This is a genomic window from Hyphomonas sp. UBA4494, assembly GCF_002388935.1.
GTDB lineage: Bacteria > Pseudomonadota > Alphaproteobacteria > Caulobacterales > Hyphomonadaceae > Hyphomonas.
Map to the genome: position 1 here is coordinate 1 of NZ_DGNK01000034.1, position 54012 is coordinate 54012.

The following is a 54012-nucleotide window of genomic DNA, read 5'->3' on the forward strand; positions in this document are numbered from 1 at the left end:
GGCCGGCATTGTGCCCGCCCTGAAAGCGGACGACCACATCGGCGCGGCTGGACAGCCAGTCGACGATCTTGCCCTTGCCTTCGTCGCCCCATTGGGCCCCGACAACCACTACTCCGGCCATGATTCCTGCTCCTGCAAAGTCCGCGGCGACATGGGCAGGATTTGGCCACCAATTGCAAGAGGGGGGAATGAAATCCCTTTGTCGCAGGCAGGCGCGGATGCGCCCCTATCCGGACACGCGGCCTGCGCTCCGGCAATCGGTCTGGGTGTGGCGCGGGCTCAGCCGGACTCCTCCCATGTCGCCTCAAGCGAGGCAGTGAGGAGGCCCGGCAGCGCCGTGGAAAGCGCCCCGAGTTCCGGGGACAGCCGGAACGCGCTGTGCGCATGTCCCGCCATCGGCCTTGGTTCGCCGCTGGCCTTGAGGCGCTGGATGAACCGGGCAAGGCGCTTGGCGGCGCTGTCCGGAGATTTCAGGACGCGGCGGATCGCCCGGATGCGCGCGAGCAGTCTTGCGGTCGGGACCTGTCCGGCTGGTCCATAAGTGGTCCCGAAAGTGTCCATAGCCGGTCCAGACGGAAATGGGCCGCCCGCACGGGGCAGCAGCGCGAAACAGGGGTCCGCCGCACCGGGGAAGGTGAGCAGCTGGGCGCCCTCCGGCAGGCCGGGGGCTGACGCGCGTTGGCGCGGCGGCGCGAACACGATGTGCAGGCTGAGCGCCATGAGGGTGAGCAGCCGCCGGACGATCTGCTCAATTTGTTTCAATCGGCCATTTGCCGTGGCACGGCGCGTGCGCGGCATCTTTTCAGGCCGCAGATGCAGATTGTCGCGCGCGACCAGATCGGTCAGCGCGCGCTCCGCAACTTCCAGCCCCATGCTGAGGAAAGACCGGTCAACACTCATGGGCGCAAGTGTGAGGGTGATGTGCGTCAGACGAATTGGGGGCGGCTTGTCCTCTCGGCGGGGGCGATGGAAGGGAGGCATCCGCCACAGGCAGATGCCCCATTGCGCCCGGATCTTCAAAGCCTGAACATTCCGATCCCGTCATAAATCTCGGATTTGGTCTGTTCCGTCAGGCTTCGTGCTGTCTGCGTGCCGTCACGGAGGATATCGCGAATGTAGTCAAGATCCAGTTCAAGCCGGGCGCGGCGGTGTCGGATGGGCTCCAGAAAGTCCTGCAAGATCCCATCAAGGCGCTTCTTCAGCGTCATGTCTCCTAGGCCGCCGCGGCGATAATGAGCCTTCAACGCTTCCACTTCCTCGGCATCATCATGAAAGGCCTCAAGATAGGTGAACACCACATTACCTTCGACCTGCCCGGGATCCTGCACCCTGAGGTGATTTGGGTCTGTGTACATCGCATTTACCGCCGCCGAGATTTCAGCCGGGCTTGCCGACAGTTTGATGGCGTTGCCGGCGGACTTGCTCATCTTGGACGCCCCATCGACGCCCGGCAGCCGTCCTGCCTTGGGGACAATCGCCTCGATTTCCTCGAGCAGGGGGCGACCGGCAACCGCATTCACTCTGCGAATGATTTCGTTGGTTTGCTCGATCATCGGGATCTGGTCTTCGCCCACCGGCACAAGGGTTGCCCTGAACGCCGTGATGTCAGCCGCCTGAGCCGCAGGATAGCACAGGAACCCGGCCGGGATGCTCTTTTCAAAGCCACGCGCGCGGACTTCTTCCTTGACGGTGGGGTTTCGCTGCAAGCGCCCGACCGAAACGAAATTGAGATAGAGCAGTGAGAGTTCGGCAAGTGCGGGCAGATGCGACTGCACGCAAATGGTCGTCTTGCAGGGGTCAATCCCGACGGCGAGATAGTCCAGCACCACGTCCAGGACGCTCTCCCTGACTTTGTCGATACTCCCGATATTGTCGGTCAGGGCCTGAGTGTCTGCGAGCAGCACGAATTGCCTGTGGGTGTCCTGGTATTTCAAGCGGTTTCTGAGGGATCCGGCATAATGCCCCAGATGAAGCGGGCCGGTCGTGCGATCGCCGGTGAGGATGATGGGGTGTGACACTGTAGTCTCCTGGATGTGTGGGGGCACCGCAGGAGAGGAAACAAAAAAGGCCGCTCATGCGGCGACCCAATGTGGAATATGAAAGCTGGGCCACCCGATTATCGGATGTGCCGCCAAGCGAAGGTTGAGGTGCTTCGTTTGCTCATGAGCGCTGCCTATAGCGCGCGTAGGGACGCGTCAACTTTTAAGGCCGCAGATGCAGATGATCCCGCGCGATCACATCGAGCAGCGCCTGCTTGGCAAGTTCGCGGCCCAGGGTGAGGAATGACCGGTCAACACTCATGGGGGCAGGGTGGGGGCGGTTTTTGTCAGACAAATTGGGAGACGCTTATCCTCGCAAGGGGTGCGATATGCGGGGATGAAGCTTGGCCAAGGCACTTTGTGAACCAGGGCTCCGAGCCAGATTTGTTTGACGGGAGATTGGTGGGACCGTTTCAGTCAATAAGGCGTCAAAATTTTTTGACATATCCGTAGTTGCGCATTGAGCGTTTACTGGGACTTGATCTGTCGCGTGAGACTTATCCGGGATGAACGCTGAAACATTTCTAAATAAATTTTCGCAGAATCGGGATTGGATACGAAACGGCTACCCGAAAACCATTATCCATCCGGCTTTCCATCGTTAGAATAATGCCATACACTGGCTCCCATTCTCATCGATAAATCCGCACAAGGAACAGTTCAGTGCTCCGGTTTTTTTTGATTGCATTGGGAATCTTTATCGCAATCGGACTGATCGGCTCCTTCTGGATTACCAGAAACGGCAAGCTAATAACTCCAGAAGGTGAGGGAACTGTTTCGACAGATGCAGGAACGTTTGAAGCTTTTGCTCTGCCCGAATACGCAGACGCGGTCGTTACCGATGATTACAAAAGTTACTTTGTTGAGGTCGAACCCGGTATTAAAATCCATGTCCTCGAGATTGGTGAAGGCTACCCAATTTACGCGCAACACGGGAACCCAACATCTGGGCTTCTGTATCGCAAAGTGGTTGCTGAACTGCCCACGGACCGGGTGCGGGTGATCATGCCGACGATGGTTGGGCTCGGCTTTTCGACCAAAGTCCCAGCTAATGAGCATACGCTCGAAAACCATATGCGCTGGATGAGTGCAGCCTTAGACCAGCTGCAGCTCGACGAACTCGTATATGTCGGTCAGGATTGGGGCGGCGCAGTCGGCATTGGGGCCCTTATGGAGTCGCCTGAGCTTATAAGAGGCGCAGTTGTCCTAAACACTGGTTTCAATGCACCGTCAGAAAAAATGAGCTTGTCGCGAGCGCATGACCTAGCCAAAACTCCGATTATCGGCGAATTGTTGATGGAAAACATAGTCTCCATTTTCGACCGTTTACATGAGACTCAGGGTGATCCAGCTTCTTTTCCAAAGGAGGTCGCTGATCTTTACGGTCGCCCCGTGATTGAAAGCGGCAACAAGAAGGCCCCACTCGCCCTTATGCGGATGGTGCCGGATGGCCCCGATCATCCAAGTTCGGCAGAGCTTCACAAAATTCAGGCTTATGTAACGTCGCTCGACGTACCAGCCGAGATCGTTTGGGGAATGAGCGATCCAATCTTCTCCAGAGCGTTGCCTGCAATGAAAGTGTTTTTTCCCAATGCACGCGTGACGGAAACCCAAGCAGGCCATTTCTTGCAAGAAGAAGTGCCGGTCGAAATTGCCGCTGCGATCATGCGTGTGGTCGAAGAGCTAGACGCTGACGCTGCATCGTCGGTGCCTGCGGTTGAGACCGGAGAGGCGGTGGCTATTGAGACGTTACCGGTGATCGAAGACTAGCTACGAAATCACCGAGCATTAACAAGCACGAGATCAATATCTCAAAGCTCGGCGACAAATGACTATGACCGAAATGTCCGCTTCTGACCCGGAGCAGCCTGACTAACTGTTGTCGAGCGATCCCGTCTTTCGAGCATAGAGAAACTCTGACTGCTTCTGTCGAATTTCCATCTTCCGAGCCCCTCACACCAATTCATAATCCTCCAGCTTCACCTCGGCGACGGCGTCGGCATAGGCGCGGGTGTGGCCGGACCAGTTCTGGGTGATCTTGCCGGACCCGGTCTTGTACCAGCTATTGCAGGCCGGATCGGCCCAGACGGTTTTCGAGAGCTTTTCCTGCAGATCCTTGTTGAAGGCCTCCTGGGCCGCTTCGGTCGGAACGAGCGCGGCGGCGCCTTTCTCTTCCAGCGCTTGCAGGGCCAGAATCGTGTATTCGACCTGGCGTTCCAGCATGAAGGTGATGGAGTTGTGGCCGAGATTGGTGTTCGGGCCGTAGAGGACAAAGAGGTTCGGGAACCCGTTCACGGTGATGCCGAGATAGGCTTCCGGGCCGTCGTCCCACTGATCTGCGATCGTCACGCCATTGCGGCCGACCACGTCGACAGACCAGCGCCAGCCCGTCGTTTCGAACCCTGTGGCAAAGGCGATCACGTCGTATTCATGCACCTGGCCGTCTACCGTCTTGATGCCCTCCGGCACGATTTCCGCGATGTGATCGGTGACAAGGTCGACATTCGGTTCCATCAGCGTGGTGAGATAGTCGTCTGAAATCAGAATACGGCGGCAGCCGACCGGATAGTCCGGCGTCAGCTTCTTGCGCATCTCTTCATCAGGGACCTGTTCCTGAAGGTGATCAGTCGCCAGCCGCGTGAAATGGGCCCGGCCTTCAGGTGTCCATTCGAAAGCCTGCCAGAAGAAATAGTCGGCATTCTCATAGATCAGCTTGCGGTTCATTTCCGCGAATTCCATCGCCTTGTCCGGAATGGTGAACATCAGCGCCATTTCTTCCGGGGCAATGAAGCGGTCATTGCGCGGGATCACCCAATTGGGCGAGCGCTGGAACACGCCGACCTTGGCGCAGGTCTTGGCGACTTCGGGAATGATCTGCACCGCGCTGGCGGCAGAGCCGACGATGCCGATCCGCTTGCCTTCCAGTTCAACCGAATGGTCCCATTCGGCAGAATGCATCACCGGTCCGTTGAAGCTGTCCTTGCCGGGAATGTCCGGCCAGAAGGGGCGGTTCAACTGCCCCAGCGCGCCGATCACAGCATCCGCCTCTAGCGTGTCGCCCTTCGCTGTGTTGACGGTCCATTTCTTTGTGCCTTCGTCCCAGACGGCTTTTTCCGCAGCCTCGTTCAGGCGGAGGTTCGGGCGCAACTGGAAACGATCGGTGATCTCCTCGGCATAGGCCTGAATTTCGGGCTGCTGCGGGTAGACGCGCGTCCAGTTCATCGACTGCGCAAAGGAGAGCTGGTAGGCGGCGACCGGCACGTCGCAAGCACACCCCGGATAGGTGTTTTGCGCCCAGGTGCCGCCGACCCGGTCGGCCTGTTCCAGAATCGTGAAGTCGTAGCCGGCTTCCTGCAGCTTGATGGCGGCGGTGAGTCCGCCCAGGCCAGCGCCGATGATGACGATATGCTTGTCCGGCATGCGTGTATCCTCCCATTATTTTTATGGGAGAAGAGTGTCACGATACCTGCGTTTCACAAGGGGTTCCGCCGCGCGAGCCTTACCCGTCGAATTTGTAGGATATGCGCACGCCGATATTGTCCAGGCCCTGATTGCGGCCATTGCCGAGAATCTGGCCGTGACTGAGATGTTCATAGAGCAGCTCTGCGCCCCAGGCCTCGTTGATGTCATAGTGCAGACCAAACGTGGTGCGGAACAGGTCGCGTGACCCGAGCAGGACATGGTCTTCGGTGAACGCATCACCTTCCGGGCTGCCTTGCGGGAAGGGGCTGTTCAGTTCGCCATCATGCAGCACATAGCCCACGCTCGGTTCAAAGGACCATTTGTTCGAGAAAGGGAAGGACCAATGCAATCCGACGCCGCCAAAGCTTGTATTGCTGTTGGTGCTCAGGCTGCCCATCACATAGGGCTTGGGACTCCAGATCAAGTCCAGAAACTCCGGGGATTTAAAAAGGAGCTCGGCGCTGATGTTCTGGCCGGGCTCCTTATTGGCATTGTTGCAGTCGGTGACGCAGATATTTTCCTGCATCACGCCCAGCCGGGCTTCGCTCAGAATATCGGCCTGCGCGGATCCGGCGAAGACGGTTGTGGCGGAAAACAGCAAAATGGCGGCGCGGTTCATACATTACCCCGAATTAACGTTAATACACAAAGATGGAAGTCAATGCGGCACCGTCAAGCGCGTTCCGTCAGCTTTTTCCTCGCGCCCAGCGTTGGGTGGCATTTGCGACACGTTCACCGAACAATTCCGCCGTCTTCAGATCAGCCGCATCGGGCCCATCTTCGGCGGATAGATCGGTGAGGGCCTGTGTGGCGAGTCCATTGGAATGCCCAGCGCGGTTGAGCGCTTCCGAGAAATCGTGGCCCGAAGCATTGAACCCGGACTTCATGCCGAAATTCACCCAGATCATGCCTTGCTGCGCGGCGAGCGTGGCGAACTGGGCGAGCGTGCCGGACTTGTCGCCGGCCAGAGAGCCGGAATTGGTGAAGCCTGCGGCGATCTTGTCTTTCCAGGCATCGGTGAACCAGGCCTTGGACGAGGCATCCATGAACTGTTTCATTGGTGCTGAGGCGGAGCCCATATAAGTCGGCGCGCCAAAGATGATGGCGTCAGCCGCTGCCAGCTCGTCCCAAGGGCCGGTGTCGGGGGAGGCGAGATCTTCGGCCCTGTAGAGCGTGACCTCGGTGCCGGTGGTTGTGGCGCCCTTGCGCACATGTTCGGCAACCTTGGCCGTGTGGCCATAGCCGGAGTGATATACGATAGCGATCTTGGTCATGAGGATGTCCTTTCGTGTTGAAAGGAGCAAATAGGGCGGGCGATCCCCCGGATCAGCCCGCCCCATTCGAATAGGATTTATGCAAGTCCGGTATGAAAGCCGGCCTGAATTACTAGAAGGTCAGCACTTTCGCATAGCGTACCTGAGGCAAGGCCTCGAGCGTCTCCATCATGTCTGCGGGTGGCACCGCATCAATGCCAATCAGCGCAATCGCCTCCTCGCCAGCCGCTGTGCGGCCGAGATGGAAGGTGGCGATATTGATGCCGGATTCGCCCAGCAACTGGCCGAGCGCGCCAATGAAACCCGGCTTGTCGAGATTGTTGACGTAGAGCGTGACCGGCGAGAAATCGCCTTCCAGCGCCATGCCCTTCACTTCGACAATGCGGGGCTGACCGGCGATGATCGTGCCGGCCAGCGTGCGCCAGCCGCCCTCAGGGGCGTTCTTCGTCGCCTTGGTCTTCACCTTGACGCGGATCAGGCTGTCATAGACCGGGCTGTCCTCGGTCTTGGTCTCGGTCAGCTTGACGCCGCTGTCGGCAAGGATCGCCGGGGCGGACACCATGTTCACATCACCGCGCGAGGCGCGCAGCAGGCCAGCCAGCAGGGCGGCGGTGAGCGGCTTGCGGTTCAGGTCAGCGACTTCGCCTTCATATTCGATGACGACTTCATCATAGCCGAAATCCGAAATCTGGCCTGCAAAACTGCCGAGTTTTTCCGCGAGCGCCGCAAACGGCTTGATGCGGGGGGCTTCCTCGGCCGTGATCGACGGCATGTTGAGTGCGTTGGTCACGGCGCCGGAGAGCAGATAGTCCGACATCTGTTCGGCGACCTGCAGGGCAACATTCTCCTGCGCCTCGGCCGTTGCCGCGCCAAGGTGCGGCGTGGCGATGAAGTTCTTTGTACCGAACAGCACATTGTCCTTGGCGGGCTCCACCGCAAACACGTCAAAGGCAGCGGCCTGGATATGCCCGCTTTCGAGCAGATCTTTCACGGCTTCCTCGTCGACAAGGCCGCCGCGGGCACAGTTGACCAGGATCAGGCCTTTCTTTGTCTTCTCCAACGCTTCGCGGGAGAGGACATTCCTGGTCTGCTCCGTCAGCGGAACGTGTAGCGTGATGACGTCTGCGCGGGTGAGCAGGTCTTCGAGTTCGACCTTTTCGACCCCCAGTTCCACGGCGCGTTCATCCGTCAGGAACGGATCATAGGCGGCGACCTTCATCTTCAGGCCGATGGCGCGCTCGGCAACACGGCTGCCGATATTGCCACAGCCGATCAGGCCGAGCGTCTTGTAGGAAACTTCGGTGCCCATATAGCCGGATTTTGGCCATTTGCCTTCTTGGGTCTCGGCATTCGCCGCAGGGATCTGGCGGGCGGCGGCGAACATCATTGCGATGGCATGCTCGGCCGTCGTGATGGCGTTGCCGAAGGGCGTGTTCATGACGACCACGCCCTTGGCGGTGGCGGCCTTGATGTCGATATTGTCAACGCCGATACCGGCGCGGCCAATGACTTTCAGGTTCTTGGCGGCGGCGATGACGTCCGCATTCGGCTTGCAGGCCGAGCGGACGACGAGGCCGTCATACTCCGGAATCTCCGCGATCAGTTCTTCCGTATTCAGACCGGTCTTTGTGATGGTTTCGATGCCACGCGCGTGGAAGATTTCCACGGCGGCGGGAGAGAGTTTGTCTCCGATAAGGACTTTGGGCATTGGTCTAATTTTCTCTTTTCAATATTTTCAGGAGTCCTGACATGAGTTCGTCAGGCATAAATTCGGGAATGTCTGCAGCAAGAGCTACTCTTGCGACGTCTTCAATTTGGCTTCGAAAATTCAGAGCTTCAGGTTCTTCCGCGCAACCGACAACGTTCTTCAGAAGATCGCCGGGATACATATCGCCTTCCAGCCAAGGGTCCGACATCAATCGTCCAAGGGCCACGGGAAGCAGATGTTTCAGATGAATCCGCTGACCGACCAGCAAGCGAACACCTTCGTTAGTGAGCATGGATACATCAGTTTTGACGTACTTCGCGCACTTTCGAACAAGCGGGGTCGCATCCGACTCGGGATCGGGCCAGCGTGAGCCAGAAAGCTCTTCAAGCGTTGCCATTGGGTAACCCTCAGAGTGTTGCAGCTTCCTGGGCGAAGGCCCAGTCAAGCCAGGGCGTCAGCTTGGCGACGTCGGATGGCTCAACCGAGCCGCCACACCAGATGCGCAGTCCCGGAGGGGCCTTGGCGTATCCAGCCGCGTCAAAGCAGGCATTCTCGGCTTCGAGCCGTTTCATCATCGTCTTTACGAAGGCGCGCTGGGCGTCCTCATCCAGGTTGGCCACGCGGGGATCGACTATCTTGAAGGTTACGCCCGTATTGGAGCGGACATCCGCATCCGGACAAAGGAAGTCGACCCAGTCTGTCTTGGCGACCCAGTCCGTGAGATGCGCAAGGCTCTCGTCGGAGCGGGCCTTCATGCCCTTCCAGCCGCCGAGGCTTTCGCACCAGTCGAGCGCCTGAAGATAGTCTTCCACGCACAGCATGCTTGGCGTGTTGATCGTGGCGCCTGCGAAGAGGTCCTCGTTCAGCTTGCCGCCCTTGGTCATGCGGAACAGCTTCGGCAGGGCGCGATCCGGCGTATAGGTTTCGAGACGGCGTACGGCGTTCGGCGACAGGATCAGCATGCCGTGGGCCGCTTCCCCGCCAAGGCATTTCTGCCAGGAATAGGTCACGACATCGAGCTTGGCCCATTCAATGTCCTGCGCGAAGGCAGCAGAGGTCGCATCGCAGATCACGACACGGTCCGGGTTCGGCTTGATCCAGTCTGCATTCGGCACGCGCACACCAGAGGTCGTGCCGTTCCAGGTGAAAATGATGTCCGCATCATCGCGCGCCTTGGAGAAATCGGGCAGCGCGCCATAGTCGGCGCCGTAGGTTTCGCAATCAGGCAGCTTCAATTGCTTGGTGGCATCGGTGACCCAGTCCTGGCCGAAGCTTTCCCAGGCGAACACGTCCACGGGCTTTGCGCCCAGCATGGACCACATGCACATCTCGACGGCACCGGTATCAGACGCGGGCACGATCGCCACGCGATAATCGTCCGGAATACCGAGAATGGCTTTCGACCGGTCAATCGCGGCTTTCAGCTTCTTCTTCGCATCACCGGAACGGTGAGAGCGGCCAAGAGCGGCGGTTTCAAGTTTTTCGAGGGAAAATCCGGGACGCTTTGCAGTCGGACCGGAAGAAAAGTGCGGGCATGCTGGCAGCACGCCGGGTTTGGCGACATTCGTCATCTGTTTTTACTCCTATCCTCACAGATAGGCTGGGCACCGTTGGGGGCGCCTGGCCCGCCGCGTCTGTCTCACATTTCCATGGGACGCGCAAATGACATTATTGCGTCTGGTGTAGCGGGGTGCTTCACTTCGGCCCATGACCCTCACCATTCACCGCCTGTCGGGCACTCTGGGTGCCGAAATCCATGGAGCAAACCTGCTCGCTGGGCTGTCCAATGCCGATTTCGATGAGATCCATCAGGCTTTCCTGGATCACAAGGTGATTGTTCTGCGCGGCCAGCATGGCCTGTCGCCAGACCAGCAAAAGGATTTTGCCCGCCGCTTCGGCACGCTGAACATTCACCCTTACGTGAAGGGCATGGATGACCATCCGGAACTGATGGAGATCATCAAGGAGCCGGACGAGAAAACCAATTTCGGTGGCGGCTGGCATTCCGACATGAGCTTCCTGGAAGAGCCAGCGCTCGGCTCGGTCCTGCATGCCATCGACGTGCCGCCCTATGGTGGGGACACATTATTCGCTGACCAGCAGGCCGCCTATGATCGGCTGTCCGATGGGCTGAAGGCCACGCTGCAAGGCATGACCGCCATCCATACTGCCAGCAAGGAATACGGCGCGGATGGCTATTCCGCTGCCGTGCGCCAGTCGATGGACGCCAAAGCCGCGCCCGATGCGCCGGAATACGAACACCCCGTCATCCGCACGCATCCCGAGACGGGCCGCAAGGGCCTGTTCATCAACCCGGCTTTCACGCTGCGCTTTGCGGGCTGGAGTCGGAAGGAAAGCCGGCCGCTGCTCAACTATCTGTTCGACCTGTCACGGGAAGAGCGCAATACGTGCCGCGTGCGCTGGCAGGAAGGCGACGTGACGATGTGGGACAATCGCTGTGTCTGGCATTATGCGCTGAATGATTATCACGGTCATCGCCGCCACATGCGCCGGGCGACGATCAATGGTGACAAGCCGCGCTAGGCGAGGTTGCTGAGCACGCCCCAGGCGATCAGGGCCTGACCACCATAATAGAGAAACCAGAGCGCGATAGAGGGCAGGGCGGGTTTCGGCGCGTCCGCTGGCCTGACAAATAATTGAAATGACAGGATCACATCTGACGCGATGAACATGAGCGCGCCCAGCAGGACAAGAAGATAAGCGGGCTCGAGCCTCAGGGCGGCAGCGCCCATCATCAGGATGATGCCGCCATATCCGATCACCGGCAGGCGCATGTCCTTTGTGACCCACGGCGCCAGCCAGCGAATGAAAACAACCCCGCAGGCGATCAAGCCAATCTGTGCTGCGAAGATCAACAGGGTCCGGTCGGCCTGGGGCAGCGCCCAGAACAGGGCGATATAGGCGACATGCGCGGCAAAGAACGCGCCCATGCCAGGCAGAAGGAATTTGTCATTTTCGTCGGCCTCAAGGAAGAAATCACCAAGAGAACTGAGGGCCAGCCCGGCCACCAGCAGGATTGGGCCGCCCAGCAAATATGCCCACAGCGCCAGCAGGGCGGTGGAGCCGGTTTTCACGATCAGCTTGAGCAGGCTGTGCGGTCGCCAGCAGAAGGCCGTGCCGTACAGGACGCCGAGGACCATCGATGTGAGCAGGACGCCAGTTGGAAGTGTCACCGGATCAGTCTGCGCGCTTGACCGGTTCCGGCAGGCGAAGCAGGCGTCGCGCCATGCCGCGATGCGTGTCCTTTACATGCATGCCGACAATACCCAGTGCCGTGGCCAGCACGGTTGCGTCATCTGTAAAACCGAGCCCGGCCAAGAAATCCGGCAGCAAGTCTATCGGCATCACGAAATAGGCGGCTGCGGCAAACAGAACGCCTTTTGCCTTGAGTGGCGTGTCAGGATCGCGCGCGGCGAAATAAGCTGCCGCAAGGTCATCCGCGAACGGTATCTTTCCGGCAACGCGTAACAGCTTGGGCACGAGCCCTCTCGTATTGCGTTCAAGGCGCTCGACCGATTGCGGTGTGAACCGTCCCTCGGCGTCCTCGACCATGTTGATAATTTCCGCTGCGTCAGACATTGCGAACTCCTGTCAGCACTATAGACCAACAGTGTATCAACAAAAACAAGGGAGGGCAGCAGCCCATGGAACTGAACTCAAATATCTCTGCCGTTATTACAGGTGGCGCGTCTGGCCTTGGTGCTGCAACCGCCCGTAAGCTGGCATCGCAGGGCGTGAAAGTCGCTCTTTTCGATCTGAATGAGGAGAAGGGCGAAGCTCTCGCCAAGGAACTCGGCGGCGTTTTCTGCAAGGTGAACGTGACTGACGAAGAATCTGTGGATGCCGGTTTTGCAAAATCCCGCGCTGCTATTGGCCAGGAACGCATCCTCGTCAATTGCGCCGGTACGGGCAATGCCATTAAGACGGCCAGCCGTAATCGGGAAACAGGTGAGATCACCCATTTCCCGCTCGACAAGTTCAACATGATTATCCAGATCAACCTTGTCGGCACCTTCCGCTGCATTGCAAAGTCTGCGGCCGGTATGATGACGCTGGATCCGATCGACGGTGAGCGCGGCGCAATTGTGAACACGGCGTCTGTTGCTGCTGAAGACGGTCAGATGGGCCAGGCGTCCTACTCCGCTTCCAAGGGTGGTGTCGTCGGCATGACCCTGCCAATCGCGCGCGACCTTGCTCGCGAACTGATCCGCGTCAACACGATCCTGCCGGGCATTTTCAATACGCCGCTGATGCAGGGCGCGCCGGACAATGTGAAACAGGCGCTTGCTGCCTCGGTTCCGAACCCGGCTCGTCTCGGTAATCCGGACGAATATGCGTCACTCGCATGTGAAATGCTCAGCAACGGCTACTTCAACGGCGAAGACGTGCGCCTTGACGGTGCCATTCGCATGGCCCCGCGCTGATCGGCTCACGCCGTTTCAGGAAAGCTTCTAAGGCCCGCTCCCGGTTTGGGGGCGGGCCTTTTTAATGGAAGCGGGCTACGAGGACGGAAAGGGAGCCCGGCTCCCGGTCGTCCCCTTTACTGTCCCTTGCGTTGTTTTACGCCTTCCTCGTCAGCAATCGCGCGATCTTCGTCATTGAAGATGATTTCTGCTTCCTCGCCTTTGCCATAGGCGCGGGATTTCTTGGCCAGTGCCGACATGGAGTCTCGCATTGAGCCTTGGCCTACCGCCATTGTTTTCGCGGCGGAAACACCAACGGCTTCGGCATCGTCAAAGCGGGCAAATTCTGCGCCGAGGAAGACGACTTCCCAACCTTTTGCCTCGGCCCTGTCGAGCGCGGCCTTGGCACCGTCGCGGGTAAGCTCACGAGATGAGTTCTCCAGACCGTCCGTCATGATCACGATCACAGCCTTTTCCGGATCGTCAGCCTCGGCCAGCGACACCATCCGGCCAATCGCGTCAAACAGGGGTGTCATCCCCCGCGGATTGGCTTCCTCATTGGTAACATCCGTCCAGTCTTCGGCACCGACTTTCTCGCGCAAGACATCAAACTGCATGCTCTCCTGAAAATCGAAGATGGCCAGCGTCACATCGGTTTTGATGTCGCTACCCTCGATTTCTCCTTCATCGGCCTCGCCGACGCTCGCGGCATAGGCATTCACGGATGTGAGGGCTTCATCCCAGATGCTGCTCATTGAGCCGGTGCGGTCGAGCAGGATGTAGGAATGCACCGCCCCCGGATCATCGTCCGGCTCCGGTGCGGGTATCTTGGCGGAGGCTGGCCCCATCAGGGCGATGGCGGCTGCGCCGGCGGCGAGTGTTGTGATGAGCTTTTTCATGCGTGCGTCCCTGTCCAGAAATCTACATCGGGCCACCCGGCCTGATGCATGTTAATCTCCGGGCGAAATCGGGCACACATGTGGCATTAACGCGTTGTTAGAAAGGAAATCGGGTGCGAACGACTGTCCGCACCCGGTGAATATGAGCAGCTGTTCATATTGGCTGCTATAGGCGTAAGATTTCCGAGCTGGAAATTTAGGCGAACTGGGGCGCGATTTTCAGATTCCGCACCCACCCGATCTTTTCCATTACGAGCAGGATCGTGCCATTATAGTCGACAATCCGGTTCCAGACGCCGCGACGCGGACGGTGCAGCGCGCTGATGGGCTGGTCGTGGTGATGGTCGTGGAAGGCTTCGCCGCCTGTCAACAGCGCCATCATATGGTCAGCCCAGATTGGGGTTTTCAGATGGCCCAGCACGTTGATGCCATAGACCGTGGCGTGGAACTGAATGGCGCGGCCAATCACAACCGATGCATGGATCAGCGCAGTTAGCAGCAATGAGCCGCCAGCGGCCCACACGATCAGATAGATCGCGGCCGGGATCACAAGATGAACGACGAGGCTGATCTCATTATAGAAGCGGTCCATCCACACTACAGCTGGCTGGTTCTTCAACCACATTGCCAGAGGGCGCTGGGTGTCGCGATGGTCACGCCAAAGGATCCAGCCGACCCATGCCCAGCGCTTGGACTCGAACGGATTGTGCGGATCGCCCGGCTTGTCTGAAAAGCGATGGTGCTGGGAGTGATAGTTCACCCAGTCCTTCACATTGCCCTGCATGGCAATCACGAGATTGATCATGGTCACGATCTGGCCGGGCATGGCCAGTTCGCCTGCGCGATGCTGAAGGATGCGGTGAAGCGGCCCGATGCCGGCATTGCAAACGAAGATCGATGCGCCGATCACGGCGATGGCCAGCGGAACGTACCACCAATGGAAGGTCAATTGGCTCAGGGCAACGCCAAGCACGATCATGGTGATGAACAGCGCCAGGCCGAGTGCCGGATAGCCGAAGGCTGAAAAGAAGCTCGCATAATTGAAATTCTTCCACGTCTTGGGAATGGCGAGCGAACGCGGCAGCGTCATTGAGTGTCCTCCTGAGAGCCTCACATCCTGTGGGCCTTGATTTTCCTGAGTGTCCAGCGGACTGAATTAATACAGACTTAAGGCCTCAAAGCTGTTGTCGTAAAGATGGAACCGCATGGTTGACGGGCTTGTGACCGAAACGTGCGGTGCAGGGGTGACGAACGGGCTCCTAACCCGCTAGAACACGTCAGGAACATATGCCGGGCTGGTATGGGAGGCGCTGCATGGCAGACGATCGTCGCCAATTTGATCTGCAACGCCTTCGGGACCTGGGACTGGATCTGGATTCCAGTCAGGATGAGGCTGAACTCAAAAGTACGTGCCCCCTGACCCGAGACTGTATTGAGGCTGGCGACAACAGCCTCACACTGAACCAGCTGACGGAGAAATTCCATTGCGCCAATTGTGGACGATCGGGCTCGTTCCGGGAGCTTGTTCGCGCGCTTGAAAGCGGCGAGCTGACCCAGGAAGCCCGAGCGCCCGCCATCATGGATGCTGAATTCTCAGAAGCGCCGATCCGGGCAACCCACGCGGTCATTCGCGCCGAGCCGAGAGTGATGCAATTGGGGGAGGGGCAGCGGGTCCGGTCCGACGCCGAATTACGACTGGAGCGCAAACAAGCCCGCAAGGCGGCGCGTCAGGGTCGCCACTCGGGCGAGAAGACCATCATCACACTGCTGGCCCTTGTCTTTCTCGGGGCAGGCCTCGCGGCAGCGGGCCTCTCCGGTTTCGCGAACTATCAAGCCTTTTCCAGATCCGTTGCAGACCCGCTTCAGTCGGGCGTCTGGGGATGGACCGGCGTGATCGCGGCGATCATTTCATTCGGTGGCTTCACTTTCTTCTATTGGCATTCGGCCAACCACCGAATGAAAGAGGGTGTGCGTGCCTTGCTGTTTGCCCTTGCTGGAGGGGGCACTTCTATCGTTGGCACGCAAATGTACATCGCCGCCAACAATCAGGCCGCCGAGGCAGAGCTTGTCCGGGCTGGTTCAAACCGGGACGTACTCACCACCCAAGTCGCTGACTGGCGGCGCCAGTTGGAAGGCATCCCTCCAGAAACCCGATCAGTCGATGGATTGGAGGCCTATATAGAAGAGGTCGAGCGGGTTGGGCGGACGCACCAGAAGCCGTACCGAGATGCACAGAATGAACTCGGACTGGCGCGCCGGCGCGATGACCTGCTGGCTCGAATTGAGACCGCAAATGCGGAACTGCTGGGCACGGGCTCGGGAGACATTCTCGTTGAAGCGCAGACCCGCACATCGATTCCCGGCTGGTTTTTCGCGCTCATGCTTGAACTTTTTTCCAGTCAGGGCACGTCGATTGGTCTGGTCGCGCTTTTGATCCTGTATGGCAGGTCGCAAGTAAACGCCGAACCTGAAAGCGTTAACCAAGACGTGTCGTGAAAAATGAACTCTTCTGCGCATCACGCATAGAACCATTGAAGCAACGACGTGGTGCTTCTCCATCTGAACTAAACCGGCACAGAATGTGCCGGTTTTTTTCTGTCTTGCGGAGCATTTACTACGTTTCTGGCCTGCGATTTGCGAAAGCTGGTCGTACCGGCGCTCTTCATTCTATTGCATGACGTTCAGAGCAAAGGTGCAGTTGTTACGCAGCGTGATCTGGTGCTTGAGAGCGAAATCTCTGTTTACCATGATACGCGTCCACGGGTTAGAGTAAGTCCATGAATCTGTTCTTCAGGTTTCTTCGCATTTTCCTTCCCGCTTTATTCGCGAAAAAGCGGACCGGACTGATGGATGTTCACACAGTCCGCTCCTCCGTCTGGATAGGCGACCAGGACCCGTTGGGTCACATGACCAATTCGCGCTATTCCTCGTTCACCGATCTCGGCACGATGAACTATATGGGCCGTACCGGTGCGCTGATGACGTATCGCAAGCGCGGTTGGAGCCCGATCATCCAGCACGAGTCCATCACTTTCTACCGGATGATGAAATTCCCGCAGAAATTCGAACTGACGACGCAACTGGTTGGGTGGGCCGACTGCTACATTTGTTTCCGTCACCAATTTCACAGCAAGGGCAAGCTGATTGCGGAGAGCCGCATGGTTGCACGGCTGGTGGGGCGAGGTCGGAAAAAAGTGGACACGCAAATGGCGCTCGAAGCGATGGGGCTCAACCTCGAAAGCCCGCAGCTGAGCCAGCGCTATCTTGACGCGATCGCAGACTTGCAGGCGAAAGACGCTGCGCGGAACGCGGAAAGAAGCACCTAACGATCAAACGAAAAGGCGTTCGGGAGCAGATCTGCCATCTTCCACTCTTTTAGGGCGGTCCCGTCCGCTGCTACCGCGTAGACGATGCAGTCCGGACCACACAATTCGGCAATACGCTGGCGGCAGCCACCGCATGGCGAAAGGTCTCCGTCCCCGCCTATTACCAGCACGTGCGAGCAAGTCTTTCCGCCCGAAACCACCATGGCACCCAGGGCGACCGCTTCAGCGCACGTTCCCAATGGATAGGCCGCATTCTCGACATTGCAGCCCGCGAAAATCCTGCTCTGTTCATCCAAGACGGCGGCGCCAACCTTGAATTTGGAATAGGGGGCGTGGGCCTGTTCACGCGCGGCGCTCGCGGCAGCTTGAAGTCGGTCAATCAGGGAAGGGGACGGGTCGGTCACGCAGGTATCCTCTGGCCAAGTGCGGGCTTCCTGCTTAGGCATTGTCGCCTGTCTTGTCACTTGATTGCCGAATCCTGCGAAGCGCCATGTCCCGTATACCCCTGATAATTGATTGTGATCCCGGTGTGGATGACGCCGTCATGTTGATGATGGCGCTGGCCAGTTCAGATCTGGACATACGTGCCATCACGACCGTTGCTGGCAACGTGCCGCTTCATCTGACCAGCCGGAATGCGCGCATGATGTGCGACCTGATGGGCCGCAAGGACATACCGGTCCACGCGGGGTGCCCGCGTCCGATGGTGCGCACGCCGGTCACTGCGGAGGATTTCCATGGTGAAAGCGGGATTGCCGGGCTTGAACCGTTTGCGCCGGAAACGCCGCTGGCCGAAGCGCATGCCGTCAACGCGCTGATCGACAGGCTTCGCGCCGCCGGGCCGAAGGGCCTGTCGATCGTGATGACAGGGCCGATGACCAATCTCGCGACGGCGCTGATCATGGCGCCGGATATTGCGGAGAGTATTGACCAACTGGTCCTTATGGGCGGCGCTGACAGCGAGGGCGGCAACATCACGCCCTTTGCCGAGTTCAATGTCTTTGCAGACCCCCATGCGGCGGCTGTTGTTCTGGGGAACGAGACGTCAGCCACAATTCTCTCTCTGGATGTGACGCATCAGGTCCGGGCGCTCGACTCCCATCTGGCTCCCTTCCGCACACTGGAGGGCGACCGGCCGCGCATCATGGTCCAGCTGCTGGAAGCGGCGAACGCCCTGGAACAGAAATGGAAGGGCAAGCGCACGCCGATGCATGATCCCTCCACAATCGCATTCCTGCTTGCGCCGCACCTGTTCAAGGGCCGAAGGGCTGACGTGACGGTTGAAACAGAATCGGGCGCGCGTTTCGGACAGACCCGGCCGTCCAAACTGGAAACGGGTCGCCATACCTGGATCACCAAGGCTGATGCGGAGGGCTTCTTTTTGCTGGTGAAAGATTTGCTGGAGACGTCATGATCACGATTGTTGGATCTATCAATCTCGATATCGTCGCGACGGGCGCGAGTTTGCCTCGGCCGGGGGAAACGGTGACGGGCGCCACGCTTGCGCGCCACCCCGGCGGCAAGGGCGCGAACCAGGCTTTGGCGGCGCGCCGTCTGGGCGCGGATGTCCGTCTGGTGGGGGCTGTCGGCGCCGACGATATGGCAGAGGAAGCATTGAAGCTGTTGCAGGCCGGCGGCGTGGACCTGTCTGGAGTCCAACACGTGAATGGGGAAACAACGGGCGTCGCGCTGATCGCGGTGTCTGCCGATGGCGAGAACCAGATAGTGGTCTGCCCCGGCGCGAATACCGTGTTGCGCCCTGCTGATGTCGAATTCGTCGAGATTGAACACATGATGGGCGTGCTGGAAGTCAGCGCAGACACGTTGCTTGCAGCAGCGCGCAAGGCCACGGGATTTGTAAGCCTGAACCTTGCTCCGGCCATGGTCGTGCCCGACGCATTGCTAGCTGAAGCGGACCTGATCAGTGTGAACGAGACCGAAGCGGCCTTTTATGGCGGGGCGTTGCACCAGCTGGATGCGTATGTTGCGATCTCGCTTGGCGGTGACGGGGCAACGCTCTGGAAAGATGGCAAGCAGATCGCTCAGGCGTTACCCCCGAAAGTGAACGTGGTCGACACGGTCGGAGCCGGGGACACGTTCACAGCTGCTCTGACCGTGGCCCTGATCGAGGGCCAGTCTCCTCAGAAGGCGCTGGAGTTCGCGGTGGCTGCGGGCGCTGTTGCGTGTACGAAGCCCGGCGCGCAGCCGAGTTTGCCGAAGCGTGTCGATCTCGATCCATATCTCTGATTGGCGGGCGCAGTCGTCTTCATGCAATTGACGCATGGCCGCGCTAGGGCTTTCTGGAATTAGGTTTTGATGGTTGGAGGTTTCCCCATGTTTCGATTGATTGCCAGCGCGCTGGCGGTGACGGCGCTCGCCCTTCCGGCCTCAGCCTGGGGCAAGACCGGCCACCGCATCGTGGGGGAGGTCGCGACGACCTATCTGAGTGAGCCCGCCGCAACAGCCATCGAAGACATTCTCGGACCGGAAGGACTCGCCGAAGCTGCCGACTGGCCGGACTATATGCGTTCCAATCCAGACTCCTTCTGGCGCTCGGAAGCCAATCCCTGGCATTATGTCACGATCCCTGAAGGGCAGACCTATGAGGAGGTGACACCTCCTGCGAACGGAGACGCCATCACGGCGCTTGCAAATTTTCGGGCCACCGTGCTCGATCCTGCCGCGTCCCTCGAGGAGCGCCAACTGGCACTTCGGTTCATTGTGCACCTTGTCGGGGACCTACAGCAGCCGCTCCACGCCGGCAACGGCACCGACCGGGGCGGGAACTGGGTCGATGTCGTCTTCTTCGAGGAAATGTCGAATTTGCACGAGGTCTGGGACGAGAAGCTCATTCAGTATGAAGAGCTCTCCTATACCGAATGGGCCAATTGGCTGGTCCAGAAGATTACCCCGGCGGATCTGGGGGAGTGGGGTGCGGCTACGCCAGCGCAGTGGGCTGACGAGAGCGCGGCCATTCGCGACACGATCTATCCGGAATCGGAAATCCTGTCCTACGACTACGCCTATATGGCGCGGCCGATCCTGAACGAGCAGATGAGCAAAGGCGGCGTACGCCTTGCCGCCTATCTGAACGCGATGTTTGAGCCGGCCCCAGAGACCGAATAGCGGTCAGGCACTCGCGCGATTGATGCGACGGCGCTGGACACTGGACGGGATGTTGAGGCTTTCGCGATACTTCGCGACGGTGCGGCGGGCGATATCCACGCCATAGCCTGTCAGGATTTCGACGATCTGGTCGTCCGAAAGCACATCATCAGGCTTCTCGTTCTCAATGAGATTCTTGATCCGATGGCGGACTGCCTCGGCTGAATGTGCTTCGCCGCCACCTGTTGCAGGGATTGAGGCGGAGAAGAAGTATTTCAGTTCAAACAGCCCGCGCGGGGTCGACATGTACTTGTTCGTCGTCACGCGACTGACCGTGGATTCGTGCATCTCGATCGCGTCTGCGACCTGCTTCAGATTCAACGGTCGCAAATGTGCGACGCCATGCGCGAAGAAGGCGTCCTGCTGGCGGACGATTTCACTGGCGACTTTCAGGATGGTGCGGGCGCGCTGGTCTAGCGACTTGATCAGCCATGTGGCCGATGCGGCGCATTCGGAGATGAATTCCTTTTCCTTGTCGCGCATCGGCAAGGCCGTCACTTCGGCATAATAGGCCTTGTCCATCAGGACACGCGGAAGGTTTTCCGAATTCAGCTCGACGGCAAACATGCCGTTGGGCATTTCGCGTACATAAACGTCCGGTGTCACCGCGACCGATGCGTCGCCGGCAAAGCTGGAACCCGGCTTCGGTGACAGCTGGCGCAACTCGGTCATCATGTCGAGCAGGTCTTCCTTGTCGACACCGCAGATATCCGCGAGGCCTTTCAGGTCATGCTTGGCAACGAGTTGAAGATTCTTGACCATGGCTTCCATGGCAGGGTCATATCGGCCGCGCTCTTTCAGTTGCAGGCCGAGGCATTCCGGTATCGAGCGCGCCATGACGCCCGTCGGATCAAAGCCCTGGCATACACCCAATACGGCCTCGACATTCGCGATGTCAGCGCCGAGCGCCGTGGCGACTTCCTCCAGATCGGCGCGCAGATATCCCGTATCGTCGGTTTCGTCGATCAGGCGGGCCGCGATCAGTCGGTCGGCCGCTGAAAGGCCAGCCAGGTTCAGCTGCGTATGCAAATGTTCGTGAAGGGATATTTCGGAGCTTATATTTGCGGTATAATCGAAGTCTTCCCCGGATCCGCCGCCGCTGCTGGCGGTGGACCAGTCCGTCGTTGCCGACGGTCCGGAATTTCCAGCTGGCATCGCGGCATCCGAACCTGTGCCCGGTTCATAGACGTCTTCACCCGGTGCATCGAGTTGCTCGCGGGCCGCGCCGAGGCCAGATGTGTCGTCCAGCGAAAGTTGTTCGCGATTTTCCGTTCTCGGGGCGTCGCTTTCCGCGGCACCCTCTTCTTCGGCCTTGTTGAGCAGGGGATTGCGTTCAATCTCCGCTTCGACGAATTCCGACAGTTCGTGGTTTGACAGTTGCAACAGCTTGATCGCCTGCTGAAGCTGTGGCGTCATTACCAGGGATTGGCCCTGGCGCATGTCGAGTGACTGTTTCATTCCCAAGCCCGCGCCTTTTTCCTAAGCGGCGAACTGCTCACCCAGATAGACCCTGCGTACATCCTCATTGGTGAGCACGTCTTGCGGCGTACCATCAAACAGGACTTCACCTTCATACATTACATAGGCCTTGTCGACGATCTGCAAGGTTTCGCGCACTTGGTGGTCCGTGATCAGAACACCCAGGCCGCGCTGCTTGAGATAGCGGACAAGATCGGAAATGTCGGAAATGGCGAGCGGGTCGATACCGGTGAACGGTTCATCCAGTAGCATGAAGCTTGGACGCGATGCGAGCGCACGGGCAATTTCCACCCGGCGGCGTTCGCCCCCGGATAGCGACGTGGCTGCCTGGCCACGAAGATGTTCCACATGCAATTCGCTGAGCAGGCTATCGACCTGTGCCATACGCTTTGCCCGGTCTTTTTCGACCAGTTCCGCGACGGCCATCACATTTTCTTCCACCGTCATGCCCCGAAAGATCGAGGCTTCCTGTGGAAGATAGCCCACGCCAAGGCGCGCGCGCTGGTACATGGGTAAACGGGTCACGTCTTCGCCATCGATGGAAATCGATCCGGAATCCGCGCCGATCAGGCCCATGATCATGTAAAAGCAGGTCGTCTTGCCGGCCCCATTGGGTCCAAGCAGGCCGACAATTTCCCCACGTTGAAGGCTCAGAGACACATCCCGCACGACCTGTCGCTTGCCAAAAGACTTGGCAATGCTGTTTACGACAAGGCCTTCGGCCGAATCCGTCATCTTTTCTGAATTCCCTCAATCTACTGGGATATTGCCACCCGGAAACAGGCTTAACCTTACATACTTAAGATCGGCTTCACGTGCGCGCCAAAATTTTTTCAGTTTCCTGACTGATTGTCCGGATCAATCACCATTCGGGTGCGTCCGTCGCCCCCGTCCAGCGTTGTCCGGCGATTGCCGATCTCGACCCGTAGTACGGCGCCTTCGGCGACATCGCGCTCGCGCAACAGGGCCACATTCCCGGTCATGGTGATGATATCGCTGGCAGCATCATATACGCCGCGATCGCCCTTAGCCTTCATATCTGCCGTGATGTAGAAGACATTGCCCTCGGCGATCATTGTCTTGACCTGCCCGAAACCGCCGCCGACGCTCGTGGATTGCGTCGTGCCAGCCGGCTTTTCGGCAAAGATCATGGTCACCGTATCTGCGCGCAAGCGGGCATCGCCCTGCTGGATATCGACATTGCCGATCAGCAGCACCTTGCGCTCGCGCTCCAGACTCTCGGTACGTTCCGAATTGATGTAGATTGGGCCGCCTTCAGAAGAGATCTGCGCGGCGGCCGGCATTGCGAAGGCTGCCAGAGCGGTCAGCGAAACAAGAATTCTATTGAGAGCCATCTGTCTCACCTTCAATCGTTTCATTTGTGTCTTCCGGGGCAGGGTAGAGCACCGTTTTGACATTGCCTTTGCAGATGACGCGGTTGCCATCTTCCAGAACTTCATACGAGTCACAGCTGATATCGCCAAGAGGCCCTCTGCCTTGCAATGGCGAAAGACCTTCGACGCGCCCCTCATCGACGAACACGCGCGCGCCAGATGTCATGAAGGTGAATCCATTGGCATCCGCGATGCGGACATCCTCATACAGTTCCAGAATTCCGGCATCACGGTCATACATCCCCGATGGTGCGCGGATTTCGCTTCCAGTCTGGTCCAACAGAACAGGATTGACGAGATCGACCAGTGTACCGGTGGTTTGGCGCCGTCGCGCCGCATCTGCCGTGATGTTGAAGCTCTGCCCGACCGAATCCCGGCCTGAAAAACGCGGATTGAGCATGGTGACGGTTTCACCCTGCGCCACCTGGACGGGTGTCGCATCCTTCGCGATAGCGCTGCGCACAATATATCCAAGAAACAAGCCAATCGAGATGGCCGCGCAAGCCGAAAAGGCGAGGCGCAACAGGCGCACGCCTTGAGACCGCTTGCGGGCCTGGTCCAGCGTCAATTGGCGCCGCGGAGCCCATAATGATGCCGGATCGTGATGCTTGACGGCGTCCATGGATACGCGGTTGCCTGTTTTCTTAACTACAGTAATCGTTTAGCGGTCCATGCTCCGAAACAAAAGCGGCGAAGGCATGACGACTATGTCAGCTATGCGCAAAAATGTCGGTTTCTGCCCAGCCGGACAAGTCGAGCGTCGCGCGAATTGGCAGGAATGCAAAACAGGCCTCGGCCAGTTCCAGCCGGCCTTCGCGCTTCAGCATGGCTTCCAGCCCGTCTTTGATCTTGTGCAGGTAAAGCACGTCAGAGGCGGCATACTGGAGTTGCGCGTCGGTCAGTTCGGCTGAGCCCCAGTCTGAGCTTTGCTGGGTCTTGGACATGTCAGCACCTGCGATTTCGCGTGCGACGTCCTTCAGGCCATGGCGATCCGTATAGGTACGCGCCAGCTTCGAGGCGATCTTGGTGCACCAGATCGGCGCGCAATCGATGCCCATCCAGCGTTTCATCATCGATACGTCAAACCGCGCGAAATGGAACAGTTTGAGCACTTTCGGGTCGGTCAGGATTTTTTTGAGGTTCGGGCAGTTATAGTCCCGGTCCAGCTGTACCAGGTGGGCCGTGCCATCCCCGGACGAAAGTTGGACGAGCGTGAGATTGTCGCGCAACAGGTTCAGGCCCATTGCCTCGGTATCCACCGCCACAACAGGGCCAAAGTCGATACCAGCGGGCAGGTCGCCCTTGTGAAGAATAATGCCGTTCATGCCGAGGCTCTAGCACTTCAGGCGTTAAGGGCAAGTATCTCCGCGCTCCGGAAACAATCGGCTCACACTTAGCTGCGGGTTTTCTTCAGCGCGACGAGGGCTGCGTCCAGAGCTGAGAGAAAGCGCGACCTATCCGACTTGGAGAAGGGGGCTGGTCCGCGGGCGATGCCGTCGCCGAGGCCTGCACGAAGATCGGAATGAATTGCGCGCACGGCCACGGCATTGCCAATTGAGGCATCCGTGAAGGGCTTTCCATTCGGGGAAATGACAGCTGCGCCCGCCTTCAGGGCGCGGTCGGCCAGCAGGATGTCCGCTGTGATGACGACCGATTCTGGTGTGGAAGCTTCCGCAATCCAGTCATCGGCCGCATCGAAGCCATCTGATACGATTTTGCGGCTGACCAATCTGTGCTCGGGAATGCGAATATAGGAATTGGCAACGATCACCACAGGCGTGTCATGGCGGAGTGCAACCTTGTATATCTCGTCCTTGACGGGGCACGCATCTGCATCGACGAGAATTTGTGGCGGGGGCGGCTGGGTGTCAGTCATGCGAGACTACAGCTTGTGCACCAGTCGGGGCAGCGAGCGTTCTGGAATGGAACCAGACTCGGCTTCTCCGGCTGGCTCTGCTCCCATATGGACATAGAAGGGCGCCGCATCCGGATCGGCCTCGATAACCATCTCCTTTGCTCCGGAGCCCTGTGCATACCGGCACGCCCAGACATACAGCATCTTTCCGGTGCCTTCGCCGAGCCGGACCGGCTCGACAAACAGTTTGTCCAGATAGCTCGATCCGGTTTCATCAAAAGATAGTTGAGCTACCCCTGCCACACCGCGCAAATCCTCCGCCACAATGATGACGTCTGATTCCAGGTCGTCTTCCGTCAGCGTGAGTTCGTCTTTGAATGCGTCCAGCATGGCTTCGTCATAGTCCCAAACCGCCTTTGATCGCAGGCACAGGTCCGACAGGTATGGCAATTCGTCCAAGCGTGGCGGTCTCAAGATCATTGGCAAGTCTTCCCGCCCGCAGGCACTGACGCAAGGCAAGGGCTTGCAGGCCTCGCCATTCCCCCCTCTTTTATCGGCAAAATGGAGGAAGTCACATGGCAACAGCACCCGTCCAAACCCGCATCACCGAAATGCTGGGAATCGAGAAACCCGTCATTCAGGCTGCGATGGGTTGGATCGCCCGCGCGCCACTCTCCTCGGCCTTCTCGAATGCTGGTGGCATGGGCATCATCGAGACGTCCTCCGGCGAACTGGATGCGATCCGCGAGGAAATCCTCAAGATGCATGACCTGACGGACAAACCGTTTGGTGTGAATGTTGCCCAGGCTTTCGTGCGTGACCCGAACATTGTCGACTTCATCATCGATCAGGGCATCAAGTTCGTCACAACATCTGCGGGTGACCCGATGAAGTATACGTCGATGCTGAAGGAGGCAGGCCTCACCGTGTTTCATGTCGTCCCATCGCTTCAGGGCGCGCTAAGGGCGATTGAAGCTGGTGTGGACGGCCTGATTGTCGAAGGCGGGGAAGGGGGCGGCTTCAAGAACCCGAAAGATGTTGCATCGATGGTTCTCATCCCGCTGGTTTGCGAACATGTGAATGTTCCCGTGGTCGCAGCAGGGGGCATAACCGACGGACGCAGTATGGCCGCTGCCTTTGCGCTTGGCGCGGAAGGTGTTCTGATGGGGACGCGTATCCTGTCTTCGGAAGAGAGCCCGGTGCACCAGAACTGGAAAGATGCGATCTTTGCTGCGGATGCGACCGACACCGTATTCCTGAACCGATCAGGTCCGGGGCCGGCACTGCGCGCCTTGAGTACGGAGCGTACAGAACGCATCCTGAAGGAGGGCGTAGAGAATATTTTCGGAGAATTTGCCGGGACGCAGAAAGTCTATTTCGACGGAGACCTCGAAGCTGGCATTGCCCTTACGGGGCAGGTCGCAGGGCGGATTCACGCGGTCAAGCCCGTCGCTCAAATCCTAGAAGAAACCCTGGCCGAGTATCATGAAGTCGTAGCTCGCCTGCCGAAATAGGCCGCGACGGGTCTGGTTTTTGCCGTGATTTATCGCTAAACGGCATTAACTGACCTGAGAGGATCCCATGACCAGAAAATCATTGCTCGCGGGCAGCGTTGCTGCGCTCGCCCTTGCCGTGTCCGCCTGTGGCGAGAAAGCGGAAACCCCGGAAACGCCTGCCGCAACCGAGGCGACCGCCAGCGAGGCCGGGCTGCCGGAGATTGTCGTCAGTGATGAGGAACTCGCAGGTAATCCATTCCGTCAGGAGTGGACGACCGACTATGGCGTACCACCCTTCGCCGAAATCGATGATGGGCATTACATGCCGGCGACGAAGAAGGCGATTCTGGAGTTGCGTGCGGACATTGATGCCATCGTCGACAATCCGGACGCGCCGACATTCGAGAACACAATCGTCGCGATTGATGTCGCCGGTGGGTCGCTGAACAAGGTTTTGAATGTTTTTGGCAACATCACGAATACAGATACCAATGACACGCTGAGCGAGCTGGAGGCTGAAATTTGGCCCATGCTGACTCGCGAGATGAACGCGATCAATTTCAATCAGGACCTCTTCGAGCGCGTTAAGACCGTCTACAGCCAGCGTGATCGGCTGGGGCTGGACGAGCAGGATGCGCGCCTGCTGGAATTGGTCCATCGCGAATTCGTCCGCAATGGCGCGGACCTTTCGCCGGAAGTCAAAACCGAGGTCGCCGCGATCAATGAGGAATTGTCGGGCCTGACCACCAAGTTCGGTCGCAATTTGCTCCTGTCGACCAAGGCTTTCAAGATCGAGGTCACTGACGAGGCAGAGCTTGTCGGCCTTTCAGACGATTTCAAAAGCGCCCTGAAAGTCGACGGCGAAGACAAGTGGGTCCTGACCGTTGATCGCTCTGTCTACGAGACCTTCATGACGCAGAGCGAGAACCGCGATCTGCGCGCGAAGATGTTCGATGGCTATCGCCTGCGTGCGTCCGAGGGCGAGTTCGATAATGGCCCGCTCGCGATCAAGATTGCCCAGCTGCGTGCCAAGCGTGCCGAATTGATGGGATACAAGTCCCACGCACACTACCAGTTGGAAACACGCATGGCCAAGACGCCGAAAGGCGCTGAGGAGTTCCTGCTCCGCGTCTGGGAACCGGGCCTCGTGCGTGCCAAGGAAGAACGCGCGGCCATGCAAGACATGGTGGGCGACGAATTCCAGATTGCCGGACATGATTGGTGGCACTATTCCGAAAAGGTCCGCCAGGATCTCTACGCCTTCGATGACAATGCGTTGAAACCATATTTCGAACTTGGTGCTGTGCGGGACGGGGCGTTCGATGTTGCCTCCAAACTGCTCGGCATCACGATCGAGCCGGTCGAGGTTGACGGCTGGAATCCGGTTGTGACCGCGTATGACGTCAAGGATGCGGAAACCGGTGACCATCTCGGCCTGTTCATGGTCGATATGTATGCCCGCGATTCCAAGCGTGGTGGAGCGTGGATGAGCTCGTTCCGCGACACGTCCAACGTCAATGGCAACAATATTCGCCCGATCATCACCAACAGTCTCAATCTGATCACTCCGGCCGAGGGCGAGCCGACCCTCATGCGGTTTGACGAAGTTGAGACGCTGTTCCACGAATTCGGCCACGGCCTGCATGGCTTGCTGACGCAGATCCGGTATTCCACATTCTCCGGTGTTGATGGTCCTCGTGACTATACTGAATTCCCCGCCCAGATCCTTGAGCATTGGGCTGGCGCCCCCGAAGTGCTTTCAACCTATGCAAATCACTACGAAACCGGCGAGCCAATTCCGCTCGAACTGATCGACAAGATGAACGCTGCTGCGACCTTCAATCAGGGGTTCAAGACGACTGAGTTCATCGCTGCGTCGCTGCTGGACTTGCGTTGGCACATGCTGACTTCGGAGGAAGCCGCCGAAATCACCGATGCCCGGGCATTTGAGCAACAAGTGCTGGAGGAATACGGCCTGATCCCGGAGATCGAACCGCGCTATCGCAGCCAGTATTTCAGCCACATCTTCGCGGGTGGGTATTCGGCAGGCTACTACGCCTATCTCTGGTCCGAGATTCTGGATGCCGATGGCTTCACCGCGTTCCGCGATACGGGCGACATCTATGATCCCGAACTGTCGGCGCGGCTGAAGAAATGGGTCTATGAATCTGGTGGTCTGCGCGAAGCAGACGAGCTGTACCGGAATTTCCGTGGCTCCGACCCAACCATCGAGCCGCTGTTGAAGCTGCGCGGTTTCTCTGAGCAGCAGCCAAGCGAAGGTTGATCGGCGCTCGGTCGACATCCAAACAAAAAGCCCGCCGGAAATATTCGGCGGGCTTTTTCATGTCAGTGAAGTCAGGCGTGTCTCAGGCAGATTGTTCGACAGCTTCGCGGCAGACAATCGCTTTGACTTCTTCTTCCGTATTCGCTTCGCGCAAGGCGTCACGTACGGCGCTCTGGCGGAATGTGCGGCTTACCTGGGCCAAGGCCCGCAAATGGTCAGCGCCCGAAGATTTCGGAGCCAGCAGCATGAAAATCAGGTCGCAAGGGCGATCATCAATCGCTTCAAAATCGACGCCGTGGACCAGTCTCAGATAGCCGCCGACAGGTGCGTCGACGCCCTCAAGACGGGCGTGCGGGATGGCAACGCCTTCGCCGACACCGGTCGATCCGAGGCGTTCGCGCTCCATTACGGCATCCTCAATCTCACGCAGGCCGATGCCTGTCGCTTCGGCAAGAGCCTCTGCGAGCGCGTGAATTGCCTGTTTGCGGCTTTTCGCTTCCAAAGATGGTATGATTACCCCGCCCGTGAGCAGGGATGTCAAATCAGTCGCCATGAAGTTACTTTCCGTGTTCCGGACTAGTTCCTCGGGACGTTCGCTGGATCCACCCATCCAATATGACCGTCTGGTCGGCGGTAGACCATATTAAGCCCGTCATGGCCAGCATTTCTGAACATCAGCGCCGGCACTTCCTGCAGTTCGAGCTGCATAACAGCCTCTGAGACACTCATTGTCCGAATTGAGTGCGATGTTTCCGCGACAGTCAGCGGTGTGTCATCCGGCTCTTCGTAATGCTCTTCCTCGGCGGCATCGTGACCATTCACCTGGAACACGGCTTCCGGAGCCAGTTCGTTCGGCATTGGAGCCGATGTACCGGCATGATGGTCCTTCAGTCGGCGCTTGTAGCGACGCACCCGCTTTTCCATCTTGTCGAGGCTGTTTTCCAGCGCCGCATAAGGGTCTTCTGCCTTGCCGGTCGATTGGAGGATAATGCCAGAGGGCAGGTGCACGTTGCAGTCAACTTCGACGAAGGGGCCCTGTTGGGACACGAAAACGCGGGCGTCGCCGGTTCGGTTGAAATACTTACTGACTGCCGCCTCCAGTCCGTCTTCGATGCGGCTCCGCAGAGCCTCTCCGAGATCCATATGCTTGCCAGTAATCTGTATCTGCACGGGCGGTCTCCTTTGTTTTTTCAGGATTCAAGTATGGCGCAGAATTGCCAATGAGGCGAATCGAATTCCTCACTTTCCTGACTTGGGAAGGGGAAGAACCGCCCTCAAGAGCCGAGCGATACATTGCGTGTGGAATATGTATTCTGGCGTCACTGCAGTAGGATGCACCTGCAATGACTTGCATGCCCGTTGGCATCAAAAATTACATGGTTTCAATGTCGTATGATGAGTTCAGTTAGGGTAACCTGATTTACATCTTCGCGTAGTTACTTGAATTAATATCTCTCCATCAAGGATGAACTCAAGGCATGTCGACCGGTGAGCCCGAGGAACCGAATAAGCCGGCAGTCATGCTGGTTGAAAGTGATGCCATGTTCCGGGCCACGTTCGAGCACGCCAGCGTGGGGATCGCGCATGTGGGCCCTCAGGGACAATGGCTGAACGTCAACCAGCGCGTCTCCGAAATTGTGGGCTATCCGCGCGACGAATTGCTCAAGATCACGTTTCAGGACATCACTCACCCGGATGATCTGAATCTGGATGTCGGTCTCCTCAACGAGGTGCTTGAGGGCAGGCGCGAGACCTATCGGATCGAAAAACGCTATTACCACAAGTCTGGCCGGATTGTCTGGGTCTTGCTTTCGGTCAGTTGCTTGCGCAATCCGGATGGCACGGTCGCCTACTTCATTTCGATCCTTCAGGACATCACCGAAAAGAAGCGCATCAGCCGGGCGCTGGCAGACAGCGAAACCCGGTTCCGCGTCGTGCAGGAAACCAACCCGGACGGATTCATGATCCTGCGAAGTCAGCGCGGCGTTTCCGGTCAGATCGAGGATTTCGTCTGGGAGTTCGTCAATCCCGCAGCAGAACAGCTGACGGCGCGCTCGGCGAATGTCCTGATCGGCAAGCGGCTATCGAAAGTCATGCCCGAGGCCTTTGCAAGAGGTCTGTTCAACGTCTTTTGCAACACGGTAGAGACCGGAACGCCTTGGCGGCGAGAGCTCTACTATCCAGACAATGGCGTTCCGCGCTGGTTCCGCTTCACGGTCGCTCAGGTCGGGGATGGATTCGCTGTTTCATTCCAGGATGTCACCGCGCGCAAGCAGGCTGAACTCCAGTTGCATGCAAGCCAACAACGCCAGCGCACCATTCTCGATGGCATTGTCTCGATGATTGGTCTTACCACACCCAGTGGGATCCTGCTGGAAATCAACGAAGCGTCCCTTCGACTTACCGGAGCAGCGAGCCAGGACCTTGTCGGGAAACCGATCTGGCAGCATCCAGCATGGTCTCACACGCGCGCAATGCAGGATCGCCTGATCTCGGCCTTTGCCAAGGCAGAAGCGGGACGACGCATGCGGTTCGATGCTGAAATCCGAGATTCTCGAGGCTTGCTGATACCCGTGGACGTGCAATTGGCGCCTATTTTCGACGAATCCGGCCAAGTGACAGACATTGTCATGTCCGCGGTGGACATATCCGAACGCAAGCGGGCCGAAGCACACCGCGAAATGTTGCTCAGTGAACTGAATCACCGGGTCAAGAATTCGCTGGCGACCATTCAGGCCATCGCCGCCCACACACTGCGGGAGGCGACAGACTTTGAAGGCTTTCGCCAATCATTCACCGGGCGCCTGCGCGCCATCGCGGCCAGTCATGACCTGCTTGTATCCACGACGCAGGACTCATCGGATATTTCTCGTCTCATCCGGGATCAGGTTCTTGGCTATGCGCCCGCTGATGGCACGCGGCTGGAAATGACGGGGCCGCCGCTTGTGCTGGGGCCGCAAGGGTCACACGCCTTCGGATTGATCTTGCACGAACTGGCCACGAACGCGTCCAAGTATGGTGCGTTTTCGAACGATAGCGGACGGCTCAGCATCCGCTGGTTCATAGAAGAGACGGATGATGACCCTGACGTGGTCATCGACTGGGTCGAAACAGACGGTCCGCCGGTGGTGCCTCCCAGCCGGAAAGGCTTCGGTAGTGTGCTTATCGAGCAGAGCCTGTCACACTCTCTTGGCGGGAAATCGAACTTAACCTTTGACCCGAAAGGATTAAAAGCTCAATTTCGCTTTCCAGCTAGAAGGTAGGGGGACTATGCTGAAGATATTGCTTTTGGAAGACGACTTCCTGATTGCTTTTGATATGAAGGCGCAACTGGAAGATGCTGGCATGGAAGTGGTGGGGCCGGTCGCGAACAATGAGGACGCCAAAGCGCTCATTGAGCCGGGATCCATCCAGGCGGCTGTGCTTGATATGGATCTCGGAGGGGTCGCCTCTTTTCCGACGGCGCATCGACTGAAGGAATTCGGAATTCCGTTCGTGTTTGTTACCGGCAATAATGAGGCAGATTTGCAAGATGGGCTTGCCGATAGTCCAATCCATACAAAGCCAGTACATTTTCCGCGCCTGATCGAACAGTTGAAGGGTTTCGCAAACCCTGACTGAAGCGTGGTCTACATGGCCCTCACGGGGCCTTTGATGGGGGTGCCAGCCTCAGGATCGGCCGGCTTACCGGCATTGCGCCCATAGTCATGCTTCTTCAGCAGGCCCCGGAATTGATGATAGGAGAGTCCTAGCAGGTCTGCGGCGCGGCCCTGATGGCCTTGTGACAGGCTGAGGGCTTCGTCAATCAACTGCATCTCGAAAGCGGCGACCTGTGCGCTGAAATCGGCGGCGATCTCTGGATTGTCGCGAATGCGTACCGGGTCGGCCCGAAGTGTCTCGGAGTGACCTGTCTTGCCGGCCCCGGTCGGACGCCAGGGAGAATCGAATGGGTCGAGTACGGCCGGATCGAACAAGACCGGTTCGTCCGGTGCCATCAGCATGGCGCGATGTGCGAGCCTTTGCGCGAAATTGCGCAGTTCACGTACATTGCCGGGCCAGTCATGAGCTTCGATAGCGGCGATGGTCGAGGGGGCAAAACCGGGGAAATCCTGCGCCATTTCGATCGCCATACGCCGAGCGAAATGGTCGGCCAGCAGGCTGGCATCACCAGGTCGGGCCCTGAGCGGAGGTAGGGTAATGACATCAAAAGCAAGCCGGTCCAGAAGGTCGGCGCGGAATTCGCCTGCCTCCACCATACCCGGCAGGTCGGCATTGGTTGCGGCCACTATGCGAACGTCGGTTGAGAGTACTTTTGATCCACCCACACGCTGGAATTCGCCATACTCGACAACACGCAGCAATTTTTCCTGAACCTGTGCGCTGGCGGTCGCTATTTCGTCGAGGAAGATCGTACCGCCATCAGCCAGTTCAAACCGGCCCCGCCGCATTTCGGTCGCGCCGGTAAAGGCCCCGCGCTCATGCCCGAACAGTTCAGAGTCCAGCAGGGTCTCCGACAGTGCGGCGCAATTCACTTTTACGAATGGACCATCCCAGCGCTTCGACAGGAAATGAAGGCGTTCGCCGATCAGCTCTTTGCCTGTGCCTCGCTCCCCGATGACAAGAATGGAGCGATCCAGCGCGGCGACACGGGAAACATGCTCCTGCGCGCTCAGCCAGGCGGGCGCCTGCCCCAATAATTGCGTATTTTGATCAACCATTTAGGCAAAATAGCAAAAATTAGAGGCAAAACATATAAAAAAAATTGGCTAAATACACCAAATTACAAAAATCAAATAGTCCGAAATACCTAAAAATATCAAATAAAACAAAGATCTATAAAATTAATTTTGAACTGGCACGGTCCTTGAAATGACAGAAGGGCTCGGAGCGACAGGGCGTTGCTCACAAACACAAGAAGGACAAACTGAAAATGGAAGATCGCTACAACACTTCGGAAGCCCGCTCGGATGCTGGCCGTTTCGGTCGGTGGCTCGCGACGCGCCCGGCGGAAAGCTGGATGTTTTTCGTCGTCGGCATCTTCTTCGGCGGTTTGTTCTTCTAATCCTCCCCCCCACTCACGAAAGGACACCAAAATGGGCTTGTTCTCCCGACTCGGTGACATCATCAATTCCAACATCAACGCGATGCTCGACAGCGCCGAAAATCCTGAAAAGATTGCCCGGCTCATCATCCAGGAAATGGAAGATACGCTGGTTGAGGTTCGCACCGCCGCGGCCCGCGCCATGGCAGACAAAAAGGAAATGGAACGCGAAATCGTCCATTTCACGCAGACCCGCGACGAATGGGCTGCAAAGGCTGAACTGGCCATCGACAAGGGTCGCGAAGACCTGGCCCGTGGCGCTCTGACCGCCAAGCAGAAAGCTGATGGCGAAATCGAACGCCGCAAGCTGGCAATGGACGCGGCAGAAGAAGCCTTCGAGAAGCGCCAGGACGATCTGGCCAAGCTTCAAGCCAAACTCGACGAAGCGAAGGCAAAGCATCGGGCACTGATGATGCGCCGCGAAGCGGCCGAGCAGCGCATTCGCATTCGCAGCCAGGTCTATGACGGCAAAGTGGATGATGCGCTGGCGCGCTACGGCAATATCGAGCGCAAGGTCGACGAAATGGAAGCCTATGCTGACACGATCAAGGGCCGTGAACCGACCCTCGAAGCCGAATTCGCCGCGCTGGAGCGTGACGAGAGCGTCGAGAAGGAACTCGAAGCCCTGAAAGCGAAGCGCGCCAAGTCATCGGCGAAGTCTTCCAGCAAGAAATCGGAGGACTAATCGATGTTGTTTTCACTCGCTTGCCTCACCGGCTTCATGACGTTGGTCTGCGCTCCGGGCCTCATCGCCCAGGCGCGCGCCAACCGGCAGCCATCTGCTGACGAGGCCGCCTGATGGATGAGTTTATTCCAATCATAGCGATCGTCTCGCTGTTCATCGTCCTCCCGGGCATGATCTTCCACTACATCACCCTGTGGCGGAAGCAGAAAACCCTGATGCCCGACGATGAGCGCATGATGGAGGATCTCTGGCGCTCGGCCAAGGCGATGGAACGCCGGATCGAGACGCTCGAATCTCTCCTTGAGCAGAGCGAAGCGGACAGCCCCCGCAGGCCGCCTCGTTCTTCCCGCCCCACTTTTGACGACTAAGGACCCAGACATATGTCCCGCCAATCCCGTGCCTACCGTGATACAGCCCCAGAAGGCGACCAGTACGGCTCCCCGAATCCGAAGCGCTATTACCGCTCGCGTCATGACAAGGTCATTGCCGGCGTCTGTGGCGGCCTTGCCGAACGCTTTGGTTGGGAACCCATCCTGGTGCGCCTGCTGGCCGTGCTCGCCTTTTTCTTTGTCGCCGGACCGATCGCCCTGATTGCCTATATCGTCGTCTGGATGATCACGCCGCGGACACCTTTGGGCGGTCGTACCATATCACCGGAAGAAGATGTTTTCTGGCGCAACGTGAACGACCGCCCCAGAGCCACTTTCGGGAACCTGAAATACACTTTCATGGATCTCGATGAACGCCTCAGGGATATCGAACGCAAGGTCACATCTGACGAGTGGCGACTGCGCAAGGAATTCCGCGACCTGGAGCGTGGCAACTAGACCGCGCCCATTCACCCTAACCATCCGACAAGAAGGACCGGAAAAATGCGTAAGGGGACGCTACTGACGAATAACTGGCTGCTCGGAGGGGTCTCCATCCTCATCCTGATGATGGTACTCTTTCTCTCCAGCCTCCAGGGACAGACAGCACTGGAGTTCGGCGGGCTTCAGATGACGTTTGCGCCGCACGAAGAGGGGGGCGTTCGCCTCAGCATCGCCCGCTCTTTTGGTGAGTCAGACTTCACCGCGCTTTAAGGCGCGAACAATCAGGCGCACGGGGCTGACCGCCTCGAGCGCCGCCACTTCGGCGGGGGAGGGCCCGCCAAGGCACATGGCCGCCAGCACCCGGCCGGCCCAGGGGCCCCAGGTAAAGCCGCGCGCGCCAAAACCGTTCACCATGAATATGCCCGGCAACACGGGGGCGTCCGCATCGACAGGGCGCCCTTTTCGCATGCCGGAAAATGTCTCCAGCGCTGCAGAGTAATCGGGCACGGCGCCGACCAGGGGTAATCGATCAGCGGTGGTCGCACGAATGGCAGCACGAGACTGAACGGGCAGCGACGTTGCGCTTCGTTGCCACCATGGAGACAATTGTCGCAATGCGTCGGCATTGGTGGCGCGGGCAGCGGCGGACGTTGCAGCCGGTACACCATCTTCGATTCTTTCAAAGGTAGCGCCCCAGAGCCTCTGATCTTCCAATGCCAGTGCGTAGTGCCCGCTCGCCACTGCCTCTGCTTGAACGGGTGTGGCGTCCGCGACGCTCTCGACCTGACCCAATCGGCCTTCCAGCCCGACCCAGCCAAGTTGCCGGTTCGTCTCCATGGCGGTGGCGAGGACAATGATGTCGAACACCTCGGCATCCACCAAGCGATCCTGTAGCGAAATCTCGACCGTCCCGGTCCGGACCCGAACATTGTCGAGCAATCCGGAAATGATCCGCGCAGGCTCAAGGACCAGTGCGCGCTTGTGGAGCAGGCCGCCGCCCGAAATGGCTTCAAGGTCTTCCAAAGGCAGAGGCGGGTCCGCAAGCAATTTCGCGAACCGGGTCTGCTCGGCCTTGTCCTTTGGCATTTGGCGTACGGTGGTTTCGTGTGCGCCTTCCATGCCTGAATAGGCGCGGCGGGCGGCAAGATAAGCGTCGATCAGCAAGCGGGCTTGCGCCGTGTCGCCCGCATCGAGCCGAGGCATCATAAGGGCCAGCGGATTGCCACTTGCGCCGCTTGCGGGGCCAACTGGATCAAACACAGTCACATCTGCGCCGCGCTCTGTCAGGGCGTAAGCCGCGCTTGCCCCAGCAATTCCTGCGCCCAGAATGGCGATCTTTTGGCGAGGGTCACTATGCGCGCGCAGGCCGTAAATGTCCGGCTTGGCGGGAGAGGCAAGTGCCAACCTTGCTTCCAGTCGCTGCCGCTTGCGGCCGTGTCCCGGTGCTTTGACGACATCGAAGCCGACCTCTGTCAGTCCGCGCCGAACTGTGCCTGCCACGGTGAACGTGCCGATGCTCGCGCCGGGCTTGGAGCGCTCTGCAATCAGTCCGTAAAGATCAGCTGACCACATGGCTTCATTCTTTGCCGGGCTGAATCCGTCGAGAAACCAGGCATCGGCCATGAACTGGCTCTGGGGCAGCGTGTCGTGAATATCGCCGAGATGAAGCGTGAGAGTGACGCCGATATCAGGCCAGACGAGGTGGTGTACACAGCGCACAGGCCCTGGCCAATCGGCGAGCAGTCGCGCTGCCAAGCACGCCAGTTCGGGCCACGCGCCCAACGCGCGCGCCGCATCGTCCTCAGTCAGTGGAAAGCCTTCGAAGCTGACAAAATGGAGCCATGCATCCGGGGCTGGCCGGTGCGCTTGCCACAGTTCGCACAAGGCGAGGAAGTTCAATCCTGTGCCAAATCCGGTTTCGGCTACCGTGAATTCGGTCTTGCCGGCCCAGGCTTCCGGAAGGCCGCAGCCCTGCAGGAAAACCGCGCGGGTTTCGGCCAGTCCATCCCCCGCCGTGAAGTACACGTCCCCCGCCTCGCGGGCGACGGGCGTGCCGTCGTCCTTCCAGTCAATCATGGGATGCGTGAGCAAGCGGGCCATGCGAGACGGGTTAGCCGGGCAGTACCGTTTTGAACAGTCCTCTGCGGCTGCATGCTTTCTGACACCGAATTAATCGGATCGCTCTTGTCCGTCGCGCGTTGATTGAATGACCGCGATCATGCGGCCGACACAAACAAACTGAAGGAGACCCAAATGGACAAAGAACATCTCAAGGGCGGTGCCAAGGAAGCTGAAGGCGAAGTCAAGGAAACTGTCGGCGAAATGACAGACAACAAGAAGATGCAAGCCGAAGGCAAAATGGACAAGGCCGAAGGCGAAGCTCGCAAGACAGCGGGTGACGTAAAGGACGCCGTCAACAAATAGGCGACCCCCTGAACCACTGTGAAAGCCGCTCCTCCGGGGGCGGCTTTTCCTTGCGTGCTGCCGGATGGCGCGCCACATAGGGGCTCTCAGCAGAAGGCATACACTCATGAGCGAGTTTGAGATCAAGCGCGAAGACGGAGAGACCGGCGGGCGCTATGTCACCCTGGTCAACGGCCACGAGGCCGAGATGACCTATTCGAAGGCGGGTACGGAGCGGATCATCATCGACCATACCGGCGTTCCGAAAGCGCTCGGCGGCATGGGTGTCGGCGTAGCCCTGGTCAAACGCGCAGTCGAGGATGCGCGTCGGGACGGAATCAAGATCATTCCGCTGTGCCCTTTCGCGAAGGCGCAAATTCAAAAACATGCAGAATGGCAGGATGTACTGGCATGACCACGATACCCATCACCCATGATGAAAATCATATGCGCTACAGCTATTTCGAGAACGGGCTGGAAGCGTATCTGACCTATGAGCGTCCGCGGACCGGGCTGCGCCATATCACGCACACGATCGTGCCGGGAGAACTGGGTGGACGCGGCCTTGGCAAAAATCTGGTGACGCGTGTGATGAATGACATCATTGCTGCGGGTGAGACGGTTTCTTCGTCTTGCTGGTTTGCAACGGCACTTATTGAAAAGACGCCGGAATGGGCTGCCCTGAGGGGATGACCAAGCCTTTCTGGAAAACCACGCCACTGGCTCAGATGTCATCGCAGGAATGGGAATCCCTCTGCGACGGCTGTGGCAAATGCTGCCTGCTCAAACTGGAAGATGAAGATACCGGTGAGATCGCTTACACGCGACTCCATTGCCGCCTGTTTGACGGGGATAACTGTCAGTGTGCCGATTACAAAAATCGCAAGAAGATCGTCGAAGACTGCGTGATTCTTACTCCGAAGAAGGTCGAGGAAATCCGCTGGATGCCAAAGACCTGCGCCTATCGCCTGATCCATGAAGGCAAGGAGCTGCCGGACTGGCACTACCTCGTATGTGGTGATCGCAACCGCATCCACGAAGAGGGGCATTCGATCCGGGGACGCACCGTTTCCGAGGACACGGTCTTCGATGAGGACACAGAAGACTGGATTGTCGACTGGGAAGGCAATGAGCCCTAGACGCCGACCACTTCACTATTGGTCGCCTCGGTCTTCAGCCATTTGATGAAGTTGCGTACATCTGGCGTCAGGTGACGGCCTTTCGGATAGACGATCCAGTACCCGAAATCGATCAGGTGGGAGCCATCCGCGAAGGGTGCGACCAGCCGACCAGAGGCGAGATCCGCTGCTGCAATCGCGCGTTTGGCAAGCGCCACGCCGCGTCCGGCGGCAGCCGCCTCGATCACGAGGATCGCCTGGTTGAAACGTGGGCCGCGTGAGCCATCAACATCTTTCACATTCCGCGCACGCAGCCAGCTGGCCCAGTCGGGGCAGGACGGGTCATTCTCGTTGCTCTCATCATGGATCAGTGTGTGATGCCGCAAATCCGAAGGCTTACGGATCGCGTCGGTTCCTTCCAACAGGGCAGGGGAACAGACCGGCAAGACAGTCTCGTCCATCAGCTTTTCAGATTTCAGGCCGTCATAATTGCCCCGGCCATAGCGGATTGCGAAATCGGCATCGGCCGTGGTGAAATCGGTCAGGCCCATATCGGCCGAGATCCAGGCCTCGGTCTCCTCATGTTCCCGATGGAAGCCATCAAGGCGGGGCGCCAGCCATTTCGCGGCGAAGGACGGCGCAGATGACACCATGACCCGGCCTTTGCGCGCTGGAGCCTGCATGATCCGCCCGGCTTCAGAAATTCTCTCGAATGCATCGCGCACCAGAGGCAGGCTGGCCTGGGCGGCATCTGTCAGCAAAACTGAACGGCCCGTTCGCTTGAACAGGGGCGTGCCAGCATATTCTTCCAGCTGCCTTATCTGTTGTGAAATCGCGCCGGGCGTGACATTCAGCTCTTCGGCAGCCTGTGTAAAAGACAGGCGCCGCGCGGCGGCCTCAAAGGCTCTCAGCGCGTTCAATGGGGGAAGTCGGTCGGATGGGTCTGACATGGATAGTTTCTCTAAAGGATCGCTGTAGGGGTTCATGCTTGCGTCCGCCGCGTCAAGAGCCATTTTGACACCTGACTGATCAGCTTGCCTAAAAAGAGGTCCGCCCGCATGCGCCAATTCCCGGCTTTCTTCAACATGGATGACGCGCGCGTCGTCGTGTTCGGCGGTGGTGAGGAAGCGCGCCGCAAGGTGCGCCTGCTCGCCAAAACACCGGCGCATATCACTGTAATCATCGGAAAAGACATCGATTCCGGCTTCGCTCAGGAGTTTGCTGGGCGCATCACGATTGCGCCGCAGGACCAAGCTGGCGCCGCGCTCGATGTTGCCCGTTTTGCAATTGTGGCCTGCCGAATTGATGAAAACACAGATCGCGCGATCACTTGGGCGCGCCAATATGGCGTGCCTTTGAATGTCGTCGATCGGCCAGATCTCTGCGATTTTACGGTTCCATCCATCATGGACCGCGGCGCGATTGTTGCTGCCGTGGCCTCGGGCGGCTCTGCGCCTGTACTTGCCAAATCGGTGCGAGCCAAACTTGAAGCGCTTACACCCGCACGCATCGGCGATCTGGCGGAACTGGCCGGACGCATGCGCGAAGAGGTGAAGTCCAAATTGCCGGATTCTGGCGCGCGTCGGAAGTTCTGGGAGAGCGTGCTCAATGGCAAGGCTGCCGAACTTGCCTATGCGGGCGAGCTGGAAGCTGCTGAACAGGCGATGCGCGACGTACTGTCCGGCGGCCGGACGCAAGGCGTGGTTCATCTGGTTGGCGCGGGTCCGGGTGATCCGGAGCTGCTGACCCTGAAGGCGCTGCGCCTGCTGCAGGAAGCCGACATTGTCTATTATGACCGTCTGGTCAGCGACGATATCCTGACGCTTATTCGCCGGGATGCCGACCGCGTGTCTGTCGGCAAGAGCAAGGGCGACCATTCCGTCCCGCAGGATGAAATTCACGAAATGCTGATCCGCTCGGCCCGCGATGGCAAGCGCGTTGTACGCCTGAAGGGCGGCGACCCGTTTATCTTCGGACGTGGCGGTGAAGAGATGGAAGCCGTGCTCGCGGCCGGCGTCGAAGCCTTTGTCGTACCGGGCATTTCCTCTGCGCTCGGATGCGCGGCGCAGGCAGGTGTACCGCTGACCCATCGCGATCATGCCCAGAGCCTGACCTTCGTCACCGGCCATGCCAAGGCCGGCGGCGTGCCCGATCTCGATTGGGACTCTCTGGCCAAGCCGAACCAGACCGTCACCGTCTTCATGGGGGTCGGCACAGCGGCCGCCATTACTGACAAGTTGATCGAAGCCGGGCGCGCGCCAGACACGCCGGTCGCAGTGATCGAGAACGGCACGCGGCCGAACGAAATTCAGGTTTTCGGTATTCTTGCTGAACTGCCTGACCTGATCACAGACAATGGTATCAAGGGTCCGGCATTGCTCATCATCGGCAAAGTGGCGGGCCTGCCTTTCGCGAGTGGCGCAATCGGCCTTTCAGGCTGCGTCAGCCAGGAGACTTTCGTATGACATCCGTTCGCCCGAAACTTAAGCCGGATACGCCAAAGGCCGTCACCGCATGGGAGACCGCGACCGGCCAGAATGTCTGGATGGCCGCCGACGGCAGCTGGACCCAGGACGTTTCAAAGGTTGCCGCCTTTACAGGCGATGAGGCCGAAGCGCGCCTGGCAGATGCTCAGACGCAGGAGGGGATCGTTACCGATCCTTACTTCATGGAAGTCACTGAGACGGGAGAGATCACGGGCCGCGAGACCCTGCGCGAGACGATCCGCGCCAAGGGACCGACCGTTTCCTATGGAGAGGGCGCATAATGCCCCATCGCGAGATTCAGCGACTCACACTTTACGGCGATTCCATTTCCGGCAATTGCATGAAACCGAAATGGACCGCTGACCTGCTTGGCATCCCATATGATTGGGTAGAGGTCGATATCCTTCAGGGTGGCACTCAGACCGAAGACTTCCTGTCGCTGAACCCGGCGGGTCAGGTGCCGCTGGCGCGCTGGCCGGATGGCCGTGCGTTGCCACAGTCCAACGCCATCATGTTGTATCTCGCCGAAGAGGCAGGCAGTGACCTGGTCCCTTCTGACACGTTCCGCCGGGCCCAGATGATGAGCTGGCTGTTCTGGGAACAATACTCTCACGAGACCGCCATTGCTGTGAGGCGCTTCCAGAAACATTATCTCAATACGCCGGATGACCAGATCGATCCGCAGCTGATGGCCAAGGGGCGCCGCGCGCTCGGTGTGATGGAGCTGCAATTGACCTATACCGACTGGCTGGTTGGCGATGCGATGACGCTCGCCGATATTGCGTTGGTCGCCTACACACGGGTCGCCCATGAGGGTGGCTTTGACCTGTCTGATTTTCCCTCCGTGGAAAGATGGGTCAGCCGCACCGAAGTGGCCCTCAATATACCGCACGCAAAAGAGGCTGCGTAATGTACAGATATGATGAGTTTGACGCCCGGATCGTCTCCGAGCGGGTCGCGCAATTCCGTGGACAGGTGGACCGCCGCCTGTCAGGCGAATTGCTGGAAGACGAGTTCAAGCCGCTCCGCCTGCAGAATGGCGTGTATCTCCAACTGCACGCCTATATGCTGCGTGTGGCTATTCCTTATGGTCAGCTCAGCGGCCGCCAGCTGCGCCAACTGGCCATCGTCGCGCGCGACTATGACCGGAATTACGGCCATTTCACCACGCGCCAGAACATACAGTTCAACTGGGTCGCGTTAAAAGACATCCCGGACGTGCTGGCCAAGCTGGCCGAGGTCGAGATGCATGCCATCCAGACCTCCGGTAACTGTATCCGCAACGTGACATCCGATCATTATGCCGGTGCGACGAAAGACGAATTGATGGATCCGCGCCCCTGGTGCGAGATCATCCGCCAGTGGAGCACGTTCCATCCGGAGTTCGCCTTCCTGCCGCGCAAGTTCAAGATTGCCGTCACGGCGGCGGAGCATGATCGCGCTGCAATTCGCGTGCACGATATCGGCTTGCATATCCGCAAGCGCGGTGATGTGGTCGGGTTTGAAGTCCATGTCGGCGGCGGGCAGGGGCGCACGCCGCACCTCGCGACCCTGGTCAACGAGTTCGTGCCGGAAGCCGAATTGCTCGACTATCTCGAAGCCATCATGCGCGTCTACAACCGCTTCGGCCGCCGGGACAACAAATACAAGGCCCGTATCAAGATCCTTGTCAGTGAACTGGGCGAAGCCGAGTTCCGCCGCCTCGTGGAAGAGGAATATGCAGCCCAACGCGACAATGAGAGAATCGACCTGCCACAGGCCGAGATCGACCGTATCCATGCCTATTTTGCGCCGCCGGAACTGGCCGCGAAGCCAGACACGTCCGCTGCGTTCGAGGCGCTGAAGGCCGATGATGCAGAGTTTGCGCGCTGGGCGCGGATCAACCTCCATCCGCACAAGACCCCTGGCTACACGTCCGTCACGGTCAGCCTGAAGCCGATTGGCGGTCTCGCCGGAGACGCCACCGACGCTCAAATGATGACCGTAGCGCATCTGGCCGAGACCTATGCCTATGACGATATCCGCGTCAGCCACGCCCAGAATCTCGTCCTGCCACATGTTGCGCTGGATGACCTGCAGGATGTGTATCGCGAGTTGAAGGCTGCCGGGCTGCATACCGCCAACGAAAGCCTGATCACTGACATGATCGTGTGCCCAGGTCTCGATTACTGCAACCTTGCCAATGCCCGTTCCATTCCAGTCGGGCAGGCGGTTCAAGAAGTGTTCGCCGATCCAGACTATCAGGAAGATATCGGCCGCCTGCATATCAATATTTCCGGCTGTATCAATGCCTGTGGCCACCACCATGTCGGCCATATCGGTATTCTCGGCGTCGACAAGAAGGGTGAGGAATTCTATCAGATCACCTTCGGTGGCCGCGCTGATGAGAAGGCCGCGATCGGTGATATTGCCGGCCCCGGCCTGAAGGCTGATGACGTGCCCGGCGCCCTCAAACGCGTCGTCGACACCTATCGCGAGTTGCGCGCCGACAAGGGCGAGTTGTTCATCGAGACGCTGGCCCGCCTCGGCCATGACCCCTTCAAGGAGGCGCTTTATGCCGCTGGTTAAGAACGGCACAGAGATCGACAATATCTGGGCCTTTGTCCCGGATGAAGGTGAGCTGTCTCCTGGTGGATGTATTACAGTTTCGCTCGGACGATTTCGCAGCGAGCGAGACATTCTTCTGGCCCGTAACACCGATATTGGTGTGCGGCTGGAACCGGGCGACGACCCGCACGAACTGGAGGAATATCTCGACCGGTTGCAACTGATCGAGATCAGTTTCCCTAAATATACTGACGGTCGTGGATACTCCCAGGCCCAGCTTTTGCGCCGTCGCTTCGGCTATACCGGAGAGCTTCGCGCTGTGGGTCACGTCCTGCGGGATCAGATATTCTATATGAACCGTTCAGGCTTTGACGCTTACGAGACCGCCCGTGCTGACCTACATGAAGTGGTGAACGCACTGGAAGAGTATTCCGACGTCTACCAGCCCGCAGCGGGTGAACGGACGCCGGTGTACCGCAAGAGACACGAAAGCTGATCCTTATGCCTTATGGCGACAGTCTTGCCCGCAAGTCCGAAGCTGCGGACGTCCGCCTCGCTCGCCTGAATGGTGAGTTGCGCGACGCCTCCGCTCAGACGGTGCTGCGCGTCGCCATGGTTCGCGAATGGGCCAACAGCCTGACCTACGTATCCAGTTTCGGCGCCGAGAGTGTCGCTATGCTGGCCCTGATCGCGGACGTGAAGCCTGACCTGCCCATCGTGTTTCTCGAGACCGGTATGCATTTCCCGCAGACGCTGGACTACAAGGACGAGCTGATCGAAAAGCTCGGCCTGACCGGTGTGCGCGAAATTCCGCCGAGTGAGACCGAGCGCAAGGTGCTCGATCCGAAGAACAATCTCTGGAAAACCGATCCGGACGCCTGTTGCGCACTGCGCAAGGTGCGCCCGCTGGAGCCGGCTCTGGAGGGCTTTGATGCCTGGATCACCGGTCGCAAACGCTTTCATGGTGGGGCCCGGATGAGCCTGCCGGTCTTCGAGTTTGCGAACGGACGCTACAAGGTGAACCCGCTGGCCAACTGGACTCCGGACGATGTGGAACTGTTGATCAAGCAGCGCAATCTGCCGCGCCATCCGCTGGTTGCTCAGGGCTATCCGTCCATCGGCTGCTGGCCGTGCACGAAGCCGTCCGACAATCCGGACGATCCCCGCGCGGGTCGCTGGGCCGGACAGGAGAAATCCGAATGCGGCCTCCACATCGACAAGACGGAACGCCCGCGCGTCTTCTAGGCCTTCGCCCCGAATATGTGAGCCATCGCGATCGCTCCGGCGGTCGCCACGTTCACACTGTCAAAGCCTTCCGACATTGGGATGCGTACGGGCGTACAAGCCGCGATCAACTCGTCCGGCAGCCCCGGTCCTTCGGCACCGAGCAGGATGGCGAGTCGGTCCGGCATATCCATTTGCGTGATCGGCGTTGCCTCGGAGCGCGGCGTCATCGCCCAGACTTCATGGCCTGCCGCCTTGGCCGCGTTCACCATGTCCAGGCCTGTCCCGCCATGGGCATAGGGCAGCCACAGGCTGCTGCCGGAGGAGACGCGGATGGCCTTGCGATAGAGCGGGTCACAGCATTGACCATCCATCAGCACCGCATCTGTGCCAAAGGCGGCCGCATTACGAAAGCAGGCGCCGACATTGTCGTGATTGGACAGGTCTGACATCAGGAGCAGGGTAGAGGGACCGGCCTCTATGGCGGCGAGAAACGCGGCCGGTTCGGCGATGTCGCCTTTCAGCCCACAGGCAAGCACGCCGCGATGCATCGGAAACCCTGCGACCGCATCCATGACCGACTGGGGCGCGACATAGACAGGCGTTTCCTCCGGCACCAGGGCCAGCAGGTCGGCCAGGGGCGCTACCCGGCTTTCGGCAAGGAATATACTTTCCAGCGCAAAACGTCCCCGACGCAGCGCTGTCTCCAGCGCTACTTTGCCCTCGACGATGAAGCGCGCGCCATGACCTGAAGTCAGGTCCTTCTCGCGAATGGATGTGTAAGCCTCCAGCCTCGCATCTGTCGCGCTACCAACTTCTATCGCAAATCCCATTTCAATTTCTCTATGCTGAGGCGCAAGACGTTGTCCAATTGGCGGGGCGTCCATGACGTGGAACGAATCCGGCTCGGCCGACTACGAGCATACTTCACCCATACGGACAAATCGACGTCCGGCACAGACGACCCAGGCCGAACATTCTCCTGCAGGGGAACCCCCGCACTTCAGCTCAAATAATTCTCCCAATAGGAGAAAAATTCTACTTTTTGGTATTGTTATCGCAATCAAAAATAGATAGAGGGAGATTGCGAAGGATTTGCAGGCGGGCCGGGGGGACGCATGAATATCATGATGAAAACCATTGTGGTGCTTTGGCACCATAGGCTCATCCTTGTATTGTTGCTGGTCGCGTTTTGCGTGGTCGCGATCTCTGCAGGAAACCGCATGCACCGCAAGGCGATGTTGGAACACGTTACGGACAAACAGTTTCAGTTAAATTTGGAAATGACCCGCTATAGCGGGGCAGAGGCTCCACCAATTCTCCTCAGCTCGCTGAGCGAAGATGATATAGGACTTGTCCATAGACTGCGGGAATCGCACGAGCAGGTACATGTGGGGTTTCCCGAGTGTCGCCGCGCTCCAGCCAGATCAATTGTTGGCCCTCAGCCTGATCCCTTGATCTGTGAAGTCCAGATTCCTCCAAGAAAGCCGTCAGACATAATTTGCGAGTCTGAAATCGGTTCTCATCCCTATGTGGCTGCGGGCAGGTTCATTCGCGGAGCCTATTCGGCATGTCTGATGACACTTTGGTCAAGAGAGCAGGGAGAATGGTCGCTGAATTCTGCCGCGGTGGGTCCAATGAAAAACGGCCCACTGTTAAGCGGGCCGTCTGAGCTGGACGAAGATGCGTATTCGGACCTGACCGGTCACTAAGCCGGGTTGGGGGCCATGTTCGGCAGGCCCTGATCCTTGGCCATACGTTTCATGGCTTTCTGGAGCTTTTCGAACGCGCGCACTTCGATCTGGCGAATACGCTCACGCGAAACACTGTAAACCTCGGACAGTTCTTCAAGTGTTTTCGGCTCTTCCGACAGGCGGCGCTCGGTCAGGATGTGGCGTTCGCGCTCGTTCAGGTCTTCCATGGCAGCGGTCAGCAATTCCATCCGCGCATTGAATTCCTGCTTGTCGGCAAACTCCTCGGCCTGGCCCTGATCATCGTCGGCCAGCCAGTCCTGCCACTCCATGTCGCCATCGGTGCCCATGGGCACGTTCAGCGAAGCATCCGAGCCGGACATACGTCCGTTCATCGAATACACTTCAGCTTCTGTCACATTCAGCTTTTCGGCGATCAACTGGGCCTGTTCAGGGCGAAGGTCACCTTCGTCCAGAGCCTTCATTTCGCCTTTCAGGCGGCGAAGGTTGAAGAACAGTTTCTTCTGCGCGGCCGTGGTGCCGAGTTTCACGAGGCTCCAGCTGCGCAGGATGTATTCCTGAATGGCGGCACGAATCCACCACATGGCATAGGTTGCCAGCCGGAAACCCTTGTCAGGGTCGAATTTCTTCACGGCCTGCATAAGACCGACATTGCCCTCGGAGATCACTTCGGCCATCGGCAGGCCATAGCCACGATAGCCCATTGCGATCTTCGCAACGAGACGCAGGTGGGATGTCACCATCTTCTCGGCAGACTGGGTATCTTCCTGTTCGCGCCATTTCCGCGCGAGCATGAATTCCTCATTCTTCTCGAGCATGGGGAACTTACGAATTTCGGTGAGATAACGGCTCAGGCCCTGCTCCGGGCTGAGTGCCACACTCGCACTGGCGGTTTTGTTCGCCATATCTAATCTCCTCCTTTGCAGACCAACCCCGCATTGCGGCGATCGTTCCGGCAATCAGATCTTCTTCCTGACGTTTAGCCCCGCATGGCGGCGGCGTCGCCCCGTATAAACCGCATGAATGTCATCGCGGTTTAACATAAATAAGCATTCGGCCCCTGCTTTTGAAGGGGGTTCAAGCGTCTGATTTCACGCTTACGAGAAAGTATATCTTGTGGCGGCAAAGTGATCCAGAAGGCTGCCACACCTTGCTGTCAGAAGTTGCGGAACCGGTTTGAAGGTTGCGGGGTTGATTGCCCAGATATGACAGGACACAACCAAATGGGCAGCACCACTCTCACCCGCACGGACGCCTTCCGGCAATTCGTGCAATCAGATTCCTTTCCCTGTATTGGGGCAAAATCGGCAATGGTTCGCGATCAGCTGGTCATCGCGGAATTCGGCGACATAGATTCCGCTGCAGGTGACATCAATCTCAGGCGCGCACTGGAAGAGTTTATCGAGGAGCTCGATTTCAGCTCCCCTGTGGTTCAGTCCTTCGTCGCCATCTTCACGGGGCCGACCGAGCTGTCAGAGACTGAATTCGAGCGTGCGCTCTGGAATCGACTTCAATCCTTGCACAATCTCGATGTGGTCGAGGGCAGGGGGTGGGCCGAGAGCGCGGAGCGTGATCCGGAATCGGCACATTTCTCGATGGGCTTGCTGGGCGAGGCCTTCTTCGTCATCGGCCTGCACCCGAACGCATCCCGACCAGCCCGTCGTTTTAAGTTTCCTGCGCTTGTCTTCAATTCGCATGAGCAATTTGAACGCCTGCGCCAGGATGGCCGGTTCGAGAAAATGAAGCAGATCATTCGAGAGCGCGACAAGGCGCTCGCCGGTTCGGTTAATCCGATGCTGGCAGATTTCGGCCGGGGGTCTGAAGCCGCGCAATATTCAGGCCGCGAAGTCGGTCCTGAGTGGAAATGTCCGTTCACCCCGCAGGAGCCTGCGAAATGAGTCACCGTATCCCCCCGAAATCCGGCACGGCCTTCATCCTGCGCAAGGGCGAACGCCTGACTGTGACAGATCCCGAAGGCGAACAAGTCAGCGACATGGTCGCCTACAATCTGGACGACCGGAAGGAAGTGATTTCATCCGGGCGTTCCCTCGATTATGCCGGGCGCATGTTCCTGACCACGGGAGACATGCTCTACTCCAATCGCAGCCGTGACATGTTGAAAATTGTCGAGGATGAGGTCGGCCGTCATGATTTCACGCTGACGCCCTGCTCGAAGGATACGTTCCGTAAGCTGTACAATGAAGCTGATCCCCAAGGTGGTTGTCAGGAAAACCTCGAAGCAGCCCTGGCCGAATACGGCATAGGCCCCGATGATATTCCGATCGCGTTCAACATCTTCATGCATGTCGCGACAGATCCTCAGACGGGCGAGATCAAGGTTTTGCCACCTCTGAGCAAAGCGGGGCAGTCGATTACGTTCGAAGCCTGCATGGACCTTCTGATCGGCATGACCAGCTGCTCCGCAGGAGAGTCCAATAATTTTCGCTACAAGCCGATAGATTATGAGATCGTGCAGGCAGTCGACTGATGGATATTTCAGCAATCTATTACGACGGATGGAAAGATCTTGTCCGTATCGCGCTTGCCGCCCCAGTCATATATTTCACCATCATCGCTTTCATCCGGCTCGCTGGAAAGCGGTCTACGTCTCAGATGAACAATTTTGACTGGGTGGTGACCGTGGCGCTGGGCTCAATCGCTGGAGCGGGCATCACCTCGAATTCCGTCACGGCCGTCGAAGCCCTGTTCGCCATTGCAGTCCTCCTGTTTATTCAATGGGGGCTGACATTCGTTCTGGCGCGCAGCGACTCTGTGGAGTGGCTTGTGAAATCCAGTCCACGACTTCTGGTATATCGGGGTCAGTACCTTATGCAGAATATTCGCGATGAGCGTCTGACCAAGTCCGAAGTGCTCGCCGCGTTGCGTGAGAATGGCCTGACACGCGTTGCCGAAGCTGAGTTGGTCGTGCTCGAAACGGATGCGTCATTCAGCGTGGTCGCGCGCAAGAATGCGAATGTATCGCCCGAACATCTTGCCCAATCTGTCGTCGGAGTTCCGGGCCACTCCTGAAGTGTGCGTCACAATAAATTCATGAAAGTCAAAGTCTTGTACGCTGTTGTGGCTATTACTGGTTACAAAGTTTTCAGACTGTGATGATAGCGAGAACCCATAAGGCCTTTTGGGTGGGGCAGATGGGTTTATTATGAGACTTCGCTCCACGTCATGGATGCATTTTGAGCCGCTCTCTCTCGGAGACAGCTTTGATGCGGTATCCGCGTTTTTCGTCAAGAACCCTGAAGCGACACTGTGCCCGGTTGTCGATTTTAATGGCAAGCCGACAGGGTTTGTATCCCTTCAGGCTTTCCAGCGCCTGATCTCAAATCCGTTCGGCTATGCCCTGAATCAGAAAAAGGGTGCGTCCGGCATAATGGATCGAAACGTGCTGGTGATGGAGCTATCGGAGGATGCCGCGACCGTATTCGGCAGTATCCGGGACAAATCAGACCTGCTCACCAACGGTCTGATCCTTGCGCATGAAGACGGCATCTATGCCGGATGTCTCAACGCGCTTGGTGTGTTCCATGCCCTTACCGAAATTCATGCCAGTATGCTGACTGAACTCAAGGCCGAGATCGAGGAGCGTGAGCGCGCCGAGCGCAAGATCCGCCAGCTTGCCGACACAGACCCATTGACCCGAATCCTGAATCGCCGCGCCTTTGTGCGGGAAATGGAGGCTCTGGTGGCACAGGGCCAGCCCTTCATGTGCGCCTTGATCGACCTGGACAGGTTCAAGCCCCTGAATGATCGCTATGGGCATGCGATAGGGGACCATGTCCTGAAGGTTCTCGCCACGCGCCTGTCGGAGATGGAGGGCTGTCAGTATGCTTGTCGCCTTGGTGGAGATGAGTTTGCGTTTATCATTCCATCAGTTGGCGATAACGCACTGGCATTGGCTGCGCTTGTCCAAAGTGCTCTGGTTTCTCCGATAGAAACCGATCTGGGGCTGGTCACGGTCGGCGCCTCCATCGGGGTCGCTGCGTTTCCGGATGACGCGGCTGACAAGGCCAATCTGATGTACGCAGCCGACAAGGCCATGATCCGGATAAAGTCGGAGGGCGGAGGGATTGCGGTATTCGATCGCCGTGAAGACATGGCGGATATGGATGCCGAAGAGTTCGACAAGACCATTATCGGGGCGGTCAAGGACAATTGCTTTCAGCCGGCAGTTCAGCCGATTCTGGATTTGCACAGTCACTCAATTGCCGGTTATGAAGTGCTTGCGCGCTGGCCGCATAGCGGCCTCAGCCGGCAGCCCTCGCCCAAGCAATTCATGCCGGCAGTGGAACGCCTTGGCCTGATCGACAGTTTCTTCTGGTCCATGCTGAACCAGGCTTTGCGCTGGTTGCCCGGGGGTACCAGCTTCCTGTCATTCAACGTTTCTCCCTCTCAATTGACGTCGCTGGAATTTGCTGACCATTTTCTGAACGCGCTCCGTCGCCATGGCATAGCGCCTGAACGGATCGAACTCGAAATCACAGAAAACGTCCTTTTCAGGAACATCGATACGAGCAAACACGTGCTTGGCAAGATTGTCGGGGCAGGGGTCTCTCTGGCTCTGGATGACTTTGGCACCGGCTATTCCTCGCTCTCCCTGTTGGAGGAATTGCCCTTCAAGAAGGTCAAGCTCGACAAGAGCCTGCTCGGCAAGAAGAGCGATTCCGGTGTCCTGCCCAAAGTGCTGACTGGCAGTCTGAAGATGTGCCGCGAGATGAATCTGATCAGCTGCGCCGAAGGCGTGGAAACCAGCTGGCAACTCGAACAGCTCGCCGCGCGCAATTGTGATCTCATACAGGGCTACCTCATTGGTCGGGCCGTGCTTTGCCAGGAGATGACCACGCCCGATATCAATGTGCGGACGGGCTGAAGCAGCCTTCTTCAGGGCATAATCGCGTCCTTGTCCCGCAAGGAATTCGTTGCGCCTGTCGCCAGTATGGGTGCCCGCGAGAACGTATCCGTCGCCTCTATGCGCCGGACATATACTTGCGCGGATGGACAGCCTGTTTGCGCCCCCACCGGTATTGAAGCCGCATCTTCAGCCATTCCGTTTCTGGATATGGCTGCAGCTCATCCTTCTGCGCCTGTATGTGCGCCGAACGAGAGGTCGCGGCACGCCGTTCCTCACCATGTGCGATGCGCGAGGGAATGTCTGGATCGCGGCAATCGGGGATACGCCAACAGTCGCGCGGCCTGACCCTTTGGCGTTCACCCTCTCAAAGGCCTGTCAGGTCGCGATGGGCAGCGCATCCGAACCCGCGCCTGCGCATGATGCAGGCGACCATCGCGTCGGAACAACGCTATTTCCGATGATTCGCCCGCATGATGCCGAGTTGCGCCTGCCTCCCCCGGATACCTGACCCGGGCGCTTGCGAATTCCTGATCTTGTCCACCGAGCGCCTTCACGGGCGTTGCAGGCGCAGGTCGCTCCGGCGGGCTGGTACACGATTTGCCTGTCACAGGACGAACGGCATTGTCGCTGCTGGTCCTGAATCCGGTCTGGCGGCTCCGAAATCCCGGGTGCCATACCGAAAAGGACACGCGCATGCGTCTTCCTCATCTGACATCACTGCAGGGCGGGCGCGCCATCGCTGCGCTCATGGTCGTCTTCTATCACCTCAATATCTTCATCTTGCCAAAGCGGCTTTATGCGGAAACGGGCGAAGCGCTACATCCTGTAGCGAATATGGGCTATTCGGGTGTTGAATTCTTCTTCGCCCTGTCTGGATTCCTGATGCTTTACATCCATCGTCGGGATTTTGGTGCCCCTCAAAAGGCCTATAGCTACGCGATCAAACGGGTCTCGCGCATCTATCCGGCCTATTGGCTGGTTCTCATCCCGATGGTCCTGGCCGGTGCCCTGATCCCGGCCGTCGGACTTGGCTATATGCCGGGTCTTGGGCAATTGCTGCCGAACCTCTTCCTTGTGCCAATGGAAGACACTCCGATTCTTCAGGTTTCATGGACCCTGCAACATGAAATGTTGTTTTACGCCATATTCGGCCTCGCTATCCTGCATCGCTGGATCGGTCTCGGCATCCTCAGCATGTGGTTTACCGCCTGCGCGCTCACCGTATTTAGCCAGGACGTACTGTTCCCGGCGGACTTCCTGTTCTCACCCTATAATTTGATCTTCCTGTTTGGCGGTCTGGCGGCGGTGTCCTTCCAGCATCTGGGACGGAATGCAGCGCGCGGCCTGTTGGTCGGCGGTTTGCTGGTCTTCCTGATGACGGGGCTCAACGATATCTATCGCCCCGTCGAGATCGGGTTTGGTGTGCGCACGGTCCTGTTCGGTGCCTCTGCCAGCGCGATCATTGCCGCGCTCGCCGCAATGGAAACCGCTGGCCGCCTGAGCATTCCGCGCAGCCTTCGTTTGGTCGGCGACGCGTCCTACATGCTCTATCTTGTGCATATGCCAATGATGACCGCCGGTGTGCCGGTTGCGAAATTCCTGCATCTGCCGGAATTCCTGCCGCCTTGGATCATGGCGCTCCTGTTCGTGATCGGGTGCACAATCGCGTCCGTTGTCGCGCACCTATACCTGGAACGCCCTCTGGTTCGCTATATCTCGCGTAAGTTCGGCGCGCCGAAAAACCTGTCTGGCCAACTCAGCCTTGCAGACGCCTTGCGTCAGGCGGCGTCTAGTCAGCTTCCAGTTCAACACGGGCCTCGGACAAATAATCCGTAGACCGCATTTCATGCAGGCGGCTGGCCGTGCGTTCGAACTCGAAACTGCCATCGCCTTCGGGATAAAGGCTTTCCGGCTCGGCGGCTGCGCTGGCCACCAATTTGATCTTCGCTTCATAGAGCGCGTCGATCAGTGCCACGAAGCGCGCCGCCTCGTTGCGGTTTTCTGGTCCCAGCGTCGGAATGCCTGACAGGATCACCGTGTTGAAGTTTACGGCGATGGCCAGATAGTCCCGCGACCCGAGCGGCCGGGCGCACAATTCCTCGAAGGTGAAGCACGCCACACCCGCCGCTTCGCGTTGGACTTCCAGTTTGCGGCCTTTCACCGTCAGCACGCAATGCTGTGGTTCTGCCCCAAGGGTCAGCCGGTCCCAGGCCCGGTCCAGCGCGGCCTCGGATTCGGGGCCCAATGGCGAA

At 58.5% G+C, this 54012-nt stretch carries 63 protein-coding genes (1 of these 63 only partly in view); 34 read left to right on the forward strand and 29 right to left on the reverse strand.

The window, feature by feature from the left end; translation table 11 throughout:
• The 3 genes from B2P82_RS13480 to trpS form a co-directional block, all read right to left on the reverse strand.
• On the reverse strand, positions 1–121 hold a 121-nt coding region (locus tag B2P82_RS13480), incomplete at its 3' end, for an adenylosuccinate synthetase (RefSeq protein WP_290497559.1).
• Positions 122–279: 158 nt separating this feature from the next.
• Complete coding sequence (locus B2P82_RS13485; protein ID WP_290497489.1) at positions 280–1020, reverse strand: hypothetical protein; 741 nt, start codon at positions 1018–1020, stop codon at positions 280–282.
• A complete protein-coding gene (trpS, locus tag B2P82_RS13490; protein ID WP_290497490.1) occupies positions 1017–2018 on the reverse strand; it encodes a tryptophan--tRNA ligase in 1002 nt (333 codons plus the stop codon). The genes B2P82_RS13485 and trpS overlap by 4 nt, the downstream gene beginning before the upstream one ends.
• Before the next feature lie 684 nt (positions 2019–2702).
• Here trpS and B2P82_RS13495 point away from each other — a divergent pair.
• Positions 2703–3809 (forward strand): alpha/beta fold hydrolase, encoded by a 1107-nt coding sequence (locus tag B2P82_RS13495; RefSeq protein WP_290497491.1) that lies wholly within the window; start codon positions 2703–2705, stop codon positions 3807–3809.
• 183 nt (positions 3810–3992) lie between these two features.
• Here B2P82_RS13495 and B2P82_RS13500 read toward each other — a convergent pair whose 3' ends face one another.
• The 6 genes from B2P82_RS13500 to B2P82_RS13525 form a co-directional block, all read right to left on the reverse strand.
• Complete coding sequence (locus B2P82_RS13500; protein WP_290497492.1) at positions 3993–5459, reverse strand: flavin-containing monooxygenase; 1467 nt, start codon at positions 5457–5459, stop codon at positions 3993–3995.
• Positions 5460–5538: 79 nt separating this feature from the next.
• The gene (locus B2P82_RS13505; RefSeq protein WP_290497493.1) at positions 5539–6120 is read right to left on the reverse strand and encodes an acyloxyacyl hydrolase; all 582 of its coding nucleotides are present in this window, start codon (positions 6118–6120) and stop codon (positions 5539–5541) included.
• Between the two features lie 67 nt (positions 6121–6187).
• Positions 6188–6775 (reverse strand): flavodoxin family protein, encoded by a 588-nt coding sequence (locus tag B2P82_RS13510; protein WP_290497494.1) that lies wholly within the window; start codon positions 6773–6775, stop codon positions 6188–6190.
• A 112-nt stretch (positions 6776–6887) separates the two neighbouring features.
• A complete protein-coding gene (serA, locus tag B2P82_RS13515; protein ID WP_290497495.1) occupies positions 6888–8483 on the reverse strand; it encodes a phosphoglycerate dehydrogenase in 1596 nt (531 codons plus the stop codon).
• Positions 8484–8487: 4 nt separating this feature from the next.
• Complete coding sequence (locus tag B2P82_RS13520) at positions 8488–8880, reverse strand: contact-dependent growth inhibition system immunity protein (RefSeq protein ID WP_206992084.1); 393 nt, start codon at positions 8878–8880, stop codon at positions 8488–8490.
• A gap of 10 nt (positions 8881–8890) precedes the next feature.
• A complete protein-coding gene (locus B2P82_RS13525) occupies positions 8891–10054 on the reverse strand; it encodes a phosphoserine transaminase (RefSeq protein ID WP_290497497.1) in 1164 nt (387 codons plus the stop codon).
• Between the two features lie 136 nt (positions 10055–10190).
• On the opposite strand from B2P82_RS13525, the gene B2P82_RS13530 reads away from it, so the two are divergent.
• Positions 10191–11027: a TauD/TfdA dioxygenase family protein gene (locus B2P82_RS13530; protein ID WP_034817019.1), complete on the forward strand. Its 837-nt coding sequence runs from the start codon at positions 10191–10193 to the stop codon at positions 11025–11027.
• Here B2P82_RS13530 and B2P82_RS13535 read toward each other — a convergent pair.
• Together B2P82_RS13535 and B2P82_RS13540 are read right to left on the reverse strand one after the other, a co-directional pair.
• Positions 11024–11677, reverse strand: a complete 654-nt coding sequence (locus tag B2P82_RS13535) for a lysoplasmalogenase (protein WP_290497502.1) — start codon at positions 11675–11677, stop codon at positions 11024–11026. The genes B2P82_RS13530 and B2P82_RS13535 overlap by 4 nt on opposite strands.
• Positions 11678–11681: 4 nt before the next feature.
• A complete protein-coding gene (locus tag B2P82_RS13540) occupies positions 11682–12083 on the reverse strand; it encodes a YkvA family protein (RefSeq protein WP_290497504.1) in 402 nt (133 codons plus the stop codon).
• 65 nt (positions 12084–12148) lie between these two features.
• Here B2P82_RS13540 and B2P82_RS13545 point away from each other — a divergent pair, with 65 nt between their 5' ends.
• Positions 12149–12928: an SDR family NAD(P)-dependent oxidoreductase gene (locus B2P82_RS13545; RefSeq protein ID WP_034817023.1), complete on the forward strand. Its 780-nt coding sequence runs from the start codon at positions 12149–12151 to the stop codon at positions 12926–12928.
• 116 nt (positions 12929–13044) lie between these two features.
• Here the strand turns inward: B2P82_RS13545 and B2P82_RS13550 are convergent, their stop codons facing one another.
• A complete protein-coding gene (locus tag B2P82_RS13550) occupies positions 13045–13806 on the reverse strand; it encodes a vWA domain-containing protein (protein ID WP_034817025.1) in 762 nt (253 codons plus the stop codon).
• A 196-nt stretch (positions 13807–14002) separates the two neighbouring features.
• Positions 14003–14896, reverse strand: a complete 894-nt coding sequence (locus tag B2P82_RS13555; protein WP_206992090.1) for an acyl-CoA desaturase — start codon at positions 14894–14896, stop codon at positions 14003–14005.
• A gap of 224 nt (positions 14897–15120) precedes the next feature.
• Between B2P82_RS13555 and B2P82_RS13560 the strand changes: the two genes are divergently transcribed.
• Both B2P82_RS13560 and B2P82_RS13565 read left to right on the forward strand, forming a co-directional pair.
• Positions 15121–16302, forward strand: coding sequence for a hypothetical protein (locus B2P82_RS13560; RefSeq protein WP_290497507.1), 1182 nt, complete (start codon positions 15121–15123; stop codon positions 16300–16302).
• A gap of 350 nt (positions 16303–16652) precedes the next feature.
• The gene (locus tag B2P82_RS13565) at positions 16653–17132 is read left to right on the forward strand and encodes a thioesterase family protein (protein ID WP_290480533.1); all 480 of its coding nucleotides are present in this window, start codon (positions 16653–16655) and stop codon (positions 17130–17132) included.
• Here the strand turns inward: B2P82_RS13565 and cdd are convergent.
• Entirely contained in the window at positions 17129–17536 is a 408-nt protein-coding gene (gene cdd, locus B2P82_RS13570; RefSeq protein WP_290497509.1) for a cytidine deaminase, read from the reverse strand. The genes B2P82_RS13565 and cdd overlap by 4 nt on opposite strands.
• An 86-nt stretch (positions 17537–17622) precedes the next feature.
• Between cdd and B2P82_RS13575 the strand changes: the two genes are divergently transcribed.
• The 3 genes from B2P82_RS13575 to B2P82_RS13585 all read left to right on the forward strand — a co-directional run bounded on the left by B2P82_RS13575 (position 17623) and on the right by B2P82_RS13585 (position 20258).
• On the forward strand, positions 17623–18546 hold the full coding sequence (locus B2P82_RS13575) for a nucleoside hydrolase (RefSeq protein ID WP_290497510.1): 924 nt from the start codon (positions 17623–17625) through the stop codon (positions 18544–18546).
• Positions 18543–19379 carry a ribokinase gene (locus B2P82_RS13580; protein WP_290497511.1) on the forward strand — a complete coding sequence of 279 codons (837 nt, stop codon included), beginning with the start codon at positions 18543–18545 and terminating at the stop codon, positions 19377–19379. Before B2P82_RS13575 ends, B2P82_RS13580 begins: the two co-directional genes overlap by 4 nt.
• Before the next feature lie 87 nt (positions 19380–19466).
• Positions 19467–20258 carry a S1/P1 nuclease gene (locus tag B2P82_RS13585; protein WP_290497512.1) on the forward strand — a complete coding sequence of 264 codons (792 nt, stop codon included), beginning with the start codon at positions 19467–19469 and terminating at the stop codon, positions 20256–20258.
• A gap of 3 nt (positions 20259–20261) precedes the next feature.
• On the opposite strand, the gene rpoN is transcribed toward B2P82_RS13585, so the two are convergent.
• The 7 genes from rpoN to B2P82_RS13620 form a co-directional block, all read right to left on the reverse strand.
• Positions 20262–21755: an RNA polymerase factor sigma-54 gene (rpoN, locus tag B2P82_RS13590; RefSeq protein ID WP_290484587.1), complete on the reverse strand. Its 1494-nt coding sequence runs from the start codon at positions 21753–21755 to the stop codon at positions 20262–20264.
• Between the two features lie 21 nt (positions 21756–21776).
• Entirely contained in the window at positions 21777–22511 is a 735-nt protein-coding gene (gene lptB, locus B2P82_RS13595; RefSeq protein ID WP_034817035.1) for an LPS export ABC transporter ATP-binding protein, read from the reverse strand.
• Between the two features lie 98 nt (positions 22512–22609).
• On the reverse strand, positions 22610–23131 hold the full coding sequence (locus B2P82_RS13600) for an LptA/OstA family protein (protein WP_051608017.1): 522 nt from the start codon (positions 23129–23131) through the stop codon (positions 22610–22612).
• A complete protein-coding gene (gene lptC / locus B2P82_RS13605; protein WP_051608018.1) occupies positions 23118–23792 on the reverse strand; it encodes an LPS export ABC transporter periplasmic protein LptC in 675 nt (224 codons plus the stop codon). Before lptC ends, B2P82_RS13600 begins: the two co-directional genes overlap by 14 nt.
• Before the next feature lie 88 nt (positions 23793–23880).
• Positions 23881–24495, reverse strand: a complete 615-nt coding sequence (locus B2P82_RS13610; RefSeq protein WP_290497514.1) for a ribonuclease D — start codon at positions 24493–24495, stop codon at positions 23881–23883.
• 68 nt (positions 24496–24563) lie between these two features.
• Positions 24564–25046, reverse strand: coding sequence for a YaiI/YqxD family protein (locus B2P82_RS13615; RefSeq protein WP_290497516.1), 483 nt, complete (start codon positions 25044–25046; stop codon positions 24564–24566).
• A 6-nt stretch (positions 25047–25052) separates the two neighbouring features.
• Positions 25053–25505, reverse strand: coding sequence for a GNAT family N-acetyltransferase (locus B2P82_RS13620; RefSeq protein ID WP_290497517.1), 453 nt, complete (start codon positions 25503–25505; stop codon positions 25053–25055).
• A 95-nt stretch (positions 25506–25600) separates the two neighbouring features.
• On the opposite strand from B2P82_RS13620, the gene B2P82_RS13625 reads away from it, so the two are divergent.
• Positions 25601–26539, forward strand: a complete 939-nt coding sequence (locus B2P82_RS13625; RefSeq protein WP_034817043.1) for an NAD(P)H-dependent flavin oxidoreductase — start codon at positions 25601–25603, stop codon at positions 26537–26539.
• Between the two features lie 67 nt (positions 26540–26606).
• Positions 26607–28805: a M3 family metallopeptidase gene (locus B2P82_RS13630; protein ID WP_290497519.1), complete on the forward strand. Its 2199-nt coding sequence runs from the start codon at positions 26607–26609 to the stop codon at positions 28803–28805.
• Between the two features lie 82 nt (positions 28806–28887).
• On the opposite strand, the gene B2P82_RS13635 is transcribed toward B2P82_RS13630, so the two are convergent.
• Together B2P82_RS13635 and hpf are read right to left on the reverse strand one after the other, a co-directional pair.
• Entirely contained in the window at positions 28888–29358 is a 471-nt protein-coding gene (locus tag B2P82_RS13635) for a PTS sugar transporter subunit IIA (RefSeq protein ID WP_206992101.1), read from the reverse strand.
• Positions 29359–29381: 23 nt separating this feature from the next.
• On the reverse strand, positions 29382–29975 hold the full coding sequence (hpf, locus tag B2P82_RS13640; protein ID WP_034817049.1) for a ribosome hibernation-promoting factor, HPF/YfiA family: 594 nt from the start codon (positions 29973–29975) through the stop codon (positions 29382–29384).
• 308 nt (positions 29976–30283) lie between these two features.
• On the opposite strand from hpf, the gene B2P82_RS13645 reads away from it, so the two are divergent.
• Entirely contained in the window at positions 30284–32068 is a 1785-nt protein-coding gene (locus tag B2P82_RS13645) for a sensor histidine kinase (RefSeq protein WP_290497521.1), read from the forward strand.
• A 7-nt stretch (positions 32069–32075) separates the two neighbouring features.
• Complete coding sequence (locus B2P82_RS13650; protein WP_034817052.1) at positions 32076–32426, forward strand: response regulator; 351 nt, start codon at positions 32076–32078, stop codon at positions 32424–32426.
• An 8-nt stretch (positions 32427–32434) separates the two neighbouring features.
• Here the strand turns inward: B2P82_RS13650 and pspF are convergent, their stop codons facing one another.
• On the reverse strand, positions 32435–33523 hold the full coding sequence (pspF, locus tag B2P82_RS13655; RefSeq protein ID WP_290497523.1) for a phage shock protein operon transcriptional activator: 1089 nt from the start codon (positions 33521–33523) through the stop codon (positions 32435–32437).
• A 212-nt stretch (positions 33524–33735) separates the two neighbouring features.
• On the opposite strand from pspF, the gene B2P82_RS13660 reads away from it, so the two are divergent.
• The 5 genes from B2P82_RS13660 to B2P82_RS13680 all read left to right on the forward strand — a co-directional run bounded on the left by B2P82_RS13660 (position 33736) and on the right by B2P82_RS13680 (position 35673).
• Positions 33736–33867, forward strand: a complete 132-nt coding sequence (locus B2P82_RS13660) for a hypothetical protein (protein WP_255342029.1) — start codon at positions 33736–33738, stop codon at positions 33865–33867.
• Positions 33868–33898: 31 nt separating this feature from the next.
• Positions 33899–34591 (forward strand): phage shock protein PspA, encoded by a 693-nt coding sequence (gene pspA, locus B2P82_RS13665; protein ID WP_034817055.1) that lies wholly within the window; start codon positions 33899–33901, stop codon positions 34589–34591.
• A gap of 113 nt (positions 34592–34704) precedes the next feature.
• Positions 34705–34959: an envelope stress response membrane protein PspB gene (pspB, locus tag B2P82_RS13670; protein WP_034817057.1), complete on the forward strand. Its 255-nt coding sequence runs from the start codon at positions 34705–34707 to the stop codon at positions 34957–34959.
• A 12-nt stretch (positions 34960–34971) separates the two neighbouring features.
• A complete protein-coding gene (gene pspC / locus B2P82_RS13675) occupies positions 34972–35418 on the forward strand; it encodes an envelope stress response membrane protein PspC (protein ID WP_034817059.1) in 447 nt (148 codons plus the stop codon).
• A 45-nt stretch (positions 35419–35463) separates the two neighbouring features.
• The gene (locus B2P82_RS13680; RefSeq protein ID WP_290497524.1) at positions 35464–35673 is read left to right on the forward strand and encodes a hypothetical protein; all 210 of its coding nucleotides are present in this window, start codon (positions 35464–35466) and stop codon (positions 35671–35673) included.
• Here B2P82_RS13680 and mnmC1 read toward each other — a convergent pair.
• On the reverse strand, positions 35653–37503 hold the full coding sequence (gene mnmC1 / locus B2P82_RS13685) for an FAD-dependent 5-carboxymethylaminomethyl-2-thiouridine(34) oxidoreductase MnmC1 (protein WP_290497525.1): 1851 nt from the start codon (positions 37501–37503) through the stop codon (positions 35653–35655). The genes B2P82_RS13680 and mnmC1 overlap by 21 nt on opposite strands.
• A gap of 153 nt (positions 37504–37656) precedes the next feature.
• Between mnmC1 and B2P82_RS13690 the strand changes: the two genes are divergently transcribed.
• The 4 genes from B2P82_RS13690 to B2P82_RS13705 all read left to right on the forward strand — a co-directional run bounded on the left by B2P82_RS13690 (position 37657) and on the right by B2P82_RS13705 (position 38945).
• Positions 37657–37827, forward strand: coding sequence for a CsbD family protein (locus tag B2P82_RS13690; protein WP_084333513.1), 171 nt, complete (start codon positions 37657–37659; stop codon positions 37825–37827).
• 106 nt (positions 37828–37933) lie between these two features.
• Complete coding sequence (locus tag B2P82_RS13695; RefSeq protein ID WP_034817075.1) at positions 37934–38221, forward strand: GNAT family N-acetyltransferase; 288 nt, start codon at positions 37934–37936, stop codon at positions 38219–38221.
• Complete coding sequence (locus B2P82_RS13700) at positions 38218–38499, forward strand: GNAT family N-acetyltransferase (RefSeq protein ID WP_034817077.1); 282 nt, start codon at positions 38218–38220, stop codon at positions 38497–38499. Before B2P82_RS13695 ends, B2P82_RS13700 begins: the two co-directional genes overlap by 4 nt.
• The gene (locus B2P82_RS13705) at positions 38496–38945 is read left to right on the forward strand and encodes a YcgN family cysteine cluster protein (RefSeq protein ID WP_206992107.1); all 450 of its coding nucleotides are present in this window, start codon (positions 38496–38498) and stop codon (positions 38943–38945) included. The genes B2P82_RS13700 and B2P82_RS13705 overlap by 4 nt, the downstream gene beginning before the upstream one ends.
• Here the strand turns inward: B2P82_RS13705 and gcvA are convergent.
• A complete protein-coding gene (gcvA, locus tag B2P82_RS13710; protein ID WP_206992108.1) occupies positions 38942–39874 on the reverse strand; it encodes a transcriptional regulator GcvA in 933 nt (310 codons plus the stop codon). The two genes, B2P82_RS13705 and gcvA, sit on opposite strands and share 4 nt — an antisense overlap.
• Positions 39875–39982: 108 nt before the next feature.
• Between gcvA and cysG the strand changes: the two genes are divergently transcribed.
• Genes cysG through B2P82_RS13740 form a run of 6 tightly spaced genes read left to right on the forward strand, consistent with a single transcriptional unit; the run spans position 39983 to position 45202 of the window.
• Positions 39983–41389 (forward strand): siroheme synthase CysG, encoded by a 1407-nt coding sequence (gene cysG / locus B2P82_RS13715; protein ID WP_290497527.1) that lies wholly within the window; start codon positions 39983–39985, stop codon positions 41387–41389.
• A complete protein-coding gene (locus tag B2P82_RS13720; RefSeq protein ID WP_206992110.1) occupies positions 41386–41691 on the forward strand; it encodes a DUF2849 domain-containing protein in 306 nt (101 codons plus the stop codon). The genes cysG and B2P82_RS13720 overlap by 4 nt, the downstream gene beginning before the upstream one ends.
• A complete protein-coding gene (locus tag B2P82_RS13725) occupies positions 41691–42320 on the forward strand; it encodes a glutathione S-transferase family protein (RefSeq protein ID WP_290482556.1) in 630 nt (209 codons plus the stop codon). Before B2P82_RS13720 ends, B2P82_RS13725 begins: the two co-directional genes overlap by 1 nt.
• Entirely contained in the window at positions 42320–43978 is a 1659-nt protein-coding gene (locus tag B2P82_RS13730) for a nitrite/sulfite reductase (RefSeq protein WP_290497529.1), read from the forward strand. The genes B2P82_RS13725 and B2P82_RS13730 overlap by 1 nt, the downstream gene beginning before the upstream one ends.
• Complete coding sequence (locus B2P82_RS13735; RefSeq protein ID WP_290497530.1) at positions 43965–44453, forward strand: DUF934 domain-containing protein; 489 nt, start codon at positions 43965–43967, stop codon at positions 44451–44453. The genes B2P82_RS13730 and B2P82_RS13735 overlap by 14 nt, the downstream gene beginning before the upstream one ends.
• A 5-nt stretch (positions 44454–44458) precedes the next feature.
• The gene (locus tag B2P82_RS13740; RefSeq protein WP_290480517.1) at positions 44459–45202 is read left to right on the forward strand and encodes a phosphoadenylyl-sulfate reductase; all 744 of its coding nucleotides are present in this window, start codon (positions 44459–44461) and stop codon (positions 45200–45202) included.
• Here the strand turns inward: B2P82_RS13740 and B2P82_RS13745 are convergent.
• Complete coding sequence (locus tag B2P82_RS13745) at positions 45199–46014, reverse strand: TrmH family RNA methyltransferase (protein ID WP_290497532.1); 816 nt, start codon at positions 46012–46014, stop codon at positions 45199–45201. The two genes, B2P82_RS13740 and B2P82_RS13745, sit on opposite strands and share 4 nt — an antisense overlap.
• Before the next feature lie 285 nt (positions 46015–46299).
• Between B2P82_RS13745 and B2P82_RS13750 the strand changes: the two genes are divergently transcribed.
• The gene (locus B2P82_RS13750; protein ID WP_290497533.1) at positions 46300–46893 is read left to right on the forward strand and encodes a hypothetical protein; all 594 of its coding nucleotides are present in this window, start codon (positions 46300–46302) and stop codon (positions 46891–46893) included.
• On the opposite strand, the gene rpoH is transcribed toward B2P82_RS13750, so the two are convergent.
• A complete protein-coding gene (gene rpoH / locus B2P82_RS13755) occupies positions 46890–47798 on the reverse strand; it encodes an RNA polymerase sigma factor RpoH (protein WP_206992117.1) in 909 nt (302 codons plus the stop codon). The two genes, B2P82_RS13750 and rpoH, sit on opposite strands and share 4 nt — an antisense overlap.
• 318 nt (positions 47799–48116) lie before the next feature.
• Here rpoH and gntA point away from each other — a divergent pair, with 318 nt between their 5' ends.
• From gntA to B2P82_RS13785, 6 genes are all read left to right on the forward strand, one after another.
• On the forward strand, positions 48117–48791 hold the full coding sequence (gntA, locus tag B2P82_RS13760) for a guanitoxin biosynthesis heme-dependent pre-guanitoxin N-hydroxylase GntA (protein WP_290497535.1): 675 nt from the start codon (positions 48117–48119) through the stop codon (positions 48789–48791).
• Positions 48788–49381, forward strand: a complete 594-nt coding sequence (locus B2P82_RS13765) for a DUF1989 domain-containing protein (protein WP_290484577.1) — start codon at positions 48788–48790, stop codon at positions 49379–49381. The genes gntA and B2P82_RS13765 overlap by 4 nt, the downstream gene beginning before the upstream one ends.
• Positions 49381–49923: a DUF421 domain-containing protein gene (locus B2P82_RS13770; RefSeq protein WP_290497536.1), complete on the forward strand. Its 543-nt coding sequence runs from the start codon at positions 49381–49383 to the stop codon at positions 49921–49923. Before B2P82_RS13765 ends, B2P82_RS13770 begins: the two co-directional genes overlap by 1 nt.
• 133 nt (positions 49924–50056) lie before the next feature.
• Positions 50057–51778, forward strand: a complete 1722-nt coding sequence (locus B2P82_RS13775) for an EAL domain-containing protein (protein WP_290497537.1) — start codon at positions 50057–50059, stop codon at positions 51776–51778.
• Positions 51779–51902: 124 nt separating this feature from the next.
• Positions 51903–52268: a hypothetical protein gene (locus B2P82_RS13780; RefSeq protein WP_290497539.1), complete on the forward strand. Its 366-nt coding sequence runs from the start codon at positions 51903–51905 to the stop codon at positions 52266–52268.
• A gap of 185 nt (positions 52269–52453) precedes the next feature.
• Positions 52454–53596 carry an acyltransferase family protein gene (locus B2P82_RS13785; RefSeq protein WP_290497541.1) on the forward strand — a complete coding sequence of 381 codons (1143 nt, stop codon included), beginning with the start codon at positions 52454–52456 and terminating at the stop codon, positions 53594–53596.
• Here B2P82_RS13785 and zapE read toward each other — a convergent pair.
• Positions 53550–54012 carry the 3' portion of a cell division protein ZapE gene (gene zapE / locus B2P82_RS13790; protein ID WP_290497543.1) on the reverse strand. It continues 665 nt past the right edge of the window, so 463 of the gene's 1128 nt are visible here — the last part of the coding sequence; its start codon lies off the right edge, out of view; the stop codon is at positions 53550–53552. The genes B2P82_RS13785 and zapE overlap by 47 nt on opposite strands.

Excerpts from the sequence above, each read along its gene's own strand:
- cysG (WP_290497527.1), top strand. The coding sequence starts at position 39,983 with ATGCGCCAATTCCCGGCTTTCTTCAACATGGATGACGCGCGCGTCGTC.
- B2P82_RS13530 (WP_034817019.1), top strand. The coding sequence starts at position 10,191 with ATGACCCTCACCATTCACCGCCTGTCGGGCACTCTGGGTGCCGAAATC.
- B2P82_RS13735 (WP_290497530.1), top strand. The coding sequence starts at position 43,965 with ATGCCGCTGGTTAAGAACGGCACAGAGATCGACAATATCTGGGCCTTT.
- B2P82_RS13555 (WP_206992090.1), bottom strand. The coding sequence starts at position 14,896 with ATGACGCTGCCGCGTTCGCTCGCCATTCCCAAGACGTGGAAGAATTTC.
- B2P82_RS13785 (WP_290497541.1), top strand. The coding sequence starts at position 52,454 with ATGCGTCTTCCTCATCTGACATCACTGCAGGGCGGGCGCGCCATCGCT.
- B2P82_RS13695 (WP_034817075.1), top strand. The coding sequence starts at position 37,934 with ATGAGCGAGTTTGAGATCAAGCGCGAAGACGGAGAGACCGGCGGGCGC.
- rpoN (WP_290484587.1), bottom strand. The coding sequence starts at position 21,755 with ATGAAACAGTCACTCGACATGCGCCAGGGCCAATCCCTGGTAATGACG.
- B2P82_RS13660 (WP_255342029.1), top strand. The coding sequence starts at position 33,736 with ATGGAAGATCGCTACAACACTTCGGAAGCCCGCTCGGATGCTGGCCGT.
- B2P82_RS13725 (WP_290482556.1), top strand. The coding sequence starts at position 41,691 with ATGCCCCATCGCGAGATTCAGCGACTCACACTTTACGGCGATTCCATT.
- B2P82_RS13625 (WP_034817043.1), top strand. The coding sequence starts at position 25,601 with ATGGCAACAGCACCCGTCCAAACCCGCATCACCGAAATGCTGGGAATC.
- rpoH (WP_206992117.1), bottom strand. The coding sequence starts at position 47,798 with ATGGCGAACAAAACCGCCAGTGCGAGTGTGGCACTCAGCCCGGAGCAG.
- B2P82_RS13565 (WP_290480533.1), top strand. The coding sequence starts at position 16,653 with ATGGATGTTCACACAGTCCGCTCCTCCGTCTGGATAGGCGACCAGGAC.
- B2P82_RS13545 (WP_034817023.1), top strand. The coding sequence starts at position 12,149 with ATGGAACTGAACTCAAATATCTCTGCCGTTATTACAGGTGGCGCGTCT.
- B2P82_RS13740 (WP_290480517.1), top strand. The coding sequence starts at position 44,459 with ATGCCTTATGGCGACAGTCTTGCCCGCAAGTCCGAAGCTGCGGACGTC.
- B2P82_RS13610 (WP_290497514.1), bottom strand. The coding sequence starts at position 24,495 with ATGAACGGCATTATTCTTCACAAGGGCGACCTGCCCGCTGGTATCGAC.
- B2P82_RS13765 (WP_290484577.1), top strand. The coding sequence starts at position 48,788 with ATGAGTCACCGTATCCCCCCGAAATCCGGCACGGCCTTCATCCTGCGC.
- B2P82_RS13500 (WP_290497492.1), bottom strand. The coding sequence starts at position 5,459 with ATGCCGGACAAGCATATCGTCATCATCGGCGCTGGCCTGGGCGGACTC.
- B2P82_RS13550 (WP_034817025.1), bottom strand. The coding sequence starts at position 13,806 with ATGAAAAAGCTCATCACAACACTCGCCGCCGGCGCAGCCGCCATCGCC.
- B2P82_RS13525 (WP_290497497.1), bottom strand. The coding sequence starts at position 10,054 with ATGACGAATGTCGCCAAACCCGGCGTGCTGCCAGCATGCCCGCACTTT.
- B2P82_RS13730 (WP_290497529.1), top strand. The coding sequence starts at position 42,320 with ATGTACAGATATGATGAGTTTGACGCCCGGATCGTCTCCGAGCGGGTC.
- pspB (WP_034817057.1), top strand. The coding sequence starts at position 34,705 with ATGGATGAGTTTATTCCAATCATAGCGATCGTCTCGCTGTTCATCGTC.
- B2P82_RS13520 (WP_206992084.1), bottom strand. The coding sequence starts at position 8,880 with ATGGCAACGCTTGAAGAGCTTTCTGGCTCACGCTGGCCCGATCCCGAG.
- B2P82_RS13770 (WP_290497536.1), top strand. The coding sequence starts at position 49,381 with ATGGATATTTCAGCAATCTATTACGACGGATGGAAAGATCTTGTCCGT.
- serA (WP_290497495.1), bottom strand. The coding sequence starts at position 8,483 with ATGCCCAAAGTCCTTATCGGAGACAAACTCTCTCCCGCCGCCGTGGAA.
- gcvA (WP_206992108.1), bottom strand. The coding sequence starts at position 39,874 with ATGTCAGACCCATCCGACCGACTTCCCCCATTGAACGCGCTGAGAGCC.
- B2P82_RS13620 (WP_290497517.1), bottom strand. The coding sequence starts at position 25,505 with ATGATCTTGAGACCGCCACGCTTGGACGAATTGCCATACCTGTCGGAC.
- B2P82_RS13630 (WP_290497519.1), top strand. The coding sequence starts at position 26,607 with ATGACCAGAAAATCATTGCTCGCGGGCAGCGTTGCTGCGCTCGCCCTT.
- B2P82_RS13615 (WP_290497516.1), bottom strand. The coding sequence starts at position 25,046 with ATGACTGACACCCAGCCGCCCCCGCCACAAATTCTCGTCGATGCAGAT.
- B2P82_RS13580 (WP_290497511.1), top strand. The coding sequence starts at position 18,543 with ATGATCACGATTGTTGGATCTATCAATCTCGATATCGTCGCGACGGGC.
- mnmC1 (WP_290497525.1), bottom strand. The coding sequence starts at position 37,503 with ATGGCCCGCTTGCTCACGCATCCCATGATTGACTGGAAGGACGACGGC.
- B2P82_RS13505 (WP_290497493.1), bottom strand. The coding sequence starts at position 6,120 with ATGAACCGCGCCGCCATTTTGCTGTTTTCCGCCACAACCGTCTTCGCC.
- B2P82_RS13600 (WP_051608017.1), bottom strand. The coding sequence starts at position 23,131 with ATGGCTCTCAATAGAATTCTTGTTTCGCTGACCGCTCTGGCAGCCTTC.
- B2P82_RS13700 (WP_034817077.1), top strand. The coding sequence starts at position 38,218 with ATGACCACGATACCCATCACCCATGATGAAAATCATATGCGCTACAGC.
- B2P82_RS13775 (WP_290497537.1), top strand. The coding sequence starts at position 50,057 with ATGAGACTTCGCTCCACGTCATGGATGCATTTTGAGCCGCTCTCTCTC.
- gntA (WP_290497535.1), top strand. The coding sequence starts at position 48,117 with ATGGGCAGCACCACTCTCACCCGCACGGACGCCTTCCGGCAATTCGTG.
- B2P82_RS13560 (WP_290497507.1), top strand. The coding sequence starts at position 15,121 with ATGGCAGACGATCGTCGCCAATTTGATCTGCAACGCCTTCGGGACCTG.
- B2P82_RS13745 (WP_290497532.1), bottom strand. The coding sequence starts at position 46,014 with ATGGGATTTGCGATAGAAGTTGGTAGCGCGACAGATGCGAGGCTGGAG.
- B2P82_RS13645 (WP_290497521.1), top strand. The coding sequence starts at position 30,284 with ATGTCGACCGGTGAGCCCGAGGAACCGAATAAGCCGGCAGTCATGCTG.
- B2P82_RS13540 (WP_290497504.1), bottom strand. The coding sequence starts at position 12,083 with ATGTCTGACGCAGCGGAAATTATCAACATGGTCGAGGACGCCGAGGGA.
- B2P82_RS13720 (WP_206992110.1), top strand. The coding sequence starts at position 41,386 with ATGACATCCGTTCGCCCGAAACTTAAGCCGGATACGCCAAAGGCCGTC.
- B2P82_RS13585 (WP_290497512.1), top strand. The coding sequence starts at position 19,467 with ATGTTTCGATTGATTGCCAGCGCGCTGGCGGTGACGGCGCTCGCCCTT.
- B2P82_RS13690 (WP_084333513.1), top strand. The coding sequence starts at position 37,657 with ATGGACAAAGAACATCTCAAGGGCGGTGCCAAGGAAGCTGAAGGCGAA.
- B2P82_RS13780 (WP_290497539.1), top strand. The coding sequence starts at position 51,903 with ATGGACAGCCTGTTTGCGCCCCCACCGGTATTGAAGCCGCATCTTCAG.
- B2P82_RS13750 (WP_290497533.1), top strand. The coding sequence starts at position 46,300 with ATGAATATCATGATGAAAACCATTGTGGTGCTTTGGCACCATAGGCTC.
- lptC (WP_051608018.1), bottom strand. The coding sequence starts at position 23,792 with ATGGACGCCGTCAAGCATCACGATCCGGCATCATTATGGGCTCCGCGG.
- B2P82_RS13510 (WP_290497494.1), bottom strand. The coding sequence starts at position 6,775 with ATGACCAAGATCGCTATCGTATATCACTCCGGCTATGGCCACACGGCC.
- pspF (WP_290497523.1), bottom strand. The coding sequence starts at position 33,523 with ATGGTTGATCAAAATACGCAATTATTGGGGCAGGCGCCCGCCTGGCTG.
- B2P82_RS13705 (WP_206992107.1), top strand. The coding sequence starts at position 38,496 with ATGACCAAGCCTTTCTGGAAAACCACGCCACTGGCTCAGATGTCATCG.
- B2P82_RS13575 (WP_290497510.1), top strand. The coding sequence starts at position 17,623 with ATGTCCCGTATACCCCTGATAATTGATTGTGATCCCGGTGTGGATGAC.
- B2P82_RS13635 (WP_206992101.1), bottom strand. The coding sequence starts at position 29,358 with ATGGCGACTGATTTGACATCCCTGCTCACGGGCGGGGTAATCATACCA.
- pspA (WP_034817055.1), top strand. The coding sequence starts at position 33,899 with ATGGGCTTGTTCTCCCGACTCGGTGACATCATCAATTCCAACATCAAC.
- lptB (WP_034817035.1), bottom strand. The coding sequence starts at position 22,511 with ATGACGGATTCGGCCGAAGGCCTTGTCGTAAACAGCATTGCCAAGTCT.
- pspC (WP_034817059.1), top strand. The coding sequence starts at position 34,972 with ATGTCCCGCCAATCCCGTGCCTACCGTGATACAGCCCCAGAAGGCGAC.
- B2P82_RS13680 (WP_290497524.1), top strand. The coding sequence starts at position 35,464 with ATGCGTAAGGGGACGCTACTGACGAATAACTGGCTGCTCGGAGGGGTC.
- B2P82_RS13650 (WP_034817052.1), top strand. The coding sequence starts at position 32,076 with ATGCTGAAGATATTGCTTTTGGAAGACGACTTCCTGATTGCTTTTGAT.